At 52.1% G+C, this 56,957-nt stretch carries 57 protein-coding genes, 2 tRNA genes and 1 pseudogene (2 of these 60 running past the window's edge); 35 read left to right on the top strand and 25 right to left on the bottom strand.

Features of this window, described 5'->3' with window-relative positions:
* The 4 genes from AB1K62_RS06145 to AB1K62_RS06130 form a co-directional block, all read right to left on the bottom strand.
* Nucleotides 1-1,704 carry the 5' portion of a class I SAM-dependent DNA methyltransferase gene (locus AB1K62_RS06145; protein ID WP_367002173.1) on the bottom strand. It extends 309 nt beyond the left edge of the window, so 1,704 of the gene's 2,013 nt are visible here — the first part of the coding sequence; it begins with the start codon at nt 1,702-1,704; the stop codon falls past the left edge of the window.
* Nucleotides 1,701-1,889 carry a plasmid-related protein gene (locus AB1K62_RS06140; RefSeq protein ID WP_367002171.1) on the bottom strand — a complete coding sequence of 63 codons (189 nt, stop codon included), beginning with the start codon at nt 1,887-1,889 and terminating at the stop codon, nt 1,701-1,703. Before AB1K62_RS06140 ends, AB1K62_RS06145 begins: the two co-directional genes overlap by 4 nt.
* A gap of 613 nt (nt 1,890-2,502) precedes the next feature.
* On the bottom strand, nt 2,503-2,856 hold the full coding sequence (locus tag AB1K62_RS06135) for an ankyrin repeat domain-containing protein (RefSeq protein WP_367002170.1): 354 nt from the start codon (nt 2,854-2,856) through the stop codon (nt 2,503-2,505).
* Nucleotides 2,849-3,985: a hypothetical protein gene (locus tag AB1K62_RS06130; RefSeq protein ID WP_367002169.1), complete on the bottom strand. Its 1,137-nt coding sequence runs from the start codon at nt 3,983-3,985 to the stop codon at nt 2,849-2,851. Before AB1K62_RS06130 ends, AB1K62_RS06135 begins: the two co-directional genes overlap by 8 nt.
* Nucleotides 3,986-4,104: 119 nt before the next feature.
* Between AB1K62_RS06130 and AB1K62_RS06125 the strand changes: the two genes are divergently transcribed.
* The 9 genes and pseudogenes from AB1K62_RS06125 to AB1K62_RS06085 form a co-directional block, all read left to right on the top strand.
* Nucleotides 4,105-4,545, top strand: coding sequence for a hypothetical protein (locus tag AB1K62_RS06125; RefSeq protein WP_367002167.1), 441 nt, complete (start codon nt 4,105-4,107; stop codon nt 4,543-4,545).
* Between the two features lie 116 nt (nt 4,546-4,661).
* Nucleotides 4,662-4,958 (top strand): hypothetical protein, encoded by a 297-nt coding sequence (locus AB1K62_RS06120; protein WP_367002166.1) that lies wholly within the window; start codon nt 4,662-4,664, stop codon nt 4,956-4,958.
* A 20-nt stretch (nt 4,959-4,978) separates the two neighbouring features.
* Complete coding sequence (locus tag AB1K62_RS06115) at nt 4,979-5,101, top strand: hypothetical protein (RefSeq protein ID WP_367002165.1); 123 nt, start codon at nt 4,979-4,981, stop codon at nt 5,099-5,101.
* Nucleotides 5,102-5,182: 81 nt separating this feature from the next.
* Nucleotides 5,183-5,359, top strand: coding sequence for a hypothetical protein (locus tag AB1K62_RS06110; RefSeq protein WP_367002164.1), 177 nt, complete (start codon nt 5,183-5,185; stop codon nt 5,357-5,359).
* Nucleotides 5,356-5,640, top strand: a complete 285-nt coding sequence (locus tag AB1K62_RS06105; protein ID WP_367002163.1) for a hypothetical protein — start codon at nt 5,356-5,358, stop codon at nt 5,638-5,640. Before AB1K62_RS06110 ends, AB1K62_RS06105 begins: the two co-directional genes overlap by 4 nt.
* A gap of 2 nt (nt 5,641-5,642) precedes the next feature.
* Nucleotides 5,643-7,250, top strand: coding sequence for a type IV secretory system conjugative DNA transfer family protein (locus AB1K62_RS06100; RefSeq protein WP_367002161.1), 1,608 nt, complete (start codon nt 5,643-5,645; stop codon nt 7,248-7,250).
* A gap of 16 nt (nt 7,251-7,266) precedes the next feature.
* Nucleotides 7,267-7,596 (top strand): hypothetical protein, encoded by a 330-nt coding sequence (locus AB1K62_RS06095; protein ID WP_367002160.1) that lies wholly within the window; start codon nt 7,267-7,269, stop codon nt 7,594-7,596.
* A gap of 530 nt (nt 7,597-8,126) precedes the next feature.
* Nucleotides 8,127-8,387: a hypothetical protein gene (locus AB1K62_RS06090; RefSeq protein ID WP_367002158.1), complete on the top strand. Its 261-nt coding sequence runs from the start codon at nt 8,127-8,129 to the stop codon at nt 8,385-8,387.
* Nucleotides 8,384-9,418 (top strand): annotated as a pseudogene (locus AB1K62_RS06085) (recombinase family protein); the annotation flags it as partial. The gene AB1K62_RS06090 and the pseudogene AB1K62_RS06085, both read left to right, overlap by 4 nt.
* 493 nt (nt 9,419-9,911) lie before the next feature.
* Here AB1K62_RS06085 and AB1K62_RS06080 read toward each other — a convergent pair.
* The 4 genes from AB1K62_RS06080 to dapB form a co-directional block, all read right to left on the bottom strand.
* Nucleotides 9,912-9,988 (bottom strand) — tRNA-Arg (locus tag AB1K62_RS06080).
* Nucleotides 9,989-10,092: 104 nt separating this feature from the next.
* On the bottom strand, nt 10,093-10,512 hold the full coding sequence (locus AB1K62_RS06075; protein ID WP_367002156.1) for a hypothetical protein: 420 nt from the start codon (nt 10,510-10,512) through the stop codon (nt 10,093-10,095).
* A 90-nt stretch (nt 10,513-10,602) separates the two neighbouring features.
* On the bottom strand, nt 10,603-11,241 hold the full coding sequence (gene nth, locus AB1K62_RS06070; RefSeq protein ID WP_367002155.1) for an endonuclease III: 639 nt from the start codon (nt 11,239-11,241) through the stop codon (nt 10,603-10,605).
* A 6-nt stretch (nt 11,242-11,247) separates the two neighbouring features.
* Nucleotides 11,248-11,982, bottom strand: coding sequence for a 4-hydroxy-tetrahydrodipicolinate reductase (gene dapB / locus AB1K62_RS06065; protein WP_367002153.1), 735 nt, complete (start codon nt 11,980-11,982; stop codon nt 11,248-11,250).
* A 52-nt stretch (nt 11,983-12,034) separates the two neighbouring features.
* Between dapB and AB1K62_RS06060 the strand changes: the two genes are divergently transcribed.
* Nucleotides 12,035-12,736 carry an NAD-dependent deacylase gene (locus tag AB1K62_RS06060; RefSeq protein ID WP_367002152.1) on the top strand — a complete coding sequence of 234 codons (702 nt, stop codon included), beginning with the start codon at nt 12,035-12,037 and terminating at the stop codon, nt 12,734-12,736.
* A 3-nt stretch (nt 12,737-12,739) separates the two neighbouring features.
* Here AB1K62_RS06060 and moeB read toward each other — a convergent pair whose 3' ends face one another.
* Genes moeB through AB1K62_RS06030 form a run of 6 tightly spaced genes read right to left on the bottom strand, consistent with a single transcriptional unit; the run spans nt 12,740 to nt 18,027 of the window.
* Nucleotides 12,740-13,534 (bottom strand): molybdopterin-synthase adenylyltransferase MoeB, encoded by a 795-nt coding sequence (gene moeB / locus AB1K62_RS06055; protein WP_367002151.1) that lies wholly within the window; start codon nt 13,532-13,534, stop codon nt 12,740-12,742.
* Complete coding sequence (locus tag AB1K62_RS06050; protein WP_367002150.1) at nt 13,531-13,932, bottom strand: hypothetical protein; 402 nt, start codon at nt 13,930-13,932, stop codon at nt 13,531-13,533. The genes moeB and AB1K62_RS06050 overlap by 4 nt, the downstream gene beginning before the upstream one ends.
* A gap of 27 nt (nt 13,933-13,959) precedes the next feature.
* The gene (gene dut / locus AB1K62_RS06045; protein ID WP_367002149.1) at nt 13,960-14,406 is read right to left on the bottom strand and encodes a dUTP diphosphatase; all 447 of its coding nucleotides are present in this window, start codon (nt 14,404-14,406) and stop codon (nt 13,960-13,962) included.
* A 7-nt stretch (nt 14,407-14,413) separates the two neighbouring features.
* Nucleotides 14,414-15,703 (bottom strand): bifunctional phosphopantothenoylcysteine decarboxylase/phosphopantothenate synthase, encoded by a 1,290-nt coding sequence (locus AB1K62_RS06040; RefSeq protein ID WP_367002148.1) that lies wholly within the window; start codon nt 15,701-15,703, stop codon nt 14,414-14,416.
* A gap of 16 nt (nt 15,704-15,719) precedes the next feature.
* Nucleotides 15,720-17,276, bottom strand: a complete 1,557-nt coding sequence (ubiB, locus tag AB1K62_RS06035) for a 2-polyprenylphenol 6-hydroxylase (protein ID WP_367002146.1) — start codon at nt 17,274-17,276, stop codon at nt 15,720-15,722.
* A 13-nt stretch (nt 17,277-17,289) separates the two neighbouring features.
* A complete protein-coding gene (locus AB1K62_RS06030; protein ID WP_367002145.1) occupies nt 17,290-18,027 on the bottom strand; it encodes a class I SAM-dependent methyltransferase in 738 nt (245 codons plus the stop codon).
* Nucleotides 18,028-18,217: 190 nt separating this feature from the next.
* On the opposite strand from AB1K62_RS06030, the gene mutM reads away from it, so the two are divergent.
* Nucleotides 18,218-19,030: a bifunctional DNA-formamidopyrimidine glycosylase/DNA-(apurinic or apyrimidinic site) lyase gene (gene mutM, locus AB1K62_RS06025; protein WP_367002144.1), complete on the top strand. Its 813-nt coding sequence runs from the start codon at nt 18,218-18,220 to the stop codon at nt 19,028-19,030.
* Between the two features lie 142 nt (nt 19,031-19,172).
* A complete protein-coding gene (gene rpsT / locus AB1K62_RS06020) occupies nt 19,173-19,436 on the top strand; it encodes a 30S ribosomal protein S20 (protein WP_367002143.1) in 264 nt (87 codons plus the stop codon).
* A gap of 137 nt (nt 19,437-19,573) precedes the next feature.
* Here rpsT and AB1K62_RS06015 read toward each other — a convergent pair whose 3' ends face one another.
* Complete coding sequence (locus tag AB1K62_RS06015) at nt 19,574-20,731, bottom strand: hypothetical protein (RefSeq protein ID WP_367002142.1); 1,158 nt, start codon at nt 20,729-20,731, stop codon at nt 19,574-19,576.
* A gap of 387 nt (nt 20,732-21,118) precedes the next feature.
* Between AB1K62_RS06015 and AB1K62_RS06010 the strand changes: the two genes are divergently transcribed.
* On the top strand, nt 21,119-21,784 hold the full coding sequence (locus AB1K62_RS06010; RefSeq protein ID WP_367002141.1) for a DUF4136 domain-containing protein: 666 nt from the start codon (nt 21,119-21,121) through the stop codon (nt 21,782-21,784).
* 143 nt (nt 21,785-21,927) lie between these two features.
* On the opposite strand, the gene dnaA is transcribed toward AB1K62_RS06010, so the two are convergent.
* Nucleotides 21,928-23,385 carry a chromosomal replication initiator protein DnaA gene (dnaA, locus tag AB1K62_RS06005; protein WP_367002140.1) on the bottom strand — a complete coding sequence of 486 codons (1,458 nt, stop codon included), beginning with the start codon at nt 23,383-23,385 and terminating at the stop codon, nt 21,928-21,930.
* Nucleotides 23,386-23,913: 528 nt separating this feature from the next.
* On the opposite strand from dnaA, the gene AB1K62_RS06000 reads away from it, so the two are divergent.
* Nucleotides 23,914-23,989 (top strand) — tRNA-Val (locus AB1K62_RS06000).
* Between the two features lie 57 nt (nt 23,990-24,046).
* Here AB1K62_RS06000 and AB1K62_RS05995 read toward each other — a convergent pair.
* The 3 genes from AB1K62_RS05995 to AB1K62_RS05985 all read right to left on the bottom strand — a co-directional run bounded on the left by AB1K62_RS05995 (nt 24,047) and on the right by AB1K62_RS05985 (nt 26,248).
* On the bottom strand, nt 24,047-24,583 hold the full coding sequence (locus AB1K62_RS05995) for a DUF488 domain-containing protein (RefSeq protein ID WP_367002139.1): 537 nt from the start codon (nt 24,581-24,583) through the stop codon (nt 24,047-24,049).
* 11 nt (nt 24,584-24,594) lie between these two features.
* Nucleotides 24,595-24,804, bottom strand: coding sequence for a DUF2945 domain-containing protein (locus tag AB1K62_RS05990; protein WP_367002137.1), 210 nt, complete (start codon nt 24,802-24,804; stop codon nt 24,595-24,597).
* A 286-nt stretch (nt 24,805-25,090) separates the two neighbouring features.
* Complete coding sequence (locus tag AB1K62_RS05985; RefSeq protein WP_367002136.1) at nt 25,091-26,248, bottom strand: TIGR03032 family protein; 1,158 nt, start codon at nt 26,246-26,248, stop codon at nt 25,091-25,093.
* A gap of 370 nt (nt 26,249-26,618) precedes the next feature.
* Between AB1K62_RS05985 and AB1K62_RS05980 the strand changes: the two genes are divergently transcribed.
* The 10 genes from AB1K62_RS05980 (at nt 26,619) to AB1K62_RS05935 (ending at nt 41,212) form a co-directional block, all read left to right on the top strand.
* Nucleotides 26,619-32,687 carry a hypothetical protein gene (locus AB1K62_RS05980; RefSeq protein ID WP_367002134.1) on the top strand — a complete coding sequence of 2,023 codons (6,069 nt, stop codon included), beginning with the start codon at nt 26,619-26,621 and terminating at the stop codon, nt 32,685-32,687.
* Between the two features lie 493 nt (nt 32,688-33,180).
* The gene (ccoN, locus tag AB1K62_RS05975) at nt 33,181-34,863 is read left to right on the top strand and encodes a cytochrome-c oxidase, cbb3-type subunit I (protein ID WP_367002132.1); all 1,683 of its coding nucleotides are present in this window, start codon (nt 33,181-33,183) and stop codon (nt 34,861-34,863) included.
* A gap of 11 nt (nt 34,864-34,874) precedes the next feature.
* A complete protein-coding gene (gene ccoO, locus AB1K62_RS05970) occupies nt 34,875-35,609 on the top strand; it encodes a cytochrome-c oxidase, cbb3-type subunit II (RefSeq protein WP_367002131.1) in 735 nt (244 codons plus the stop codon).
* A complete protein-coding gene (locus AB1K62_RS05965) occupies nt 35,606-35,779 on the top strand; it encodes a cbb3-type cytochrome c oxidase subunit 3 (RefSeq protein WP_367002129.1) in 174 nt (57 codons plus the stop codon). Before ccoO ends, AB1K62_RS05965 begins: the two co-directional genes overlap by 4 nt.
* Nucleotides 35,772-36,725, top strand: coding sequence for a cytochrome-c oxidase, cbb3-type subunit III (gene ccoP / locus AB1K62_RS05960; protein WP_367002128.1), 954 nt, complete (start codon nt 35,772-35,774; stop codon nt 36,723-36,725). The genes AB1K62_RS05965 and ccoP overlap by 8 nt, the downstream gene beginning before the upstream one ends.
* Nucleotides 36,712-38,163 carry a cytochrome c oxidase accessory protein CcoG gene (ccoG, locus tag AB1K62_RS05955; RefSeq protein ID WP_367002127.1) on the top strand — a complete coding sequence of 484 codons (1,452 nt, stop codon included), beginning with the start codon at nt 36,712-36,714 and terminating at the stop codon, nt 38,161-38,163. The genes ccoP and ccoG overlap by 14 nt, the downstream gene beginning before the upstream one ends.
* Nucleotides 38,160-38,639, top strand: a complete 480-nt coding sequence (locus AB1K62_RS05950) for a FixH family protein (protein WP_367002126.1) — start codon at nt 38,160-38,162, stop codon at nt 38,637-38,639. Before ccoG ends, AB1K62_RS05950 begins: the two co-directional genes overlap by 4 nt.
* Entirely contained in the window at nt 38,636-40,762 is a 2,127-nt protein-coding gene (locus tag AB1K62_RS05945; protein WP_367002125.1) for a heavy metal translocating P-type ATPase, read from the top strand. Before AB1K62_RS05950 ends, AB1K62_RS05945 begins: the two co-directional genes overlap by 4 nt.
* Nucleotides 40,763-40,775: 13 nt before the next feature.
* Complete coding sequence (gene ccoS, locus AB1K62_RS05940; protein WP_367002124.1) at nt 40,776-40,976, top strand: cbb3-type cytochrome oxidase assembly protein CcoS; 201 nt, start codon at nt 40,776-40,778, stop codon at nt 40,974-40,976.
* Nucleotides 40,973-41,212: a hypothetical protein gene (locus tag AB1K62_RS05935; RefSeq protein ID WP_367002122.1), complete on the top strand. Its 240-nt coding sequence runs from the start codon at nt 40,973-40,975 to the stop codon at nt 41,210-41,212. Before ccoS ends, AB1K62_RS05935 begins: the two co-directional genes overlap by 4 nt.
* Before the next feature lie 31 nt (nt 41,213-41,243).
* On the opposite strand, the gene AB1K62_RS05930 is transcribed toward AB1K62_RS05935, so the two are convergent.
* Nucleotides 41,244-41,843, bottom strand: coding sequence for a TlpA disulfide reductase family protein (locus AB1K62_RS05930; RefSeq protein ID WP_367002121.1), 600 nt, complete (start codon nt 41,841-41,843; stop codon nt 41,244-41,246).
* Between the two features lie 28 nt (nt 41,844-41,871).
* Here AB1K62_RS05930 and argH point away from each other — a divergent pair, with 28 nt between their 5' ends.
* Genes argH through AB1K62_RS05910 form a run of 4 tightly spaced genes read left to right on the top strand, consistent with a single transcriptional unit; the run spans nt 41,872 to nt 45,574 of the window.
* Nucleotides 41,872-43,242, top strand: a complete 1,371-nt coding sequence (gene argH / locus AB1K62_RS05925; RefSeq protein ID WP_367002119.1) for an argininosuccinate lyase — start codon at nt 41,872-41,874, stop codon at nt 43,240-43,242.
* Nucleotides 43,239-43,487 (top strand): hypothetical protein, encoded by a 249-nt coding sequence (locus tag AB1K62_RS05920; RefSeq protein WP_367002118.1) that lies wholly within the window; start codon nt 43,239-43,241, stop codon nt 43,485-43,487. Before argH ends, AB1K62_RS05920 begins: the two co-directional genes overlap by 4 nt.
* Before the next feature lie 50 nt (nt 43,488-43,537).
* Nucleotides 43,538-44,797 carry a diaminopimelate decarboxylase gene (gene lysA, locus AB1K62_RS05915; protein ID WP_367002116.1) on the top strand — a complete coding sequence of 420 codons (1,260 nt, stop codon included), beginning with the start codon at nt 43,538-43,540 and terminating at the stop codon, nt 44,795-44,797.
* Between the two features lie 6 nt (nt 44,798-44,803).
* Nucleotides 44,804-45,574 (top strand): siroheme synthase, encoded by a 771-nt coding sequence (locus AB1K62_RS05910; RefSeq protein WP_367002115.1) that lies wholly within the window; start codon nt 44,804-44,806, stop codon nt 45,572-45,574.
* Nucleotides 45,575-45,982: 408 nt separating this feature from the next.
* On the opposite strand, the gene AB1K62_RS05905 is transcribed toward AB1K62_RS05910, so the two are convergent.
* Nucleotides 45,983-46,549: a hypothetical protein gene (locus AB1K62_RS05905; RefSeq protein WP_367002114.1), complete on the bottom strand. Its 567-nt coding sequence runs from the start codon at nt 46,547-46,549 to the stop codon at nt 45,983-45,985.
* Nucleotides 46,550-46,592: 43 nt separating this feature from the next.
* On the opposite strand from AB1K62_RS05905, the gene AB1K62_RS05900 reads away from it, so the two are divergent.
* The 6 genes from AB1K62_RS05900 (at nt 46,593) to AB1K62_RS05875 (ending at nt 53,418) form a co-directional block, all read left to right on the top strand.
* Nucleotides 46,593-47,360, top strand: coding sequence for a TlyA family RNA methyltransferase (locus tag AB1K62_RS05900; protein WP_367002112.1), 768 nt, complete (start codon nt 46,593-46,595; stop codon nt 47,358-47,360).
* A gap of 89 nt (nt 47,361-47,449) precedes the next feature.
* Nucleotides 47,450-48,598 (top strand): mechanosensitive ion channel family protein, encoded by a 1,149-nt coding sequence (locus AB1K62_RS05895; protein ID WP_367002111.1) that lies wholly within the window; start codon nt 47,450-47,452, stop codon nt 48,596-48,598.
* A 154-nt stretch (nt 48,599-48,752) separates the two neighbouring features.
* Complete coding sequence (locus tag AB1K62_RS05890) at nt 48,753-49,931, top strand: acetyl-CoA C-acyltransferase (protein WP_367002109.1); 1,179 nt, start codon at nt 48,753-48,755, stop codon at nt 49,929-49,931.
* A 41-nt stretch (nt 49,932-49,972) separates the two neighbouring features.
* Complete coding sequence (locus tag AB1K62_RS05885) at nt 49,973-50,266, top strand: putative quinol monooxygenase (RefSeq protein WP_367002107.1); 294 nt, start codon at nt 49,973-49,975, stop codon at nt 50,264-50,266.
* Nucleotides 50,267-50,415: 149 nt separating this feature from the next.
* On the top strand, nt 50,416-51,807 hold the full coding sequence (locus AB1K62_RS05880) for a DUF4139 domain-containing protein (RefSeq protein WP_367002105.1): 1,392 nt from the start codon (nt 50,416-50,418) through the stop codon (nt 51,805-51,807).
* A 3-nt stretch (nt 51,808-51,810) separates the two neighbouring features.
* Nucleotides 51,811-53,418, top strand: coding sequence for a hypothetical protein (locus AB1K62_RS05875; protein ID WP_367002103.1), 1,608 nt, complete (start codon nt 51,811-51,813; stop codon nt 53,416-53,418).
* A 31-nt stretch (nt 53,419-53,449) separates the two neighbouring features.
* Here the strand turns inward: AB1K62_RS05875 and AB1K62_RS05870 are convergent, their stop codons facing one another.
* Both AB1K62_RS05870 and AB1K62_RS05865 read right to left on the bottom strand, forming a co-directional pair.
* Nucleotides 53,450-53,866 carry an acyl-CoA thioesterase gene (locus AB1K62_RS05870; protein ID WP_367002101.1) on the bottom strand — a complete coding sequence of 139 codons (417 nt, stop codon included), beginning with the start codon at nt 53,864-53,866 and terminating at the stop codon, nt 53,450-53,452.
* The gene (locus tag AB1K62_RS05865) at nt 53,859-54,158 is read right to left on the bottom strand and encodes a hypothetical protein (protein ID WP_367002099.1); all 300 of its coding nucleotides are present in this window, start codon (nt 54,156-54,158) and stop codon (nt 53,859-53,861) included. The genes AB1K62_RS05870 and AB1K62_RS05865 overlap by 8 nt, the downstream gene beginning before the upstream one ends.
* A gap of 139 nt (nt 54,159-54,297) precedes the next feature.
* On the opposite strand from AB1K62_RS05865, the gene AB1K62_RS05860 reads away from it, so the two are divergent.
* Nucleotides 54,298-54,726, top strand: a complete 429-nt coding sequence (locus tag AB1K62_RS05860) for a CBS domain-containing protein (RefSeq protein ID WP_367002097.1) — start codon at nt 54,298-54,300, stop codon at nt 54,724-54,726.
* 15 nt (nt 54,727-54,741) lie between these two features.
* Here AB1K62_RS05860 and AB1K62_RS05855 read toward each other — a convergent pair whose 3' ends face one another.
* Both AB1K62_RS05855 and AB1K62_RS05850 read right to left on the bottom strand, forming a co-directional pair.
* Entirely contained in the window at nt 54,742-55,545 is an 804-nt protein-coding gene (locus AB1K62_RS05855) for a TIM barrel protein (protein ID WP_367002095.1), read from the bottom strand.
* A gap of 66 nt (nt 55,546-55,611) precedes the next feature.
* Nucleotides 55,612-56,957, bottom strand: the 3' portion of a protein-coding gene (locus AB1K62_RS05850; RefSeq protein ID WP_367002093.1) for a lipopolysaccharide biosynthesis protein. The gene runs 151 nt beyond the window's last position; only the last 1,346 of its 1,497 coding nucleotides appear in the window; the start codon falls outside the window, past its right edge — the gene reads right to left on this strand; it ends in the stop codon at nt 55,612-55,614.

Genomic DNA, 56,957 nt, shown 5'->3' with positions numbered 1-56,957 from the left:
GGCGTCTTCGTCTCGCTCCGATAGCACGGCCAAGATTGCCTTCTTGATTGGAGCGCTGATTTTCAATCCGGTTGTTTTCAAAGCTTTCGTCAGAACTTTGTCGAAGGCATCCCTATTAGTGAAGAGCTGATCGTCTATGGTCCGAAGTGCTTCCTCAATGGCGTTCTGGTCGGACTTATCCAACTTTGCATACGGCTTACAGTCACTCAGGCGTGCAAGCCGTTCATCCGACACCTGAAAATTCAACTTCAATGGACGCTCGACACGAATTTCTCGGTAGCCGAAGTCGGTGGTCTCAAAAATCCTGGAAACATCATCCTGACCGCTCTCACCATTTAGGAAGTCGGCGTAGAGACGGACGATCTCCGCTCGCGCCTCGTCAGGAATTTCGCGGCGCTTAGAGCCGAGTGACTTGCGCATGATCTTCCAAAAGCGTTCCCCGCTGGCGTCAATAAGCTGAACCTTGCCCTGACGGGTCTTGGGCTTCCGATTGGTCAGCAGCCAGACATAGGTCTGAATTCCAGTGTTGTAGAAAAGATCAGTTGGCAGAGCGACAATGGCCTCGACCCAATCGTTTTCCAGCATCCAGCGGCGGATTTCACTTTCTCCCGACTGAGCGCCGCCCGTGAAGAGGGGCGAGCCGTTCATGACGATACCGATACGCGAACCATCCTCATCGTCGCGCATCTTGGAAATCATATGCTGAAGAAAGAGAAGTTGCCCGTCCGATATTCGCGGCGTCCCTGCGCCGAAACGGCCTTCCATACCCATGTTCTCGGCTTCCGCCTTGATCGGGTCTTGATACTTCTTCCAGTCCACACCGTAGGGCGGATTGGAGAGCATGTAGTGAAACTTTTTGCCTGCATGGGCATCCTGCGTGAGCGTATTCCCGAAGGCAATCTGTTCAGGGTCATGCCCAGTCACCAGCATGTCGGATTTACAGATGCCGAAGGACTCATCGTTCAATTCTTGACCGAATAGCTCCACGCGGATCGACGGATTGAACTCTTTCAACGCCTCTTCGGTCAAGGCGAGCATACCGCCTGTTCCGCAAGCAGGATCATAGACCTGTCGAATGATGCCGCGCCCTGTGAGCTTCGCGTCGTCGTTGGCGATGAGCAGATCAACGATCAGGCGAATGACTTCGCGAGGTGTGAAGTGCTCCCCCGCTGTCTCGTTCGACATCTCGGAAAATCGACGGATCAACTCTTCGAAGAGATAGCCCATCTCAAGGTTTGAGATGGTATCTGGGTGCAGATCGACTTCGCAGAAGCGCTCGAAGACGTTCCAAAGGATGCCGCCATCTTTCAGGCGTTTGAGCTGATCGGTGAAGCGGAACTTGTCGAGAAAGATATCGCGGACGTTGGGCGAGAACTTCGTGATGTAGTCGATGAGGTTTTGATGGAGCTGGCCAGGGTCTTGTCCCTTCAAGCTGTCGAAGGTGAAACGTGAGAGGTTATAGACCTTCACGTTGCCGCCGACCGCGCCAAATAGGATCATGTCGCGCGTGGCATCGTCGGCGCTTTCGGGAAGCGATTTCTCGGCTTCGAGAACAGCTTGTTTGCTGTCCTGAAGCAGACAGTCGAGGCGGCGCAGAACGACGAAGGGCAGCATGACCTTGCCGTATTCGGACTGCTTGAAATCGCCGCGTAGGATTTCAGCAATCGACCAAACAAAGCCGCCTAGATTCTTAATGTCGCTCACGAATGCCCCTTTTGCTTTTTCGCCGCCTGCGTGTCGTTCGCGGCAGCGTTGTCCTCAATGTATTGCCGCATGAAGTCACGGATGACCTGAGCGGCGGGACGGTCTTTCGCCCGACACATTTCGATGAATTTGTCTCGAAGGTCGCGCTCCACTCGGATACGAAACCCGGCATCCTTACCCGTCATGGGGGAAGTGTATCCAATGTGGTCACAAAGGGGAAGTCCTAACCCGAGGTTGTCGTCTCAGAATTCGGCCACGTATCCAAGGCCGTGTCTTTGGTCGTAGTCCAGCGGCGAAATGCTGGCGCATATCCAACCTGCGCAAGGTTGGCCCATGTTTCCAAAGAGCACGGGGAGGCTCTTGGTCGTAGGTATCGGGTCGCGACAGACCTGATCGGCATCCAAACCGCGCAGGGTTGGTCTCCATGAAATGGTCATGGGGGTATCGGTGGGAGCAGGAACGCTCCCCTGATTGGCAGGTGTCGGGGGCCATAACCCTGACGAGTGGATTTCATAAGGGGCGCGATAGCCCCTTTGATCGATGGGTGCAGGGAGAGCGAAGTCTCCCGCGAGTGATGGAACGGCGAAACGTTCCGATGGCTCTGGATGGGTTCAATACCCAGGAAGAGCCAAGGCCGGAGGGATGCAACGGGAGCGCGCAGCGGGCTCCCTTGCCAAGATTGCGGTGTAGTACACCGCACATCTTGCGGGTCGGACTTATTGATAAAGTTGGGAAAAAAGGTGTTTCGATGTGGTCGATGCGGAAGGAGTTATTTTGTGGCGTGCTTGGGGCTGTCGCTCAGAGGGCGTTCTCTGGGGGCTGAAACATCGCCTCATTCAGATACCCTGCGATAACGTGATCATTGCGGGCATTCGCGTGTTCGATGGGTCGTCGGTCCATCTCATCTCGTATCCATGCGACTTGGGGATGTATCTCCATGGATACCCGAACGAAGTCAGCGTGGCCCAACGCCGCCGCCACGTGCACGGGCGTCATCTTATCTGGCTCTCGCTGATGGTCTAATCGTTGTCCGCTTTGCAGCGCAAACGCCAACTCCTCTAGATCATTGTTTTCAGCAGCACGAAATATATCTGGCGGCACATGTTCTGTGCCCGATTTATCGTTCGGCATTACATCTTTTATTTTACCCAAAACTGTATCCCCTTACAAACTTTGCGATCTCCGAGGGGTCGATATCTGTGCGTATTATCGAGTGCTCTTCGTTCTGGATTTGATGATGGTTGAACATACCAATTTCGCCATGGGACATCCTCGGCGTCTCGCCGTCCCGAAAATTCTGAGACCAAAGGATAAGATAGATGCCCTTCATGGGCTCATTGAAGACGAGCGGTAAGGACTCGCGGACGGTACGATGATCTCGCCGAGCAACGATGCTGAATGACCATTTCATCACATCCAGTTCGTCATCGACATCTTCGATGAAACAGGATGTTTGGAATGCATACCCAGTGACAAACGTGCTCAGCTTATCGTTTTGCCAATCATATCTCTTCAAAAATTCCGCAGGCATGGTTTCATCACTGGCACGCTCATGATTGATGAGTTGATCGGCGTAAGTCCTACTGCCAAATGCGAGCGTGACGGGTGCAACGCCCTGCCTGAATTCTTCGATCAGGAGAAGGAAATGGTAGCCTAGAGTTGGGTCATCCTGGCTGGTGTGAAATCCGTCTCGGATGCAAAGCCATACTGACTTTGAAATTTCGGCCCGCTGCCACGCGGTATCGGTAGTTTGGCTATGGCTGCCGAAGTCACGAAACGCCAGAAGCTGATATTGACGTTTCGAGTCCCTGATTGAAGCATCGAGCGCCTGACGCTGCTCAACAGGAATTTTGGTCTCAATGAACCGATCTACAAAGTAGAACTTATCATCGCCTATCTGGTGCGTTGCGTTTTCCCCAAGCCAATTCTTGAGGTCGGCACGAGAAAGCAAACGATCCTCGCGTGGGGGCGCGGCGTTCTTTCGTTGCGGCTTCCAGCCTGAAGCCTCAATCAACGCGGCATCTTCGCGCTCCATAATTTCATCGCGCAGAGCCTGTGGAGAAAGCTCCTTCTCTGACATCAAGCGTCGGAGCAGATTGCGGGAGTACTCCTTCTGGGCATCAGGATAATACCGAACAGTGCGCATCTCGAAACTACTATCAGGTTCGGATTTACTATTTGCGGCAAATTCCTTGCCGCTATTTTTGAACGCATCTCTTGGAAACAGCGGCAACACATTGCCCTGCAAGCTCTGATCATTCGCTTCACTATCGTCACACATACCGCGTCTGCCGGAGGGTTCGTCTGATTTCTGCCTTTCGACAGTCTCGGCGGAACCCGTCCCGTCGTCAATCGAACGCAGCGGTGGCCACGCGGGCCAAAGTGACAGGAGCGAAGATCATGAAGTATTCCCTTTGCGTGCATTGCCTTACCTTGGGCTACTGCAAGAACAGCACACGCCAGCTCGTTCGTGATGCGCAACTGGAAAACCCAGAATACCTACGCGACCTGCGCAACTTTTCTGCGAGTTTAGAAGTCAGCGCTGACCACTTCCTCGATTATTTGTTGAACCTGTACAGGGACTATCGAGGGCGGATCATTTCGAACGGCGACGAGGTCTTTCTGAACACCGAAGAGTTCGAGACAGAAAGCATTCGTGAATGGTTTCGCGACTGGGCATGTACACCCGTGCCTGACGGAGTTCGTCCCAGACTGCGAGAAGAAAGTCGCGAGCGCATCAGGCTCCTGGGAACGATCCTCTCAACACAGTTCGCATTCGAAGCAGAGTTGTGGGGAATGCGGGCGGCGAACGACAACAGACCTCCGTCAGCTCGACGCTGAGGCCGTACTGATGAACTTCGCAGAAAAGATCAGTCTATTCCCCCTGATCAGCATTCGGGCTTTGGCAGGATGCAATCGTCGGCAATCAAGTTCGACGGCAACATCAAGGTCTACGAATGTCATTTATGAAGAAGCATCAAGATGCAGGCCGGTCGATCTTCATGTCGTCCATCCAAGGCCTCGCAAACACACTGGCGCTGCTCGTCACCTTTTTGGGCGCGCCGCCTCTCTACAGCAAATCAATCGGCTGGGTGCAGGCCTTTGCGGTTCGTCACTATGGCTACGGCTTCGAAGACGTGACTGCCCTCGTCTGGGGCGGTGTTTGTGCCGCCCTGGTCTTCTTCATCTCCCGCGCATCGATATCGACGGCGCTGGTGATGGGCGGGCTCGCACTCGCGACCCGCTTTCTGTGAACCACGAAAGGAGTTCGACAATGTTCACGAAGCATCGCCGCGTCGGCGGCATCTACAAGAAAGAAACGGATTGGGGCGCGATCATCGGCACCGTGTTCTGGGTCTTTGTCGGCCTTGTGATTCTCGGCGCACTCGTCGGGTAACCGCACAACCCCAACAGCAACTTCCACAGCCTGGGTTTCGAAAGCTTCTGAAACCCAGGCACGTTTTGTCGGAGTAAAGCAGTGCAAGACGAAATCATCATCTTTCTTGTGAAACTATACAGGGCCTACGACCGCGCTGTCGATGAGCTGATGGCTGACCTTAAGAAACGACTTGAACCAGTGCTCGAAGTATTCGGCGCCATAATCATGGCTACGCCAGCCATCGGCATTCTGCTTTGGCTACTGGGCGTACGATGAGCACTTTTCAGATTGATTTTGTTGAGCCGGAAATGAAGCCAATCTTTGAGCGCTTCAAACTTCTCTTCGCACCAACATCCTCCAAGTCGGACATTCCCTCAGACGTCAAGGTCTGTGTCTGGATACGGATGATCAACGCGTTTCATCCGACCGTGAAGCCCCGTGAAATCCGCTCACACTTCATCAAGTGCTTCCATCCCGATGCGGGCACGCACGTCCTCACGATTCCCGAAAAGACAAAAGTCATGGCGACACATGACCGTATTTTCAAAGGAAAGTAATCATGATGAGCAATGAAGAGTATCGGTTCGGATCAGCATCTTGGTCTGACGAGAGCGAACTCAGGCGGGCCGGACTGCTAAGCGCTCGGGGTCTTCAGATCGGCTATAGCGCGAACAAATCGATCTGCCTCGAAACCGACGCGCCGATTATCACGGTCGCAGGCGCAGGCTCAGGCAAAATGCGCGATCTCCTCGCGCTTGCGGTGGGCCGCAATGCAGGCAACCGAAATTTTATCCTCGACCCGCGCGGCGAAATCGCCGCCGTTACAATGGTGAACTTCGCTCTCAATCGGAGCTACCTTTATTGCTGGAACCCGACGGGGATGCGTGGCCTCCCGCAGCATCGCATGAACCCGCTAGATATCCTTCGCCTGAACGATCCGCACTTCCATGCGGACTGCAAGTTCATCGCCGAAAGCCTGATCCCGACAAGCGGCGCATCGAACGGTCGTTACTTCGAGCTGCGCGCCCGCGAGTGGATCGAGAACATCATAAAGATGCTGGTCGAGCGAGACGGCAAGGTCAGCTTCCCCGCGCTCTACCGTGTCGTCAACTGGATCGAAGCAGACTCGAATGCCTGGGCAGACTGCCTCGAAGCCATGCTCGGCTCCTCGATGGGCAGTGTAAGACGAACTGCGGGCGAGATGCTGGCGAAGCAACAGGAAAGCGAGAAAGAGTTCGGAAGCATTCTCGGCGAAGTCTACGCGCACCTGAACTTCCTCGATGATCCGATGCTTGAGGCCGCGCTAGACGGGGACGATGCCTCGTTGGCCGATACCTGCAATTCGGGCCAGCCAACGAGCTGGGCGATCAACGTTCCCATAGAATACGTAGGTCTGTGGTCCCCGATCCTGCGCACAATGTTCACAGTGCAGATGCTCTACAAGTCGCGAGCGCCTTCCGCACCACGCGTCACGATGATCATCGATGAGGCGGGCCAGCTCGGAAATTTTGAAGCCCTGCTACGCGCCTTCACCTTTGGTCGCGGCGCTGGCGTTCAGGTCTGGGCGCTGTTTCAGGATGTCGGCCAGATCGTCCGAAACTTCGGCGCACCAGCCCTTCAGGGCTTCATGGGTTCATCGGCGTTACGCCAGTTCTTCGGTGTGCGCGACTATCAGACAGCGCAGATGGTGTCCTCAATGCTGGGCACCGAGACGCTCGAATATGACGACAGCCTGAGACAGGCGGACGCCAAACGGCAAAAGATGAATGCCGCCATGAGCATCATGAATGGCGGCGATCCGTTCTCGGCCTACGCCGACATGAAGTATCACGCCTTTGGCGAAGAGCATCGCACCAAACAGGCGCGCGCACTCATGATGCCTGAAGAAATCCTGTCGATGCCAGAGGACAAGCAACTGCTCTTCATTTCGGGCAAGAACCTCAAACCCATCTTCGCTGAAAAGCATCCCTACTACGAACGGTCAGACTTTGCTGGGCGCTTCCTGCCCAATCCGTTTCATCCGCCCCATGACTCCGTGCCTATCCCCTCAAGATGGGGTCACCGTCGTGCGAGGGTCATCGTTGAGCGCGTGCCGCAGCAATTCTCGGACTATCCGCAATATTCGAACGGCATGTGGTCCTACGTTGAAGGCTTTCGCCCTTCATAGAGAAAGGAGAATGATTGTGAGCGACAAACCTGAATTTACGATCCGCGATGGGTCGGTCAAAGCAACGACATGGCGGAACGCTGGCGAGAACGGTGACTACTTCACCACGTCTTTCAGCCGCACGTACCGCGACGAAAAGTCGGGCGATCTGCGTGATACGAACGCGTTTTCAGGGGCCGACCTTCTGAAAGTCGCCGCCCTGGCACAGGAGGCCTATCAGCAGTCGCGGGCGCTTCGACAAGAAGAGCGCCTTGCGCAAAGGCGTAACGAACAAAGCAACAGCGACAGGCTGGCGGAAGCGCGGACCGGAAACCGTAAAAGAAGCCGCGACAATCGGGAGCGATAGCACGGATGTCGTCGAGGGACGCTCATTCATCGATCTGCACCAAGCTTGAGCTGTTGCGGCGATTGCGCGAGAGCAGCAAGCCAGTGTGCGCCGCTACCCTTGATCTTGACGGCCACCTTGGAAACGAGGTGAGACGACAAGGCGATGAAGAAAGGCACTCTCGCATAGCAAGGCTGCGAAACGCACTCGCCAGCGCTCAGAGTAGGCTGGAAGCTCAGCACACGTTTGCGCGGCTTAGCGGATACGCGAAAGCGCGATTTAAGAACGAACGATAGCGGAATTAGGAAAGAAGATTCCTCTTTAAGATGGCCCGATCCCTAGTAACAGGATCGGGCCTTCCTTTGCCCGAAACCCTTGCTGAGTTTGCGTTTCAGGACACAGGCAAGGTATAATTAGAGTATATATTCAGCTCGCGCAGGAATATCTGCGCTAATCACCCCTGATGGGGTGAAGAGCTAATTTATTGTCCGAAAAGGAAATGAAACTGATCAGCATGCAGTGCATTGCTGAAGGGAGGGGAGTTTGCCCTCATGAAAGATATAATCCAAAAGCATCGCGATGCTGTGACAAAGCTTGGTTACTCTAAAGAGCAAGCCGAAGATGTTATCCACAGAGTTTCGGCGATAATGAATGCATTCATAGATGCCGCTTGGGGAGTCCATCCTGCTCAGTTGGGAACGAAACCAGAAAGTAAGAAAGTCCTTCTCCCAAAGGCTCAGTGTGATAAGCTGAGAACAAAGCAAAAACAACGTGGCGAAGAAGAAACCGCAGCGCCGCTGACGGAAGGATGAAGGATTCGATGAAAGGCAAGAATGGAAGCAGCAAAGCCGTAATTTATTGTCGTGTGTCAGACACCAAACAGACCACGCGCGGCACTGGCTTGCACTCTCAGGAAACACGGTGCCGTGAGTATGCCTCCTTCCGTGGCCATGACGTTGTTCAGGTGTTTACCGATGACGCATCCGGCGGCCTGATCAATCGCCCAGGCATGCAAGCTATGCTGTCGTTTCTTCGTCAGAACCGTCGCCAGCCGCATGTTGTGATCATCGACGATATCAGCCGCCTGGCCCGTGGCATTCAAGCCCATCTCGAACTTCGTGCAGCGATCAGCAAGGCGGGCGGTATCCTTGAATCCCCGACACTCGAATTCGGCGAAGACAGTGACAGCCAGCTCATTGAAAACCTGCTCGCTAGCGTTTCGCAGCACCAGCGCCAGAAGAACGGCGAACAAACTCTCAACCGCATGCGAGCGCGGGCGCTCAATGGCTACTGGGTCTTCCAAGCCCCCGTAGGATACAAGTACGAGCGTGTCAGTGGACAAGGAAAGGTTCTGCTTCCCGACGAGCCTTGCGCATCCATCCTGAGAGAGGCTTTGGAGGGATACGCCTGCGAGCGTTTCTCGACGCAGGCTGAAGTGAAACGCTTTCTCGAAGCGCAACCCGAATTTCCAAAGACGCCGCGCGGCGAGGTCACGAACCAACGGGTCAATGACTTTCTGACGCAGCCTCTCTACGCGGGACACTTGGAGCTTCCGAAATGGGATGTTTCCTTCCGTCCTGCAAAGCACGAGGGGCTTATCAGTCTTGAAACATTCAAGACCATTCAGAACCGTTTGAACGGCACCGCCCGTGTACCTGCGCGCAAAGACATAAGCCAAGATTTTCCGCTTCGCGGTTTCGTCCTATGCGGCTGCTGCGGGACGCCCCTTACTGCGAACTGGTCCAAGGGAAAGGCCGCTCACTACCCTTACTACCTCTGCCGCCAGAAGGACTGTGCAGCGAAGGGCAAGTCGATCCGCCGCGAGCTTGTTGAAGAAGAGTTTGAAGCGCTTCTAAAGGCGCTCAGACCATCAGCAGAGCTTTTCGAGTGGGCTTCGTCCTTGTTCCGTGACCTGTGGGATCAGCGTGCCAAGACGATGAAAGAACAAGGCAAGTCGGTGAAGGCCGAGCTTTCGCAGATCGAGCGCAAGATCGCTCAGCTTATGGATCGGCTTGTGGAAGCTGACAGCGAATCCGTTATCCGAGCCTATGAGAAGCGCATCGGTGATCTAGAAACGGATCGCATGATTATCCGCGAGCGGATCGAAAAATGCGGCACACCGCTGGCTACCTATGAGGAGACGTTCGAACACTCGATGACGTTTCTGGCAAACCCTTGGAAAATTTGGGAAAACGGCAGCATTGAGCACCGTCAAACGGTCCTCAAACTGGCCTTTGCAGACCAACTGGCGTATGACCGCGAAAGCGGTTTTCGAACACCAGAAATATCCTTACCATTCAAGATGTTAGGGGATATTTGCAGTGGAAATTTGGAAATGGCGCACCCGAGAGGATTCGAACCTCTGGCCTCTGCCTTCGGAGGGCAGCGCTCTATCCAGCTGAGCTACGGGTGCATCAGTGCCGTGACAGCGCTTAGCAGTGAGAATGTCTGCTTGCCAATCACTAATTTGCCAATCTCGCATTTTCCAAACATTGATTTTCTGGATGAGCGCTAATTTTATTTATCGGATTTTTCCTGTTTGGTCTTTTTAATCTTTTGAAATTTGCCCAGTCCGCATGACGCACCCTGATTGATCCGGCCTGCTGTGTTGTCCAGCACACGGATAATATCGACATTGCATAGTTGATTGGTAGATGTGCGATAGGAAAAAGCTTCTTCAAAGGCCAGTCCGCTGCATTTATTTGGCAATTTGTTGCGATAAATATCGCCATTGAGCATTTTGAAATCAATTGTCTGGTCATCAATAACATCGGTCGTGCGAATGCTGGAACGGCTGATGCAGCTCTGGGCCTCGCCGACTGTCTCAATGCTATGTTTGTCATCCTTAGACCGTTTCTCACCCGCATAGGCCCCAGCATATGTGATACCGGTTGCGGCCAAAAGGGAAGCGAAAAGGATAGGTGTGAATAGTTTCATGAGGTTTCTCCGCGACTTATGTGGTAACCCTGCAGCGTAAGAGTATAAAAATTCCAGATTTCTATACGCTGAACAGCCCGGACGCGGTGATCAGGGAGCGGGGGTTTTCTTTTTGAACCGGCACAAATCCGCAACCGGGCAGCGCCAGCATTCCGGCTTTCGTGCCTTGCAGATATATCGGCCATGCAGGATTAACCAATGGTGTGCATGCACGCGGAAAGGTGCCGGGGTTTGTTTCTCAAGTTTTTTCTCAACCGCCAGAACAGTCTTTCCCGGTGCCAGACCGGTGCGGTTCCCGACCCGAAAAATATGAGTGTCGACCGCAAAAGTTTCTGCACCAAAAGCACAGTTCATCACGACATTGGCTGTTTTTCGGCCAACACCGGGCAGCTTGGTAAGCTCATCTCGGTCAGCGGGAACCTGTCCGTCATAATCAGCGATTAACATTTCGGAGAGGGCGATGACATTTTTTGCTTTGGTATTGAACAGACCGATGGTTTTTATATGGTCTTTCAATCCGTCCAGACCCAATTCCACCATTTCCTGCGGTGTTTTTACTTGTTCAAACAGCGCCTTTGTGGCTTTGTTAACGCCAATGTCTGTGGACTGCGCCGATAAAGCAACGGCGACGACAAGCTGATAGACATTGCCATAGTTAAGTTCGGTTTCCGGTGAGGGATTGTCGGCTGCTAACCGAGAATAAAATTCGAAAATATCGTCTTTTTTCATCGGGTTTTATTTCAGGCCAAGCATATCGGCCATGTCATAGCGCCCCGGTTCTTGCTGCGTTAACCAAAGAGCGGCTTTCACAGCGCCGCGTGCAAAAATCATCCGGTTTTCAGCACGGTGGCCCAATTCTATACGCTCTTCATCTGTAGCCATTATTACCTGATGATCGCCGGCAACTGAACCCCCGCGCAGCGCGGCAAAACCGATAGCGCCCTTGGCACGCTTGCCGGTCTGTCCATCGCGGCCTCGCTCGCTATGTTCATTGAGGGCGATGCCGCGCCCCTGTGCAGCTGCTTCGCCCAATAGTAAAGCTGTTCCGGACGGGGCGTCGACCTTGTGCCGATGGTGCATTTCAACAATTTCGATATCCCAATCATCGCCCAGACGCGATGCGGCTTCCTTCACTAGCGCCGCCAGCATGTTGACGCCAAGCGAGGTATTGCCGGTTTGCAAGATCGCTATGTTTGCCGCGGCTTCGTCAATGGACCGATGGTCCGCAGGTTCAAGGCCGGTGGTGCCTATCAGCACTGGCTTTGCTGTGCTCGCACAAAGCTCCAGCCGTTGGCCCAATCCCTCTGGGGAAGAAAAATCAACCAGCACGTCACTTTTGTCGAGGAGTTTTTGCAGATCGTCATTCTGATCGACGCCACCAGCATGACTAAGGTCATCCCGCTCATCAATCGCGTTGACAAGGGCATGGCCCATACGGCCTTCGCTGCCGATAATTCCAATAGATGTCATAATTTCGTTTCCATAGGCTTGCATTATCTCGTGGAAGATGCTGGCATAGCGTATGCATGAAATAAACAATATAGTGATCTTGACCGGTGCGGGAATTAGTGCGGAAAGTGGTGTCGCCACCTTTCGCGGGCCCGATGGTCTATGGGAAGGACATAGGGTAGAGGATGTCGCGACGCCCGAAGCGTTTATGCGTAATCCTGCTCTGGTGCTGAAATTTTATGACGAACGCCGTGCAAGCCTGAAGGGAGTGCAGCCTAATGCTGCGCACAAGGCGTTGGCGCGGCTGGATGCTGAATGGGACGGTGATTTGTTACTGGTGACCCAAAATGTCGATGATCTGCATGATCGGGCGGGTTCGAAACGGCTGATCCATATGCACGGTGAGCTTTCAAGCGGCCTATGTCTTTCTTGCGGACAGCGATCGACTGTAACCGACGATTTTTCCAATGATCCAGCCTGTCCTCACTGTGACAAACGAACATTGCGGCCCGATATCGTCTGGTTTGGAGAAATGCCATATCAGATGGACAAGATTGAGCAGGCGTTGAAAAAATGTGATCTATTTGTGTCCATCGGCACATCGGGCGCAGTATATCCGGCGGCTGGTTTTGTGCAAACGGCACGACATTATGGCGCACAAACGCTGGAGATGAATCTCGATCCTTCGGACGGCAGTCTTTACTTTCACAAAAGCCGGATGGGCAAAGCAGGGGAGCTGGTCCCGGCGTGGGTCGATAATATTCTGGCGGATTGACGGCTATGCGCCCGTCTGGGCCCCACAGCTATTACATTCAGGGTCTTTAGGTAGATTGATACCGCGCATGGCAGGACGCAGACCGTCGAACAATTGTAGCTTGCCGGCTGGATCATCGCCAAATCCGGTGACAACGCGAATGGCTTCCATCGCCGCAAAGCTGCCCATCAGGCCGACCATTGCTCCCAATACGCCAACCTCGGAGCAATTATCGCAATCATCCGGGTCCAGAGCATCGCCGACGAAACAGCGATAACAGGGTTTGTCGGCTTCCCAACCGCGAAAGACACCAAGCTGTCCCTGAAATTGGCCAATCGCTGCGGATACAAGCGGGATGTGGTGGGCAAGCGAGAAATCGGACACCAATAGCCGGGTCTGATAATTGTCGGAGCCATCCAATATCGCGTCAAACTGCGTGAGAGAATGTTCGGAAAATATTGTGGCATCTCTAGAGAAGTTACTTGGAGTAAGCCTCTGATTAACGGTGTTTATTACTATATCCGGGTTAATCGCTAGCGCGGCTTTTTTGGCGACCTCTACTTTAGGCTGGCCTATATCATTGACGGTGAACAGAACCTGCCGCTGAAGATTGGATAAAGACACGACATCATCATCAACAATAGTCAGCGCGCCAATACCAGCGGCGGCAAGATATTGGATCGCCGGACAGCCGATACCACCGGCGCCAATGATCAGGATATGGGCGCCCAGTAATTTCTTTTGCCCAACCCCGCCAATATCTCTCAAGACAATGTGGCGGGCATAGCGTTCAAGCTGTTCGTCTGATAGTTCTGTCATTCAGGCCAGCGAAAATTCATCGTTGTTTTATACCATAGGGGTTCTGTGCCACTGGATTGCGGTCCCGCTTTCGGTCCATATTTGGCCAGATGGTTGGCCATGAATATTTCCAGTTCGCGGCAGCGGCTTTCTACCGGTACAATCCTTAGTATTTCTCCGTCCGGCGCGATTAACAGTGCGGCATGTATTTTTGCAAATACCCAGCGATCCACAACCGGAAGGTCACAAGCCGCTTTTTTGGCAGTCCGCTCCGCAGCGCGTTCATGTTGGGATGAGTAGCTGATAGGGCGAGAGAATTTGGCCGTTTCCAAAGCCTGATAATCTGTAGGGGCCTCTGGCGTTTCAGAAGCAGGTGCCAATGCCATCGCCATTGCTATAATAACATGGATCACCGTCATGCCTTTCGTATTATTCCAATCCGGTAATTATACACCGGTGGAGCCAAAACCGCCAGAACCGCGTATTGTTTGGTCCAGGTCCATGACTTCTACCAGATTTCCGCGCTGCACTGGCGCCACGACAATCTGGGCAATCCTGTCGCCGCGGGCAACCTCGAAATCTTCATCACCGTGATTGGCAAGTATTACCTTTATCTCTCCGCGATAATCACTGTCGATAGTGCCAGGCGTGTTCAGCACGGACACCCCTTTTTTTAGCGCCAGTCCAGAGCGGGGCCGGACCTGAACCTCAAAACCTTCGGGGATGGCAAAAGCAAAGCCCGTGCCGACAAGAGCGCGTTTCCCCGGCGCGATTGTTGTTGCTTCGCACGCGCGTATATCCATGCCGGCAGAACCGCTGGTTTCATAGCCGGGCAAAGGCAGGTCGCCAGCAGTTTCCAGCCGTTTTACGGCTATTTCAATAGGTTCAAACATTTGCTTCTCAAATCTCTTCAATAATTTTTGCTACCAGCCGCCGGGCCACTTCCGGCTTGGGCAAGCGTTCCCAGATTTCGGTGCCATCAGTGGTGACGATATGAACAGTGTTTTCCGTGCCGCCCATCACATCGCCGGATACATCATTCGCAATGATCCAGTCGCAACCTTTTTTGGCCAATTTGGCACGGGCATGTTCTTCAATCTTCTGGGTCTCTGCCGCAAATCCGATTAGCAGACCGGGGCGCTGTTCATGTGACGCGAGGCCAGCCAAAATATCGGGGTTCTCGGTCAGGTTGAGCGGCGCGGGCACGCCATCATCCTGCTTTTTGATCTTTTGATCCGCGCGTGTGTCAGCGCGCCAGTCTGCAACTGCTGCAACCATGATCGCAGCGTCAGCGGGCAGGGCGTCATGCACGGCGGTCCCCATTTCCAGCGCCGTTTCGACATCAATACGCATCACTCCGGCGGGAGTTGGCAGACTAACCGGTCCCGCGACCAACGTGACTTTTGCGCCCGCTTCGGCCGCTGCTCCGGCAATGGCAAATCCCTGACGCCCCGATGAGCGATTGGCAATGTAACGCACCGGATCAATCGGTTCATGCGTTGGCCCGGCAGTGACCAATATATGTTTGCCATGCAATGGCCGATGTTGGTCCGGAGCAAAAGCGGGCTGGCCATCCAAAGGGCTTGTGCCTGGCTTGCTCATGCTGGCCGAAATGGGCTTTTTGGTGTTGGCACCATCAAGATGATTTCTGATTTCCTCTAAGATTTCCGGTGGTTCCGGTAACCGGCCCGGACCATATTCTCCACATGCCATATCACCTTGGTCCGGCGACATTACACTGACTCCATCGCGGCGGAGTTGGTCAATATTGCGGCGGGTCGCCGGATGATCCCACATGCGAACATTCATCGCAGGCGCTGCGAGCACCTGTGTATCTGTTGCCAATAATAATGTGGTCGCCAGATCATCAGCGATACCGGCCACCATTTTGGCGAGAAGATTGGCAGTCGCCGGACAGACCACCACCAAATCGGCTTCACGCGACAATTGGATATGCCCCATTTCGGTTTCGTCTTTCAGCGACCAAAGCGTGGTATGTACTTCATTTTCCGACAATGCCGCCAGTGTCATCGGTGTGACAAATTGCGCTCCTGATTCGGTCAGTACGCAGCGCACCGTCATACCCGCCTTTTTAATCAAGCGGATAAGCTCGGACGCTTTATATGCCGCAATACCGCCGCCGATGATTAGCAGGATATGTTTGGGTTTATTTTTATCAGCTGGGCTCATCTCGGTCTGGCTCATATCAGCTAACTACCATCCAAACCGCGCCTGCACCAGCCGCAGCCGCAAGGATCGCGGTTCCGGCATATCGCCAAAATCCACCGTCTTTGCCGGATTCTCGTCGGGACCACATAAGATTTATCTCGGCCACCGGAGGCGGGGGAGGGGCGCCGCCCTTGCGTGGTAATTGCTGGTCGAGCCGCCGGACAATGTCGGGCAACATCAACAATGTGTCGAGATCATCGTTAATCCGGTCAGCAATAGCCGCCTCTGGCCCCAGTTCACCGCGAATCCAGTTTTTTATGTAGGGACCGCTAGCGTCCCACATATTGATGTCGGGATTTAAGTCGGTGGCTATGCCCTCGACCATCACCATAGTTTTTTGCAACAACAAAAGATGCGGCTGGGTTTCCATGTCAAAATCGCGGGTAATGGCGAACAGGCCGTCCAACATGTCACCGACAGACAATTCGCTTACCGGCTTGCCGCGCATGGGTTCACCCACAGCGCGCAGAGCAGTTGCGAATTCTTCCATATTGTGATGGTCGGGCACATATTGCGCTTCAAAATGGATCTCAGCGACCCGGCGATAATTGCCCGTGGTCAGTCCATAAAGAATTTCGGCCAGCCAAAAGCGCGCTTTTTTGTTGATCCGGCCCATAATGCCGAAATCAATTGCGACGATGGTGCCGTCCGGCTTTACGAACAAATTGCCCTGATGCATGTCGGCGTGGAAATAGCCCGCTTCGATTGCCTGCTTCAGGAAAGTGTTCACCAATCGGTTGGCAATATCTTTCAGGTCGTGCCCGGCGGCGATAAGGTCTTCGCGGCGCGAAATCTTTATCCCGTCAACCCAGTCGAGCGTCAGCACCCGGCCCGATGTGCGGTCCCAGTCTATCGCAGGCACTTCAAATCGCTCAACACTGGTCATATGTTCAGCTAGTTCAGACGCCGAGGCAGCTTCGCGGCGCAGATCAAGCTCACGCATTGTCCAGCGGCGGAAATTGGCGATGACCAATTGGGGACGCAATCGCTTGGCCTCTCCGCCAATCGCTTCCAGATGGGCCGCCGCCCATTCATAAGTTTCTATATCGGCGGTAAATTTTTTAATGATCCCGGGTCGCAGGACTTTGACGGCGACATCCCGGCCTTCCATAGTTGTGGCGCGGTGGACCTGTGCGATCGACGCAGCGCCTACAGGAACAGGATCAATAAAACTGTAAAGTTCTTCAACCGTCTTGCCAAGACTTGCTTCAATCTCTTGCCTGATCCCGTCGAATGGAACCGGGGGCAAATTGTCCTGGAGATGTAATAGATCGCGGGCGGCTTCTTCACCGATCAGATCAGGCCGCGTCGCCAAAGTCTGACCAAGTTTAATGGCTGCCGGGCCAATATCCTGTAAAGCCGCAGAATAGTTGGGCTTTTTGGGTTGTATGGTGCCCAGCCGCGCAATCCGCAACAAGCGACGGACTTGCGGCGGTGTTGCCTTATGATTTTCTATGTCCCGTAATGCGCCATGTTTGGCGAGGGTGCGGCCCCATTTGAGCAGCCGAAAGATATGGGTTCTGGATGATGTCATGTCGAATAGTTGCTCAGGTTTTCCAGCCGCTATGAATAGCGACCAGTCCGCCCATCATCGGTTCGACCTTGGTCTGGGAAAAACCGGCATTTTCAATCATCGCGCGAAATGTTTCCATCGGCGGGAAACGATCAATCGATTCGGCAAGATAACGATAGCTGTCTTCATCTCCAGCAACGGTTTTACCGATTTTAGGTAATATGCGATGCGAGTAAAAATCATAAACTTTGTCAAATCCGGGCCACAGGGTCTTGGAAAACTCCATGCAGTAGAACCGTCCGCCATATCGTAATACGCGATAGGCTTCCGCCAATGCTTTTTCTATATGGGTGACATTGCGGATACCGAACACAATCGTATAGGCATCGAAATGGGCGTCGGGAAAGTTCAGCTTTTCGGCGTTTTGCTCGCTCCAGACCAGCCGCCCTTCGCCTCTCTTGATGGCGCGGTCCAACCCTTCGGACAGCATGTCGGGGTTGATATCGGCAACCGTGATATTAGCCCCGCTATCAACCATACGAAACGCAATGTCACCAGTACCGCCCGCCATGTCGAGAATCTCTTCGCCTTCTCGTGGCTTGACCCTACGGACAAAGCGATCCTTCCACAAACGGTGTGTGCCCGCGCTCATCGCATCGTTCATCACATCATATTTGCTGGCGACGCTTGAAAAAACCTGACCGACCCGGCCAATTTTTTCGTTTTCGTCTATCTCTTCATAGCCGAAGGATACTGTTTTACTGTCGATCATATTTTGCCGATCATATACTGCCAAATCATATTCTGGTGGCTTACGCCCAAGGAATTGCCCGCTCGTAATTTATAGTAAGCGGGTTTTCGAGGATAAGCATTAGACGACGCTTGGCAGCACTGCAATCACCCTGTAGCTGTTGCACTATATAAGATTTATCAGACGATCCTGCATTTTTTTGAGGGGCATCATGCCAGAACTACCGGAAGTTGAAACGACTGTAGCGGGTTTGCGTCCGGTGCTGGAAGGAAAAAAACTGACAGTAGTCGAGCCGCGTCGTCCTGATTTGCGCCGTCCGATACCGACAGATCTGCGCCAGCGGATGACTGGTGCTCGCGTTACGCAGTTGACGCGGCGCGCCAAATACGGACTGATCGAGACAGACCGCAATGATGTGATGATTTTTCATCTTGGCATGTCTGGACGCTGGCGGATTGATCCGTCGGAGCTGGAAAAACATGATCATCTGCTGCTTGAAACAGAAGATAACCGGCGTCTTGTGCTGAACGATCCGCGCCGGTTTGGTTCACTTGATCTGGTCCGGGTGCAGGATCTTGACGATTTTCCCGCCTTTGCAAAAATGGGGCCCGAGCCGCTAAGTGATGATTTTAATGGGACTTATCTTAAGGCGGTGACAAAGGACCGGAAGGCACCGATTAAACAGGTTTTGCTGGACCAGCGCACGGTAGCGGGACTCGGCAATATTTATGTTTGTGAAGCGCTTTTTTTGGCTGGAATTGATCCGGCTGGGATGAGCGGAGGAATATCAAAGCTGCGCTATGACAAGTTGGCCACGGCGATCAAACAGGTTCTACTATCAGCGATAGCAGCCGGTGGCTCTTCGTTGCGTGACTATGCAAGGCCGGATGGCGAACTGGGTTATTTCTCGAAGCAATGGCTTGTTTATGGCCGTGAGGGGGAGGAATGTGTGTGCGGGGCGCCCGTCATACGCAAAGTGGATAGCGGCCGATCAACCTTTTACTGCAAAAAATGCCAGAGCTGATGGGCGCATCAGGATAAAGCGCGTATAAGGTCCAAATCCGAGGTTGACGAGAATCGCCAACAAAGCTAAAGACCGCCGACTTAAGCCGGAGTTGCAATTGTGACGCATGGCTATTCAGCATTTCAGTTTTTGAGGAAATTTCATGGCTAATACGCCGCAAGCAAAGAAACGTATCCGTCGTAACGCGCACCGCACGGTCATTAACAAAAACCGCGTGAGCCAGATTCGCACAAAGATTAAGTCCGTTGAGGCGGCTTTGGAAGCGGGCGATAAAGCTGCTGCAACGACTGCTCTTGCTGCTGTTCAGCCAGAATTGGCGCGCGGTGTAGCACGCGGTGTATTCCACAAAAATACCGCTTCACGGAAATTCAGCCGTTTGACGAAACGAGTCGCTGCCCTCGCGTAAGCGGCTTTGGATTTATGTTCCGGAAGTATCCGGAACATAGAATTACCCCAAAAGTATCACCCGCCCGGTTTTCTGGCGGGTTTTCTTTTGCTCGAATCGCGTTTAAAATCTCAGATCATCTGATCAAGCGGTCAGAATCAGATTATCATCAGCCCGCTGCGACGGACCATCTCGAAATATCCGACCATCCCTGCGGTTGCCTCATCGCTGAGTTCGATAAATATGCGGCGACCATCCCGGTCATCGGCCTTGCGTAGAAAAATATTTTCCTCTGTCATGGTTTTAATCCAGCGTAATGCAGTTGTCGGCGGCACGTTGGCTGCGATGCAAAGGCTGGATACAGCGACCTGAATGCCCTCTAGCTGTGCGGCTAATAGATCAAGCAGCATATCCCATGCAGGATCAGCGAAAAGTTCGGCATCAAAATACTGATCCCGCAGTCGCCGGGCTTTAATAAGGCCACGCACTTCTTCAGCCGATATAGGGCGCGACGGACTCTCGTTCACCAGGGCGATTGACGCTGTATCATCATGGTTCTGAACGGATTTCTCTGCATGATTAGCGTCCGATGATGGCATCGTGATATAGTCGGCCGAAGGAGCGTGCACATGGGGACCCGAAGCAGGCTGGCCCATGGGTTCCTGAAACGGATTATCAATCAATGGTCTTTCACCTTGAGGGTGCTCCGCCCCGGATAATTTTACCAAAGCTCTGGCAATACGCTCTACATCAATTGATATTTTTTTTAGGTCTGACAGATCAATTTTATCGCGGTCCGTGAACAGGCTATTGCCCGACTGGCTGGTGCGATGTTCCAATGTGACAAAGAGTTCGGCTACATTATCGCTCAATAGATGTTCGACATGTGAATATTGTACCGAAGCCAAGATATTATCGAGCAGGTTCAGATTAGTGCGAATCAATAAAGGCAGGCTTAATGCTTCACAGAATCGCTCAGCTCTGCCCAGCGCTTCTTGCTGGTGGCTGTCCCAGCGTGTGACCTGAATGATGACGGCAGCGATATTCATTCGCTGGTTGAGGTCACGATCCGTGCAATCCAAGGACAAAGCCGTCCATCGCCCGCCGACCAGCTCAATAGCGTGGGTAAAAAGAGCGCGAAGTTGCTGGTCATCACAGATTAATAATATCTGCCCGCCCCACATGTTGTCCTCGACCGGCCCATCTCTATTGGTCTGGCCCATATTCGTCTCGTTCATGTTGGTAAAATCCATGTCGGTGACATTCTCTTCCATATAATTTGACGATATTGTCTCGCACATTTCACCTAACATCATGACTGTCCTTTTATCAAATAATATCAACTACTTCCTGTCTAGCAATCAGGCAGGGATATGTCCGGCTAGTGGGGAAAGTAGAGGAAAGTCGAACCGATCCTGATCCTTTTCGGAGGCAATTTATCTGTGGTTAAGAGGCGTAATGAATAGCCTGGGTCGATAAGGCTTTGTTATTAGGGGAGTTACAGTTTAGTTTTGATCACAGACCGGACATGGTGACTGTCAAAAATTCAATATCCAGATTGGATGTATTGCCGACGAGCTGCCCTTAATTGTCGTTCAATGGTGGTTCAGTATGAATATATTACTATATCGCCAATATATAGGCCAAGCATACCGGATTACGCCCGGAAATAGTAAAGGCCGGAAGTTAGTAAAGGAATAAAGATGACATTGTCCCCGCTCAAAGGTCAAAAAAGCCTTAAATTGACGATTCTAGCACCGCTTGCTTTTCTGGCGCTTGGCGCATGTGCTTCGCCTTTCCGCGCGGATGTACAGCGTTTTGAAGCCCTGCCAGTGCCGCAGGGGCAAAGCTTTGTCGTGGTTGCTTCCGATCCGGAACTATCCGGCGGTCTGGAGTTTTCCCAATATGCGGCGCTCGTAGAACAGCGGTTGGCCGATTTAGGATATACGCGCAGCGATAACCCCGATACGGCGCAATTGATTGTCAGCATGGATTACGGAATTGATCAGGGCCATGAAAAAGTCGTGACAGACTATGATCCCTTTTATGCAAGAAGCTTCTACGGGCCTCGTGGCTTTTATGGTCGCCATCGTTATCGTTATGGTTTCCATGATCCGTTCCTGTTCGGAGGCTATGGGTTCTCCGGCTATGGTAATGTACGCAGCTTTACTGTGTTCACTACAGCCCTGGATTTGAAAATTGACCGGAAGGTCGATGGCGAACGTCTGTTCGAAGGCACGGCAGAAGCCAAGTCTCGGTCAAAAAATCTGACCTATCTGGTGCCCAATCTTGTCGAAGCAATGTTTACCAACTTCCCGGGAAACAGCGGCGAGCGGGTTCGTATTTCTGTTGCTCCTGAAAAGAAATAAAGGGCCGCTACAGGCCACAAATTTCGCTAGCTACAAATGTTAAACACACCAGCATCTTTGCATATGCGCTAATGATGCTTGTGGCAGGGTGCTTTTATTATATCCGCAGACCCAGTGGGCAGCCGGGATAGCACTCTGTTGCTTTAGCTTTCAAGCTGGCGCAGCAGCATCCGGACGTCGTTATCCATTTCCGTATCTTCGCCGCGTAATTGTTCGACGAGTTTGACGGCGTGGATAACCGTGCTGTGATCCCGGCCACCAAATTTCCGGCCAATTTCCGGATAGCTGCGCGGGGTCATGACTTTGGCGAGATACATCGCAACCTGACGTGGGCGGGCGACGGCGCGGGCACGGCGTTTTGACGACATCTCATTGCGGTCAAGCCGATAATATTCACACACCGTGCGCTGAATCTCGTCAATCGTAATCCGGCGGCGACATGCGCTTAATATATCGGACAGTTGTTCTTCGGCCAGTTCTTTCGTGATCGGGCGTCCGGTTAGCTGTGAATAGGCGAGCAGCTTGTTGAGGCCGCCTTCCAGCTCACGCAGGTTGCGACTGATCGTGCGGGCCAGAAACTCGACGACATCTGCCGGAACGTCCTGATGCGGCAGGCTGGCAATGCGGTGCTGTAGAATGTCGCGGCGCAGTTCAAGGCCGGCCGATTGTATATCCGCAACCAGTCCCATGGACAGCCGTGACAACAATCGCTGATCTACGCCGTCTAATGCTTGTGGCGGGCGATCTGCGGCTACGACGACACGTTTGCCGCGGCTGATGAGTGAATCGACGGTGTGAAGAAATTCTTCCTGAGTGGAATTTTTGCCAACGATGAATTGAATATCGTCAATCATCAAAAGATCCGCTTCACGCAGAGCCGCTTTGAACTCCATCGCCTCGTTACGTCGCATGGCGGAGACAAATTCTATCATGAACCGTTCGGCAGACATATAGATGATTTTTGCATCCGGAAACTCGGCGCGATAGGCATGGCCAATCGCATGCATCAAATGGGTCTTGCCCTGACCAGTAGAGGATTGGAGATATAGCGGACTGAACAACGGTTTTTCCGCAGAGGCCATGCGTTGTGACGCATTAAGCGCCAAAACATTGCTATGCCCGGCAATAAATTCGTCAAAAGTCATACGCGGATCAAGCTCTAGACGGAAACTCCCGGATGAACCTGGCAGACTTTTCGGCGCCATATTATCCTGAATCGCGGCGGCGTTGCTTTTTTTAACCTCTGCGATTCGGGCACTGCCTGCTTTGGCAGAAAAAATAATGGTTTTTACATCGCCTGAGTGGCTCTTCCAGGCCAGCGTCAGACGCTCTGAATAGCGTTCGCGCACCCAATTAGCGGCAAATTCCGACGGCAGTATGACCTGTAACTCACCGGTGGCCGAATCGAATCGGGATAGTTTGATCGGCTTGATCCACTGACCGAAGATCTGTGCGCCAAGGTCGCGGCGAAGTCCGGCACAGATGGTGCGCCACGTATCCGTCAGTTGCGGATCGAGATCATCTCCCGATTTCCGAACATCACCGTTCGTCGCTGCCCTTATAGTTGGACTGACGCCTATATTTTTCGATTCTTGAACCACAAACATCCCCCGAATATTTCAACCCATCAGATACTACGTCACCGCATATCATTCAGGAACTTTACAGCATTTTCCACTGAACCCCCCAGCCAGGGGAATCACAGGGCACAGAAATTCATGTTGAAATCACGACCCCAACGATGTCATTTTCAATGCAACATAGGCTCGAACATTTGCACTCACAGCCATCAATTGTTGCCACATTGATAGTCGCGCCTCAGTGAGTTGGGCAAGCCTGTCAGTGTAAAAAAAATGAAATAATTAGATTGACAGCAGCAACTCACGAGAAACCCGTTGAAACCAATTAACCTACTGTAATTTAATAATAATTATCTGTGGATAGTCCGGCACAAGCTGCGAATCGCGGAGGTTCCGTGGATTTTCAAAAAGCGGATAAAATTTGCTTATGGAGACACCCCGAAACGGGCTTGATTAGTAAAATATGCAAAAGCTTGTGGAAAGATGCTTGCCAAACCCTCTATGATTTGGCAATGGCCCCGAACGCTTCAGGGGATAGACCCCCGGGAAGGGCGATTAGCTCAGTTGGTAGAGCGCTTCGTTTACACCGAAGATGTCGGCAGTTCGAGCCTGTCATCGCCCACCATTTTTCAAGAATATATCTGCATCACGCGTAATAGCGGATATGCCTTCCGGTCAGACATTATTCGCCCTTGGGATATACCACTTTGTTCTGTGCCGTTTTTTGCGCGCCAGGTGTTGGCTTGGCAGCATCAGTACGGCCTGGCGCCATCAGATGGTCAACCGGATAGTCGTTCAATAACAGATAGTCGGTAATGATACGGCGATGACAGCGCCACCAGACCGCTTCGGCACACATGATCGCCAGACGTCGTTCTTTGCCCAGTTGAACCAGTGCATCAAATGCCGCGCCGAATTTTCCGCCGAGCGCATAATCGGCATAATTATGGAAGCTTTGTACCCGCCACATGGCGTTAACCTCGCTCTCCACGTCCGGTTGTTTGGGCCGTCGCCCACCCAGGGCCGGACAATGGTGATAGGCTATTTGTATAGGCTTAAGATCGTCGGGCAAACTGTCGGTATTAAATTGCGGATTGGTGCGTGATTTGGGAAACGAGCGGACATCGACAAGCATTCCCACGCGTGCCGAACGCAGCATTTCCAGAAATTCGTCAAGTGGACGGTTTGAATGACCGATAGTTGTAAATTGTGCAGTCATTAAAAAAACTATCAATCAATTTTGGTCAGCGCATCTTCTTTGTGAGCGGCGATGTGATCGGTCTTGTCGCTCTCTATCTCATATTGCGGTTCGTCTTTGGATGCGCGCCGCTGGTGCCCTTTATATTTGAAATCGCTTTCGTGTATTTTCGTGATAGTGCCACTGACCCTACCAGCTTCCGAGTTCCAGCTGACATGATCACCTTTCGAAAATTTTGCCATGGTAGCTCCTTGTCCGTGCAATTTCGCGATGACCTTAAAAAGTGCGTTAGGGAAGAGTTCTCGAGCTTCGAGTAGCCGAAGACTCGCCCGGTTAGTGCACCTTTTTTTTCCAACATCCTTTCCTCGCTTGAGGGCATTGATGATGGCGTGTTTCTATTAAACACCTGATCGGCAATTTCGTTCCCGCGCAACAATGCACGCCCGAGAGAGCTATGGAGTTGCTAGATATTCAGCCACAGGCCCAGTGGATAATCAAACCTCTTGGAGCATAGCCCGATTTAGCCAATCACCGGTCACTTTCCCAAGCGGGTTGTTCGATGGTGATAAAGTCGCGGATTTCGTTTGATTGTGGACCAAGGGTAAGCGGGTTTTTGACACCGGGCATAACGCATACATCGAATAATTCCGTGATTGCGCCATCCAGACGTAGCCATTGCACAACATCGCCGGTAGCCAGTGAGATCACTTGAACGCCGCACCATGCGTCGGCATCTTTGGTTTTTAGGGCCTCGTCGAGCGCGAGCCCTTCAAACCGGCCATGGCGCGGTTTCGACAAAGCAACAATTGCGTAACCGTTATGGAAAGCAAGCCCGCGCAGAAAGCCGGGGCAAAACGTGAAAGGCACGAATTTGCGTTTCTTTTGATCAATCCAGCCGAGTTCACCGGAGCCCGAATTAAGCACCCACAGTTTGCCATCATGCCAGCGCGGAGAATGCGGCATGGATAAACCTTCTGCGACAATTTCGTCATTTTCAATATCAATAATCAGGCCGCCATCATGCCTGCGATCGCGCCAGCCATCAACTACGTCGGATTTGCATACCGCAGTGACATAACGGGGCTCTCCATCCACCATCGCCAGACCATTTAGATGGCAACGATCTTCGGGCGCGAGTTTTGAAATGAATGGAGGTTTCCAGATCGGTTTAAAACTATGTGTCAGGCTGGGTTCGCACAAACAGGAATAACGTGTGTTAATAAATACTATTTTGCCGTTTTTACGTACGCCGACTTCGTGAAAGTCAATATTGCCAAGCGTTTGGAAATTGCGCGGAACATAAACCTTGTCATGCACCTCGTTAGCGATCTGCCCGGGAGCAAGCACATTTTCCAACCGGACCAACTGGGTGAGAGTGCCGAGATAAATCCGGTTCGCGTCAGCCGTGATACCCATTGCCTGGGGGTAAGCGGCTTCGTGCAGAGCAAGTTTATTATCAGACCCATGCCCGATCAAATATAAATAGCCTGATTGATAGGACGTCAGCGCGAGAGAAATATTCTGTGATTTCAGAAATCCCGCTAGACCGGCAGAGAAAGTAAGGTCGTTACGCGGAGTCTGGACTGGCGGCGCAGTATTTTGTTGCTTAGCGGTTTCTGTAGTGGATTGCTTGGCGGAGCCCTTCTGGTTGGGCGCCTTTGTCTTACTTTTTGTGATGTCAGTCATCGGGCTGGGTTAACTCCGTTCTAATAAGTCCGCAAGCCCTCTTCAGGGTTATTCGTAGATCGTTCGTGCAACTATTAAACTATATTCATTCAATAGCTTGCGCCTTTGGGCTAAGCAACGCGTGAATTATATAGAGTAAGAATATGAGAACACCTACAATATATTTATATTGGATGGTTTATCACTTGAATTTGGTTTGCCACTAATGCTTACATGGAAAGGTAAAGCGATCTGTGATAATTATCACACTGGCTGCTTGTGGTAATTATCACTATTTTTCAATACCCTTGAGATGGCTTGACATGTGTGTGGCGGCTATGTCACAGGTTACTCTATTCTTAAGCCATAACTATCCTCTGGAGAGTATATAGTGATTAAACTTTTTCAAAATTCCGATTTGTATGACAGTGTAAAAGACGTGCTTTCGGCCCGCCACAATTCTCGCGGCGGTCTTTCTCGTCAAAATCGAAATTTGCTGATCGCTGCGTCCGCAGGTGCAATGGCCTTGGTGATCCCTGGTGTCGCTCAGGCGCAGGCTCTGCCGGCGGGATGTTTCCCGGGCACGGCTACCGCAGGTGCAACGGTTACCTGTATCGGAACGCCTCCGGTAGATATGGCTCCAATCCAGACCAATGTGGATGATTTAACCATTACTGTCGGGGATGCTGCTACGGCTACGACTGTCCGTAACAATGCTGGTGATGCAATTAGTATGACCGGCGCTAATGGTCCGCTTTCGCTGAATATCGTGAATCCGAATTCACAGGCTATTGGTTCCGGCAATGGTGTGTACTTAGTCGTAAATGGCGGTACTGGAGATATTACGATAAGTTCTGAAGGCAATATTGTCGGTGGCGATAACGGTATTACTGCCGCTAATTATGGTGCAGGGCAAATTTCGGTGGTCAGCGCGGACGTTAGTGCAGTGGGATATGCTGGAATCAGCGCGCTGTCCAGTGGTGGCGGCATCAGTATCGACAGTAGCGCTGGCACGGTAGCGGGCGGCGATTACGGCATAATTGCAGAAGACGCTGGCGCGGGTACGGTTTCCATTACAAGTGCTGGTGTTTCAGGTACTGATATCGGAATCAAGGCTACATCAGACGGTGATGTGATTGTTGACAGCAGTGCCGGCGCGGTAACGGGTAATGACTTTGGTATTCAGGTCAGATCCAATGGCAATGGCAATGTTTCGGTTGTTAGTGCCAATGTTACAGGGGTCAGTGGGGATGGTATTTCTGCTATTTCTACGGGTGGCAATGTCAGTATTAATAGCACGGCAGGTACAGTAACGGGTAGAGATCTGGGTATATATGCTGTGGCCAATGGTCCCGGCGGCCTTTCGATTACCAGTGCAGATGTACAGGGTCTTGGCACTGGCGGTATTATTGCTATTTCTACAGCTGGTGGCCTCGATATAGATAGCAGTGCTGGTTCGGTGTCGGGTGGCAATGTAGGGGTTTATGCCAGAGGCGTAGGTGCGGGATCACCAATCTCGATTACTACAGCAGATGTAACGGGCACAAGTTCTGATGGCATTGTTGCAATATCCGGCGGAGGCGGTCTAACCATTGATAGTAGCGCCGGCGATGTGTCGGGTGGTAATGTCGGTATCTATGCCGGTGATTACGGTAATGGTGTAATTTCAGTTACTAGTGCTAATGTATCGGGTGGTGATGTTGGTATTCGCGCTTCCTCTGGTGGCGGCGATATAAACATTGATAGCAGTGCTGGTACCGTAGCGGGCGGTGATGTCGGGGTTGTTGCTTATGCTGCGGGTGCTGGAGCAATCTCGGTCACTAGCGCTGATGTTACAGGTGTGAACAATGCTGGGATTATTGCGGTTACGCAAGATGGCACGGCAACGATTGCGCTGGAACCGGGAGCTACAGTCTCTGGTGGGGGGACTTCTGCCGGCATTGAAGTGTCATCAACCGGGGCAGCAGCCGATCTGACTGTAGCGGGCGATGGTACGGCTACAGTAACGGGCGGCGGCGATGGGATAGTGCTAAGCACCAACGGCGCAGATATTAATGTTGGTCCATTGGGCAGTGTCACGGGCAATGCCGGTGATGGCATCAATGCAGATTCCGATGGCGGCGCGATTTCTATCACTGGCGTTGGCGCAGCGACAGGAACCGGCGGTACAGGTATCAAGGCGATTAGCACCGGAACCGGTGTTAGCGGCGATATTTCTATTCAGGGCAGCGGCCTTTCCGGTGGCATTTCCGGTACAGGAACTCCCGGCATCACGCCTGGAACCTTTGGTGATGGTAGCGGGATTTACGCGAGCGCCGAAGGCGGCACCGGCCAGATCAATATTGGCGGAACGAGTGCAATCGGTGATGTCAGCAGCACGAATAATTCTGGTATATTTGCCCGTACAGCAGGTGGTGGTATCACCATTGACAGCAGTGGCGGAACGACCTCTGGCTATACTTCCGGCATTGACGCTGAAGATACCGGCGCAGGTTCCATATCGGTCACAACTGCGGACGTTTCGGGTGTGGATGTTGGTATAGTTGCCCGTACAGCAGGTGGTGATATCACCATTGACAGCAGTGCAGGTGCAGTCAGTGGTTACTATTATGGTATTGTTGCTTCTACCCCTGGTGCTGGCGCGATTTCGGTTACCAGCGGTGATGTTTCGGGCGATTATTATGCTGGTATCGCCGCGTTCTCATCCGGCGGCGGTGTAAGTGTTGACAGCAGCGCCGGCTCTGTTTCGAGTATCTATGGTGATGGTATTTATGCCTCTGATTTCGCTGGTGGTGCGATTTCGGTTACCAGCGCAGATGTCTCTGGTGATCGCCATGGAATTTACACCTATTCTAACGGCGGCGGTATAAGTATTGACAGTAGTGCAGGCACGGTATCGGGCGCATCTCAAGATGGTATTTCTGCAGTTGATTTCGGCGGCGGTGCAATCTCTGTCACAAGCGCAGATGTATCCGGTGATGACGCAGGTATTTATACATATGCCAATGGTGGCGACGTGTCTGTCGACAGTAGTGCGGGCGCGGTGAGTGGCACCGATCATGGCATTTACGCGAAGACTTCGGGTACCGGAGTAATTTCCGTCACCAGCGCTGATGTTTCGTCTGCTAGCGGGCCGGGAGTGTTCACCCGTACGGCTGACGGCACGACCACAATTGCTCTGGAACCGGGGGCTACAGTCTCGGGCGGAGGTGCCTCTGCCGGAATTGATGCGTCATCAACCGGAGCAGCAGCCGATCTGACTGTAGCGGGCGATGGTACGGCTAGTGTAACGGGCGGCGGCGATGGGATAGTGCTAAGCACCAACGGCGCAGATATTAATGTTGGTCCATTGGGCAGTGTCACGGGCAATGCCGGTGACGGCATCAATGCAGATTCTGATGGCGGCGCGATTTCTATCACTGGCGTTGGCGCAGCGACAGGAACCGGCGGTACAGGTATCAAGGCGATTAGCACCGGAACCGGTGTTAGCGGCGATATTTCTATTCAGGGCAGCGGCCTTGCCGGTGGCATTTCCGGTACAGGAACACCCGGCATCACGCCTGGAACCTTTGGTGATGGTAGCGGGATTTACGCGAGCGCCGAAGGCGGCACCGGCCAGATCAATATTGGCGGAACGAGTGCAATGGGTGATGTCAGCAGCACGAATAATTCTGGTATATTTGCCCGTACAGCAGGTGGTGGTATCACCATTGACAGCAGTGGCGGAACGACCTCTGGCTATACTTCCGGCATTGACGCTGTGGATTCTGGCGTAGGTGCTGTCTCGGTCACAACTGCAGATGTTTCGGCAAATGATACTGGCATTTTAGCACGCAGTTCAGGCGGCGATGTCAGCGTTGACAGTAGCGCAGGCACAGTCAATGGCGGCGATATAGGTATCGTTGCCAGGACCACTGGCACTGGTGCGGTTTCGGTCATCAGCGGCGATGTTTCAGGTAATAGTTATGCTGGCATCGGGGCTACCGCAGCTGGCGGCGGCGTGAGTGTCGACAGCAGCGGAGGAAGTGTTACTTCAAATGGTGGTGTCGGTATTTTTGTACTGGATACCGGCGGTGGTGCAGTTTCCATAACAAGTGCAGATGTGTCCGGCGATGACTTTGGTATTTATGCCGGAGCCAACGGCGGCGGCGTAAGTATTGATAGCAGTGCAGGTTCTGTATCAAGTGCCACAAGCGATGGCATTGTTGCTGTGGACAATGGCACCGGTGCGATTTCTATCATTAGCGCAGATGTGTCCGCTGACGACTATGGTATTTATGCCTATGCCAATGGCGGCGGGGTGAGTGTTGATAGCAGTGCAGGCTCTGTATCAAGTGCCACAAGCGACGGCATTTTTGCATCGGATACCGGCGGCGGCGCAGTTTCCGTCACAAGTGCAGATGTGTCCGCTAACGACTATGGTATTTATGCTTATGCCAATGGCGGCGGCGTGAGTGTTGATAGCAGTGCAGGCTCTGTATCAAGTGCCACAAGCGACGGTATTGTTGCATTGGATATCAACGGCGGTGCAGTTTCCGTTGCAAGTGCAGATGTGTCTGGTGATAACTATGGTATATATGCCTATGCCAATGGTGGCGGTATTAGTATCGATAGTAGCGCCGGTTCTGTTTCGGGTGCTTCTCGCGAAGGTATCTTTGCCAGAGATAACGGCGGGGGTGCAGTTTCCGTCACAAGTGGTAATGTTACAAGTGTAGTGCCTGCCATTTCAGTGACGACCACGGGCGCCGGTCAAATTAATATCGATACCCTTGGTGATGTTACTTCAACCGGAGACGCTGCCATTTTTGCCCTCGCGGATAGCGGTGATACATTTATCACCACCGCGCAAGGCACGACGATTAACGGTGCTACCGATGGTATCGCGGTTCGAAATAACGGAGCGGCGACGATTGACAATGGCGGCACAATTCTCGCCGGTAACTTTGCAGTTCGTGCGCAAAATGCTGCCACGGGGCCCATTACCCTCAACAATAGCGGCGTTATCAATGGCCGTGTCTCGCTCAGCAGTATGGACGATACGTTCAACAATAGCGGTATCTTCAATGCTGTAGGCAATAGTGACTTTGGCACGGGCGCGGATATGTTCTCCAACAGCGGGCAGGTAATTGTCTCTGGCCAGGTAACGCTTGCCGGGCTGGAACAGTTCGACAATAACGGCCTTGTCACGATGACTGACGGCGTGGCTACTGGCGCACTGATATTGCCGGGAGATTATTCCGGTAACGGGCAACTGGGAGTCGATGTCAATTTTGACGGCCTTGGTTCAAGTGACCAGTTAATTGTTGGTGGCGCCGTATCCGGTAACACATCCATCATCGTGAACGACAGCAGCACGACATTGGCCCTTGGGCAAGAAGTGGTGATCGTTGATGCTGGCACTGGATCGGTATCAAATGCCTTTACGCTGGGCGATGTCCAGCCTATGCCATCCTTCTTTACATATGGCCTGGCCTATGACGGAGTGAATGAGAACTTCGTGCTTAGAAGAGATGTCGGTGCAGCTGTATTCCAGACGGGCAAATTTGTCGAAGGCGCACAGTCGTTATGGTATCGCTCAGCTGATGCCTGGGCAGCGCATCTAACAGAGCGTCGGGACAATAAGGGCATGGAGACAGGTCGTTTCTGGATGCAGCTTATTGGCGGTAAAGCCCAGCGTGATGAACTCTATAATTATACGGCAGGAAGCTATTCCCAGAATGTTGGCCTGGATTACCAGCAAGACTATTTCGGGATGCAGATTGGCTATGATTTTGGAAACGGAGTTCACGGTGATGGTATGACCTTCGGTTTGACCGCAGGTTACATCAACTCGAATCTTGGCTTTGACGGAACATCAGATGGCGCAAATTACGATGTATTCAACATCGGTGCCTCGGCTGGTTGGGAGTCGGGTGGAGCCTTCATCAATGCTCTAGCCAAAGTTGACTTTGTGGATGCCAAGCTGAAAGGGCGCACCGCTGGCTATAGTGAGTCAGTCAATGGAACGACTTTCGGTGTTCGCGGTGAGGCTGGATATAAAGCGAACCTTGGTTCGTTCTTTATCGAGCCTTCGGTGAGCCTCGAGTATCAACAGGCAGATCTGGATGATTTCACGACTGCAACCGCGCAGATCGACTATGATAAATTCGATGGTCTTCGCGGTATTGGAGGCGTTCGTCTGGGCGGAGCCAGTGACCTGTCAAAAGGTAGCCGTATCACATATTATGTCGGTGGCTATGCAGTGCATGACTTCATTGATGCTGATAATAATACCAACTTCACATATGGCGGGTCTACGATCACCTTCGGTAATAAGCGCATGAAGACTTATGGCCGCCTGAAAGCCGGTATTGATATTGCTACGGTTAGCGGAGTGTCAGGCTTCATCGAAGGCAATGCCGATATAAGTGATGAATATGACAGCTATGGTGGCCGTGTCGGTCTGAAGTTCGGCTTCTAAAACAACTATGAAGGACGGGGGTGTTCAGCGCCATTGGCGCGGAGCACTCCCGCCCCGTCTTTCTGTATCGAATCCCTATTTCCGGATAAGCCATTTTCTCCGGCTAAAATGCTTGTCCTTTGATAAACCTAGGACTGTTTCTGACGTTCAAAGAGGATCGCTTCGGTAATCCATGGTTACTCATGTCGCCAAAGATTGATTATCGGATCACCCAGAACCGTTTATCCAAAGATAGTTCCGTTGAATATCACCATCTTGTGACATTGGCGTCGACCAAAATGCCCTACCTCTTGACCAAATCGGCCTGCAAGCTATAGCCAGCAGCAGAGTTTCCTGAATGTCGTCTTAAAAGACGCTCGGCGGCTTTAACTGCCAACAAGCTCTATGAAGTTGTTACGACATTGATATAGATCAATGCGATTGATAGTAATTTTTTGCACCTCATGCGATGCTGAGGATAGCTTTATAACCTGTCCGAACAGGGAAGGACATTATGGATAAGCTTTTGTTGAAGGTCGGCGCTTGGCTGGCTGTAATTTTGCTCGCATTCATTGCGATGGTTTTGGCGGTTGATTCCGGTTTTGCTGTGCATATGGGTATTATTGCTCTGGCCGCTGCTATGGTTCTTTGGGTAACCATCAGTAAAGCTGATTATGCGGCAATAGGACGCGGAATATTAAAAGCACCTGCCGATCCGGGTGTTTATGATGATGATCCGATCCGCTGGGGTGTGATTGCTACGATTTTCTGGGGCATTGTCGGCTTTTCGGCTGGTCTGTTTATTGCGCTGCAACTTATTTTCCCGGCGCTCAATTTCGGGCTGGAATATACAACATTCGGGCGATTGCGCCCGCTGCATACCTCTGCGGTTATTTTTGCTTTCGGAGGCAATGCGTTGATCGCAACGTCTTATTACGTTGTGCAGCGCACTTGCAGGGCGAGGTTGGCCTTCCCTGGCCTCGCCCGTTTTGTTTTCTGGGGCTATCAGCTATTCATCGTGCTGGCAGCAACCGGCTATGTGCTCGGGATTACCCAGTCCAAAGAATATGCAGAACCGGAATGGTATGTCGATCTGTGGCTTACGATTGTCTGGATCGTTTACGCTATTGTATTCATCGGCACGCTGGTTAAGCGGACAGAGCCGCATATCTATGTCGCCAACTGGTTCTATCTCAGCTTTATCCTGACCATTGCCATGCTGCATGTCGTCAATGGCCTGTCGATGCCGGTCAGCCTGCTGGGCGCAAAAAGCTATAGTGCCTTTGCCGGTGTACAGGATGCACTGACCCAGTGGTGGTACGGGCATAATGCGGTGGCATTTTTCCTGACTGTGCCGTTTTTGGCGATGATGTATTATTTCGTACCGAAACAGGCGGAAAGGCCGGTTTACAGCTATCGCCTGTCAATCATCCACTTCTGGTCCCTGATCTTTCTGTATATCTGGGCAGGGCCACATCACCTTCATTATACGGCGCTGCCAGACTGGGCACAGACACTCGGGATGGTTTTCTCTGTTGTGTTGTGGATGCCGAGCTGGGGTGGAATGATCAACGGTTTGATGACACTTAACGGTGCGTGGGACAAGATCCGCACGGACCCGATCATCCGCATGATGGTTCTTGCCCTTGCTTTCTATGGCATGGCGACATTTGAAGGGCCGATGCTTTCGATCAAGGCAGTCAATTCCCTGTCTCACTATACCGAATGGACTGTTGGACATGTTCATGCCGGTGCGTTGGGCTGGAATGGCATGATTACCTTTGCCGCTGTCTATTATCTCGTCCCGCGTCTGTGGGCCAAGGAGCGGCTCTATTCACTGCGTATGGTGAACTGGCATTTCTGGCTCGCCACTGTCGGCATCGTGCTCTACGCGTCTGCTCTATGGGTAGCCGGAATTATGCAGGGCCTGATGTGGCGCGAATATGGTGATGATGGCTATCTGGTCTATGCATTCATCGAAACGGTTACCGCGATGGAACCGCTTTACCTGATCAGGGCAGCCGGTGGTTTGCTCTATCTCGGCGGTGGTGCTGTGATGGTTTATAACGTCTGGATGACAATTGCCGGACATCAGCGGGAGGAAAGGTCTATGACCGAGACACCCCATAATCCTGAAGCAGACCGGCCCATTGTTGCCAAAACCGACCGGCCAGTCGCTGCCGAACCAGCAGAATAGGGAGCGGGAACATGTCTATACTTGCAGATAAGCACAAGAAGCTTGAGCGTAATGTTACTTTACTGGCTGTATTCTCGTTTATCGCCGTTGCGATTGGTGGAATAGTCGAAATTGCTCCCCTTTTCTGGATCGATAATACGGTCGAGGAAGTGGACGGTGTGCGACCATATACGCCGCTGGAGCTGGCTGGACGGAATATTTATGTCCGCGAGGGCTGTTATAGCTGCCACAGCCAGATGATCCGCCCGTTCCGCGACGAGGTGGAGCGTTATGGCCACTATTCGCTTGCGGCAGAATCAATGTATGACAGGCCGTTCCAGTGGGGTTCCAAGCGCACAGGGCCGGACCTTGCCCGCGTTGGTGGGCGCTATTCGGATGAATGGCATGTGCAGCATTTGATCGACCCGCGCGCCATGGTGCCGGAATCAATCATGCCGCCCTATGCGTTCCTGGCCGAGCGTGATCTTGACCATGGTGATATGTCAGCGCATCTCCGTGCCATGCGTAGGCTGGGCGTGCCATATAGTGAGGAAGCGATCGAAAAGGCCAATGAGGATCTTGCCATACAGGCAGACCCGATGGCTAATGCTACCGAATTGCAGAAACGCTATCCCAAGGCGCAGGTCCGTGACTTTGACGGAAACCCTGACAGGCTGACGGAGATGGATGCATTGGTCGCCTATCTTCAGATGCTGGGGACCTTGGTTGATTTTGAAATGGGTGAACCACAGGAAGAGCCAAGATGAGCTATGATGAAATGCGCCATTTTGCCGACAGCTGGGGCCTGGTTTTCATGGGCCTCGTTTTCCTGACGTTCATTGCATGGACTTTTCGTCCTGGCGCGAACCGTCATCATGAGGACGCAGCCAATATGATTTTTGATGACAGCCATGAAGAAGGTGGCAAAGATGACTGACAATAGACGCATCGATACGCCTACGGGTACAGAAACCGTTGGCCATGAGTGGGATGGTATTGAAGAGCTCGATACCCCGATGCCACGCTGGTGGCTGTGGTCTCTTTATGCCTCGATTGTCTGGGCTATCGGATATGTCATTCTTTACCCCGCGTGGCCGATGGTCAATTCGGCGACCGAGGGGCTTTTGGGCTGGACGAGCCGGGGCGAGTTTGAACAATCAATCGCTGCCCGTGAAGCTGAACTGGAACCGATCCGTCAAGCGCTGGTCTCCACCGATATCCGCAAGCTGAACGGTAGTCCCGAACTGATGCAGCAAGCCATTGAGGGCGGTCGCTCGGCATTTAAGGTTCATTGTGTGCAGTGCCACGGTACGGGCGCCGCGGGTTCAAAGGGCTATCCGAACCTGAATGACGATAACTGGCTGTGGGGCGGTGATCTGGAAGCGATTGAATATACGCTGACCCACGGAATACGTAACCCCGATCATGACAAAACACGCTTCTCGCAAATGCCTGCCTTTGGCCGTGACGGTATTTTGCAGCCAGATGAAATTAGCGATCTGGTGAGCTATGTCCGTGTCCTTTCCGGTAAGGAAGAAAACAGTGAGTCGGCCACGCGCGGCGCGGCTTTGTTCGAGGTCAATTGCACGGTCTGTCATGGACCGGAGGGCAAGGGCGATCGCACACAGGGCGCGCCAGACCTTACCGATTCGATCAGCCTATATGGTCTTGACCGGGAATCGCTCAAATATACGATTACAAACAGCCGATACGGCGTGATGCCGCGCTGGGGCCACCGGCTTGATGCGGCAACTATCCGTATGCTTGCGGTCTATGTCCATTCGTTGGGTGGCGGTGAAACCTTGCCTGCGGTTGAGGAAGTGAACGAGGACACGCTTGAAAAAATAGGGCATGAACAGGTGGCAGGTGATGAACGCTCCTGAGGTCATCAAAGACAAACGCAGCCTATTCGAGAAACGTAAGCCCGTTTTTCCCAAAGCAGTTGATGGTTATTACCGGCGTTTGAAATGGGTCGTCATGGCAGTCACCCTGACCATTTATTATGTCACGCCATGGATAAGATGGGACCGCGGCCCTTATGCACCGGATCAGGCTGTTCTGGTCGATCTGGCTGGTCGCCGTTTCTATATGTTCGGAATCGAAATCTGGCCGCATGAATTTTACTATGTTGCCGGTCTGCTGGTTATGGCGGGTATCGGGCTTTTCCTTGTTACTTCCGCCGTGGGCCGCGCGTGGTGCGGCTATGCCTGTCCCCAGACCGTCTGGACCGACGTTTATCAGCATATTGAGCGCTGGATTGATGGCGATCATAACGCGCAGGTACGGCTGCAAAATTCACCGTGGACGGCCAATAAAATTATACGCCGGTTTTCCAAATGGGGAATATGGCTGGTTATCGCCTTTGCGACCGGCGGCGCTTGGATTTTCTATTTTGCCGACGCACCGACTTTGGCGCGCCAGTTCATATCCGGTGAGGCCCCGTTTGTGGCCTATGCCACGGTTGGCATATTGACCGCGACTACGTTTATCCTGGGCGGTTTCATGCGGGAACAATTTTGCATCTATGCGTGCCCATGGCCGCGTATCCAGTCCACGATGATGGATGAAAATTCGCTGATCGTGACCTATAAAGACTGGCGCGGGGAACCGCGGGGAAGCCTGAAACAGGTCAAGAACGATCCGGAAAATTTTGGTGACTGTATAGACTGCCTTCAATGTGTTCAGGTTTGCCCGACCGGGATCGATATTCGGGAAGGGCCGCAAATCGGCTGTATCACCTGTGCACTGTGCATTGATGCCTGTGATCAGGTCATGGAGAAAATTGATCGTCCGCGCGGCCTGATAGATTATATTACCTATGAAGATGCAGACCGTGAACGCGCTGGTGAGCCGACCCAGCCCGCATGGAAGAACCTGCTGCGGGTCCGCACGATTCTCTATTTTGCGGTTTGGGCCGGTATCGGTCTGGGGATGCTGTTTGTGCTTGGCAATCGCATGCGTCTGGACATTGCGGTGCAATCTGATCGCAACCCGATCTATGTGCAATTGGCTGATGGGAATATACGCAACAGCTATGATGCAAAAATCCGCAATATGGAAAGCCGCCCCCGGACAGTAGAAATATCCATGTCCGGTCTTGGTCAGGCTGTGCTATGGTCAACGGGTGGAACGCGTGAAAATGCCGGAAGATCCGTTACGGTTCAGGTGCCGGCGGACAGCGTCGGCAAGGTAAGGCTGTTTGTGGCCGGTCCGGGAGAAGGTGTAGCAAAAGAGACGTTTGCCTTCACTGTAGAGGCTGAGGACGATCCGACTGCAAAAGATACCCAAGAAGTCTATTTTGAACGTCCGGGAACAGAATGATGAAACAAGAACCTGTCGCGCCCAAAAAATTTACCGGCTATCATGCCACGGCAATCATTGTCACTTTCTTCGGCGTGGTCATCGCGGTCAATCTGTTGATGGCAAGTTTTGCAGTTTCAACCTTTGGCGGCACAGTCGTCGATAATAGCTATGTTGCCAGTCAAAAATATAACGAATGGCTTGAGGAAGGCCGCAAACAAGCATCCTATGGGTGGAGCGTTTCAAAGGTCGCGCGCGTTCAGGGTAAAGCGTCGATTACGGTGCTGGATGCTGATAAAACCATATTTGACGGTGCAACGGTTAGCGCGACCGCCATTCACCCGGTGGGACGGGCCGATCCGGTTACGCTCGATTTCGTGCAAGACGATACGGGCAATTATATAAGCCGGGATATATTGCCCGAAGGGCGATGGAAATTGCGGATTAAAATCAAGCGGGGCGACAAAGAAATGGCGCTCATACAGGATATTCTTTGAACGTAGTCACACATCTTGATGCTATAAATAGCCCCGACACTGTTGTTTCGCGTTATGTTGTCCCTTCAATCCGCTGTGCCGGTTGTATCTCCAAAATAGAGAACGGATTATCACCCGTGCCTGATATATTGTCAGCCCGGGTCAACTTCTCGACCAAACAGGTTGTAGTCTCCCATCTTCCCGATTTGCGCGAAGACAGGATCAAAGAGCTGATCGAGAAGCTGGGGTTCGATGCACAAATATTGGCAGATATTCCCCCGACCGAAGAAAAGGGAGAAACAGACAGGCTGATTCGCGCGCTCGCGGTTGCCGGTTTTGGCATGATGAACGTGATGCTGTTGTCGGTCAGTGTCTGGTCCGGCGCTGTAGGGCCGACTCGCGATCTATTCCACTGGCTCTCGGCCTTGATTGCGATACCGGTGTTTTTTTATTCGGGCCGTCCGTTTTTTAGTTCTGCATATACGGCGCTGCGCCATGGCCGGACCAATATGGATGTGCCCATTGCTATCGGCATATCGCTTGCCATGGGGCTTAGCATTTATGAAACCATGACCAGTGGCGCACATGCTTATTTTGAAAGCGTGGTGATGCTATTGTTCTTTTTACTCGCTGGGCGGGTTCTTGACGGCATGATGCGTGACCGCGCGCGTGAGGGTATTTCGGCTCTGCTCAAACAGACCGCGCCAGGGGCGATGGTGTTGACGGAAAAAGGCGTAACCGAATGGACCGCCACCAAAGATTTGCGCCCGGGCATGCGGATGGTGGTCGCTGCGGGTGACAATCTTGCTGCGGACGGCGTGATTGAAAATGGCACCAGCAATTTCGATTTTTCCCTGATGACCGGTGAAAGCGAGCCTCAGCCCAAGGCTTCTGGCGATCTTGTACTTGCCGGCACGCTTAACTTAACCGCGCCGGTCACCGTCCAGATTACAGCAACAGGAGAAGACACCAGCCTGTCCGATATTGCGCGATTGATGGATGAGGCGGGACAACAACGTTCTTTCTATGTGCGGATTGCCGACAAGGCGGCCCGTATCTATGCGCCTGCCGTCCACAGCCTTGCTCTGTTGGCATTTGCTTTCTGGATGTTTGCCGGTGCGGGTGTGTATCAGTCGTTAATCATTGCCATTGCAGTGCTTATCATTACCTGCCCCTGTGCATTGGGGCTGGCCGTTCCGGCTGCGCAGGTCGTCGCTTCGGGCGCACTTTTGCGAAAGGGCGTGATGATAAAAGACGGCAACGCATTGGAACGGCTTGCCGAAGCGGATTATGCCTTGTTCGACAAGACCGGAACATTGACGCTCGGTCGTCCCGTGCCGGTTGATCTGGACCATCTGACGTTGGCCCAGAAACAAGTTGCACTGGCACTGGCGCAGGCCAGCAAACATCCGGTGAGCAGGGGAATACGCACAGCCTTGCTTTCGCAAAATATTTCGCCGGTAGAATTGGATAATTTGCAAGAGGTAGCAGGAGAGGGGATGTCGGGAAGCTGGGATGGTCTATCTGTCACTCTTGGCAAGCCGGTCAAATCGGAAGATTATCTGTCCTGTCAGCTGGGAATCGGTAACGAATATGCTGACATCCGGTTAGAGGATGAAATCCGTCCTGACGCGCTGGAGGCTATCGGGCGGTTAGAAGCGCTTGGTCTGCCGGGAATGATTATATCGGGTGACAATGCTGCATCGGTTGCCAAAACTGCAAAAATAGTTGACCTGACCGCCCGTTCAGGAGTCAGCCCGCAAGAAAAACTAGAAGCCATTGAGGGCTTCCGTTCCGAGGGCCATAAAATATTGATGGTCGGGGACGGGTTGAATGACGGTCCCGCGCTGGCCGCAGCGCATGTGTCTATCGCTCCCGGCTCTGCCAGCGATGTCGGTCAACAGGCAGCAGATGTGGTTTTCACTAGCGATTCGTTTTTGCCCGTAGCGCTTGCGGTGCAAACCGCCCAGCGGACAATGCAGATCGTCCGGCAGAATTTCGGGCTGGCAATCTGCTATAATATTATCGCGGTACCGCTGGCTCTGACCGGCATGGTGACACCTTTGATTGCCGCGATTGCCATGTCGCTATCGTCGCTGATTGTGGTTGGTAATGCTTTGCGGCTGAATGGTGCTGCAAAATGAGCGGCCAAAATCTATGAGCGGCTTGGCAATTCTGATTCCTGTGGCGCTAGGTATGGGGCTGGCCGGTCTCGGGTTTTTCTTTTGGGCTATGCGTAATGGCCAGTTTGATGATCTGGACGGTGCGGCGCATCGGGTGCTGATTGACGATGAAGCCGAAGAAAAAGCCGAGAAAACGACAGAAGCCGGGCCGGATGAGGGAAACGAACAGCCATGATGAAAAAGCAGTTCGAAGCACTCTGTCTCTACGTTCCCGCTGTCGCGATGCTGGCCATTACGCCGCTTGTTCCGGCAAGTGGAACGATCAGCTTGTCCCTATGCGGCGCTAATGGCGTGAACAGAACCATATCTGTGCCACTGGACCCGCAGGAACAATTTCCTGATGACTGTGCAAAAGCCTGTCACTCTTTTTGCTCGCGCAAGCAATCTTCCAGGACATCTTCGCCCCATTGATCGGGGAAGGACGCGGCAGTCTGCATCATATTTATTGCTGTGCCAGCGTTTCTTCCATCAACGTCGCAGCGCGCGCGCCATCCCAATCCATGGCACCAATGACCCGCCAGACTTCTTTGCCATCTGCATCATAGAGCACGGTGGTCGGCATCAGGCCCGACCCGAATCCAAAACTTAGTCCATTTTCCTGATCGGTATAGGCTTCCAGTTCGCTAAAGCCGGCTTTGGCGAAAAACGGGTCCACTTTCTTGGCGCCATCAATATCCTGTGAGACAACAAGCACCTGCAGACGATTTTTTTCCCGCGCGGCCAATTTATCAAGCATCGGCATCTCCACGACGCATGGCGCACACCATGTCGCCCAGATGTTCACCAGCAGAGGCTTGCCAGTAAAGTCTGAAAGCCGCACAATTGCGCCATCCGGAGCCTTAAACGGTGTGTCCACCATCGGGGAGCCGCGCTGCGAGATGTCAAGCCGGCCAGCCATTCCGCTATTCCCCTTGATAGTCTCCATCTTATCCATATCATCATTGACTTGCCCCGCTCCGTCAGATTGCTTATCGCCAGATTCACAAGCGACAAGGATCGCAGGCAAGCATAGAAACAGGAATAATCGTATCACTAATCGCACATCAGATTCCAATCAGAGTTCCAACAAAATGTGGGGCGGCAGATTCGCCGATGGCCCTTCATCAGTCATGCGCGAGATAAACGCCTCTATCCCGTTCGACAAGAAGTTATGGCGACAGGATATCCGTGCCTCACTCGCGCATGTCTCAATGCTATCCAAACAAGGAATTGTCGAGGAAGAAGACGCGGCGCAAATCATCGATGGCCTCAATCAGATCGCACAGGAATATGAAACAGAAGGTGTTCCTGAAAATTTGGATCTAGAAGATATTCACATGACCATAGAAGCGCGGCTGACCGAAATTATCGGCCCGGTTGCCGGACGTCTGCACACCGCGCGGTCGCGCAATGATCAGGTGGCAACCTCTTTTCGTTTATGGGTTCGCGATGCGATGGACGATGTTTATGATGGCCTGAGTGAATTACGTGACGCATTGGTCGACCGGGCAAAAGAACAGGCTGACACCATCATGCCCGGCTTTACTCATTTGCAGGTCGCACAGCCCGTCACCATGGGGCATCATTTGCTTGCCTATCATGAAATGTTTGCACGCGATAGCAGCCGGTTCTCGGCAGCCAGAGAGCGTTTGAATGAATGTCCACTGGGCGCTGCCGCTCTCGCTGGAACAGGCTTTCCCAACGACCGTAAATTAACGGCAGAGGCGTTGGACTTCGATGGCGTGACAGCTAATTCGATGGACAGCGTATCAGACCGCGATTTCGCGCTGGATTATTTGATGGCCGCATCGCAAACGGCGCTGCATTTGTCGCGTCTAGCCGAAGAGGTCATCATCTGGGCATCGCAGCCATTTGGTTTTGTGAAGCTATCAGACGAATGGTCAACCGGCAGCTCGATCATGCCGCAAAAACGCAACCCCGATGCTGCAGAGCTGGTGCGTGGCCATGCGGGTCGGATTGTCGGATGTCTGAACGCTTTGATGATGACGATGAAAGGCCTGCCGCTTGCTTATTCAAAAGATATGCAGGACGACAAACCGCCGGTATTTGAAGCACATGATCTGCTTGGTCTTTCACTTGCGGCGATGACTGGTATTATAAAAAGTGTCAGCTTTGTGCCTGAGCGAATGCGTGCAGCCGCTGATAGCGGTTTTTCCACAGCAACCGATCTCGCTGACTGGTTAGTAAGAGATATAAACATTCCGTTCCGTGAAGCTCATCATATTACCGGTGCGGCAGTGAAGCTTTGTGAGGAGCGCGGTTGTGACCTTGCTGATCTCAATGTTGCAGATCTTGTCGCGATAGATGCTAGAGTCAAAGGTCACAGCATGCCGGATTTGAGCGTTGAAGGGTCTGTTGTCAGTCGCAAAAGCTATGGAGGAACTGCTCCAGAACAGGTAAGGAAGCAAATCATGCTGCTGCAACAGGCAAAGCAACTATGAAGAATTACCAGAAACTTACGGCTCTAGTTATTTGGACAGTCCTTTCTGCTTGTGGTAATCGCGGTGATCTTGTGCCAGCCAAGGGGCAATCGCTTCCGCAGCCTGCATATGGTGAAATAAAGAAACCAACTGGTGAAGAATTAATTACACCATCCAGTCAGGCTCGGCCTGAACGAAGCGATGAATTGCTTCGCCGGTCCGAAAAACGGCAGGATGACAAATTTGATCTTCCCCCTCCCGGTTAAGTTCGCTTTCACTTAAATTACAAACCTACTAAATCTGAAAGCCCTGTTAAATGGACCATTTTCAACTGAGAGATGGCGTGCTGCACGCCGAAGATATTGCGCTCACCGATATTGCTGAACAGATTGGCACACCAGTCTATGTTTATTCCCGCGCAACATTGGAGCGGCATGCCCGCGTATTTCGCGAAGGATTGAAAGATGCTGGCAATGTTCATCTTGCCTTTGCAGTTAAAGCCAATCCCAATCTGGCAGTGCTGAAGATATTGGCGAATCAAGGATATGGAGCAGATGTAGTCTCCGGCGGGGAGTTAGAGCGTGCATTGGCAGCGGGGATGAAAGCGGAAGATATTGTTTTTTCCGGTGTTGGAAAAAGCCGTGTAGAGCTGGAGCTTGGTCTTGATAAAGGCATCGGACAATTTAACCTCGAGTCTGAAGAAGAAGGGCAAATGCTGGCGGAAATTGCTGCGGCAAAAGGGCAGAGGGCTCCGACGACATTGCGTGTTAATCCAGATGTTGATGCGGGAACGCATGCCAAAATCTCGACTGGTAAGGCGGAGAATAAATTTGGCGTTGCGATTGATGTCGCACCGGATATTTTTGCGCGCTTGTCACGGCTGGAGGGTTTGGACCTGCGCGGTGTGGCGGTTCATATTGGTAGCCAGTTACAAAGTCTTGATCCGCTTGAAAAATGCTATGCCCGTATGGGGGAAATGGTCAGCCAGTTACGTGCGGCAGGTCATATCATCACTCATGTTGACCTTGGTGGCGGTCTTGGAGTTCCATATAGGCCAGAAGAAAACCCACCTAGTCCTGCTGAATATGGCGCAATGGTCGCGCGTGTGACCAAAGGTTGGGACGTTACGTTGATGTTCGAGCCGGGCCGCGTTATTGCTGGAAATAGCGGAATAATGATGACACAGGTGATCAGGATTAAACCTGGAGTGAATAGTGATTTTGTCATAGTCGACGCGGCGATGAATGATTTGATGCGGCCCGCCATTTATGATGCGTGGCACCATTTTGAAGCGGTTCAGCCAACTGGTGAGACCATGAAAGCATCCATTGTAGGTCCGATTTGTGAAAGTAGTGATATTTTTGCAAAAGAACGTGTGGTGGACAAAGTGGAGACAGGTGACCTTGGTATATTCCGGACCGCCGGTGCTTATGGCGCGACCATGGCTAACACCTATAATAGCCGTCCATTGGTGCCAGAGGTGCTGGTCGATGGTGACCGATATGCGGTGGTGGCTGAACGGATTGAGCCAGCCGCGATCATGGCCGCTGAACATGTGCCAGACTGGCTGGAATAAGCGGCGATGAACCAGTTTCCGATCTTTGTGAATTTGCGCGGACGCAAGGTCATAATGATCGGCACCGGGGAAATGGCCGACGCGAAAAGGCGCCTATATGAGCGTGCTGGAGCGATCATCATCGATGATGAGCATTCGCAAGCTGCACTGGCGGTGGTCGCACTGGAGGATGAGGGTGAAGCCGTCGCTGTGGCCACGCGTCTCAAAGCACGTGGCTTGCTCGTTAATGTCGTCGACCGGCCCGCACTATGTGATTTTACTACGCCTGCAATCGTTGATCGTGACCCGGTCCTGATCGCCGTTGGCACGGGAGGGGCATCGGCAGGACTGGCAAAAGCTTTGCGCCAGCGGCTGGAGCGTCTGTTGCCAGAAAATCTGGGAAGGCTGGCGAACAGTCTTTTTGCGGCACGTGACAAAATTAAAGAACAGTGGCCCGACGCCGCGAATCGCCGCCGGGCTATTGATGCCGCGCTTGACCCGGGCGCGCCGCTCGACCCCTTCACCGATGGAACCGATGAAGCGGTGAGTATCTGGTTGGATAGCGCAGAGCAAGGCGCGGTGGATCAGGTGATTGAAATTGATCTGGCCAGTGCTGACCCTGATGATCTCACTATCCGGCAGGCCCGGTTATTGGGACAGGCCGATCTGATATTTGCCCAAAGCGATGTGTCCAACGCAATTTTGAATCGTGCGCGTGCCGATGCACAGCGGTTTGATCTTGCTGCTTATCAACGAGACAAAGCGCAAGGTCTTACCCTTTTGATAAGAATGAAATGAAAAGAGGCTGTCGATCGTGTGGATCAACAGCCTCTAAACATGGGTCAGCGGTAGGAAGTGCCGCTGCCGGGAAACATGATCTCTAGATCAAACAGGCTCCCCGAACGGATTTTTCCGACCCCTGTGCTGAACCATGAGACATCGGACCACCTCCTTTCGCTTGTTGATAAGATACGAACTGTTGCATTGAATATCTCCGCTTGTTCGACGATTGGAATGTGAATCATTCTGGCTATGCGAACAAGACTTGTATTATTTTAATTTGCTGTCAGAATCGTTCCTTCCGTTCGAGCCACTATATTGTAGCTATAGCCTCTCGAATGTCCGCTATTTTGCTAATATAAATGTCATCACTATCCCTTGTTAGGGTAGCAAACCTATTGCCTGCCGCATGATGGTTGCGTCATTTTAACGGCAATCCTCGACAACGCGGGTGAATTCGGGCCAGATCGGGATGGCAAGGGGTGGCAATCCTGTTGTCCTCACCGCAAACCGGCCGCGGCTAAAAGCAATCCGGTCCATCATATATTCTGTAGCCGACAGGGATATAGCCGCATAGCTGGGCTGACTTCCGGTATTTCGGGCAGGATAGGTTTGCTGTCCGGAACTCGCCATCAGCGTCATTTGTGCCCCGCTATTTGCTACGGCTCCTGCGCGTGAAAGGATCAGTTGCTGGCGGCTCTTATCACAACGAATGGTGAAACTTGCCTGCCCATCGGGTGGCCCGAATGAAGCGGTGGAACCGCGATTACCCGCTTGATAGGTCCAGTCTCCATTAGCCAAGGGCCATTCTGTCCAGTCCCCGCGTAAGGGTTGCGGTGCTGATGGCGGTGTTGATGCAGGTGGCGGTGTGGGGGCCGGTTTTGGCGTCGATACCGGAGTCTGGGGGGACGGTTGCGTTGGTGCGGGCACTACTGCCGAGCAACCGGATGCCAAAAATATAGCGGACAGGGCAAATGTGATTCTCATAGGCATGAATATGGTCAAAACCATTGCGCTACGCTAGTGGCAATTTACTATGTCCCATGAAGCGATCAAATCTGCGAAGCCTGCCAAGATACGGATTGACCAGATCCTGGTTGATCGCGGGCTGGCCGAAACGCGCGCAAAGGCACAGGCTTATATTATGGCTGGACTAGTCATGGTTGCGGATCAGAAAATTGACAAGCCGGGACACAAGATCCCCACCGATGCGTCGATTGAGCTGAAAGGCAAAGACCATCCATGGGTTTCACGCGGTGGGATCAAGCTGGACCATGCGCTTAATCATTTTACGATTGATGTGTCCGGTGTCACTGCAATTGACGTTGGCAGTAGCACCGGCGGCTTTACCGATGTCCTGTTAACCCGCGGCGCTTCGCGAGTTTATGCAGTCGACAGCGGAACAAATCAGCTTGCGTGGAAATTGCGTCAAGACGACCGGGTGATTGTGCATGAACAGACCAGCGCGCGAATCCTGACCGATGAACATATCCCCGAACCGGTCAACCTGATCGTCTGCGATGCCAGTTTTATTTCGCTGACCAAGGTTTTGGAGAAACCAATGACTTTTGCGTCTGATGGAGCGTTGATGGTTGCGCTTATCAAGCCACAATTTGAAGCCGAGCGTAGCGAAGTCGGTAAAGGCGGCGTTGTGCGAGATCCGTCTGTTCATGAAAGAACATGCAAAAAGATTGATATTTGGCTCAGCGGGCAGGGCTGGTCAGTACAGGGAATTACAGAAAGTCCGATTACAGGGCCAAAGGGTAATGTGGAGTTTCTTATCGCTGCCCGAAAACAGGCGTGATCGGTCCCTTGCTATTCGCACGGGTTGTTTTTCTTTCCGGTCCTCATTAGATTTTTGTGCTTATACCCCCAACAGAGGAACTCGACTCTATGACTGAATCGAACAAAATTTCTAATGTGGGAGCAACCGTTAACCGATTGGTTGCAGAGGCCAGTGACTGGATTTCACAGCATTTTATTGAACTGATCATTGCGGGCGGGATCGGCGTCCTGATATTTATCATATTGGGCGGGGTCAAACGGCTGGCCGTCCGACATATCAGGAAAAGCGACAATTTAACTGGTTATCGCACCATTATTTCGGGTGCTATTGCGCGAACAAGCAAGTTTTTCATGATCATGGTGTCTGCCCAATTGGTGGCGGTCTATTCCAATGCGCCTACAGAGATAGTCAGAACTATTGGCTTCCTGTTCACAATTGCAGTGGTGTTACAGATCGCTATTTGGGTCCGGGAACTGGTGCTCGGTTTCTTTCAGCATAAATTATCTTCTGACCCGGACCAGCATGAAACGCTACAAAATGCGATGACGCTAATCCGTTTGTTGGTTAGTGCGGTGATTTTCGCGATTGCTGCTATTGTCATACTTGGCAATCTAGGCGTGGATGTTACGGGCTTGATTGCGGGTTTGGGCGTTGGCGGTATCGCCATCGGTTTGGCGGCACAGGGTATATTTTCAGACCTGTTCGCTGCGCTATCGATAATTTTTGACAAACCGTTCAAACGTGGTGAAACAATTTCCTACGATAATAGCTCTGGCACGATTGAGAAGATCGGTCTGAAAAGCACTCGTCTGCGCGCGATCACAGGGGAGGAGATTATCATTTCCAACACGAACCTTCTGGACAAAGAAATTACCAATTTAACCCGGCTTGCGCGCCGCCGGACGCGCTTTGGTATCGGCGTTATCTATCAGACAAAGCCCGATGATGCGCGGCGTATTCCGGACATACTTAAAACGATTGTAGAAGCGAATGATGCGGTGTTCATTCGCTGCGGATTTGTTGGCTTCGGTGACAGTTCGATCAACTTTGAGCTGGATTTTGACATTATGAGTAGTGACTATGACACGGTTTTTAATGGCCGCCATTCGATCGGTCTGGCGATCCTGCAAAAGTTTAATGAAGAAGGGCTGGAATTTGCCTATCCGACGCAAACCATCTTTACCGCCGCGCCCGATGGCGAGATGATATTGCCTTATCCCGAAGGGGGCTTTCCGGTTCGGATACAAGAAAATTGAGGCATAGGGTAAACACTTTGAATCAGGTTCGGATGTCTGCCCGCAATGCCGTAGCGTCATAACCAATTGCAAAGAAAAACCTTGTTAAACGGGCTTTCAGCGCAGAATATAGCTGCAAATTTGACTCAACAATCAACCGCAAAGGACCATCATCATGCGTGACGCAGTAATCGTTTCTACCGCCCGGACTCCTATTGGCCGTGCCTATAAAGGCGCTTTCAATACCACGCTTGGCCCCACACTTGGTAGCTATGCAGCAAAAGCAGCCGTTGAGCGAGCCGGCATTGACCCAGCAAGAATTGATGATGTGGTCTGGGGTAGCGCGCTGCAACAGGCATCACAGGGGACCAACCTTGCCCGTCAGGTCGCTTTGCGCTCTGGTTTTCCGATTGAAGTGCCCGGCATGACGATTGACCGGCAATGTTCTTCTGGCTTGATGGCGATTGCTACGGCGCACAAACAGGTGGTGGTTGATCGCATGGATGTGGTTGTTGGCGGTGGTCAGGAGTCCATCTCTACGGTGCAGACACCGGAAATGCGGGTGCAACCCGACCGCGAGTTAATGGCAATGCATGACGATATTTATATGCCGATGCTGCAAACCGCTGAAGTAGTGGGTGAACGCTATGGCATAAGCCGCGAAGCATGTGATGAATATGCGCTACAATCACAACAGCGTACCGCCGCAGCTCAGGACGCCGGAAAATTTGATGATGAGCTAATTTCTGTCACGACCACCATGGGTGTACAGGACAAGGAAACCAAAGAGATTTCCAATCAGGAAGTCACGATAGCCAAGGATGAGGGCAATCGTCCGGGAACCACGCTGGAAGGTTTGCAGAGCCTGAAACCTGTGCTTGGTCCTGACAAAATTGTGACGGCCGGTAATGCCTCTCAGCTATCCGACGGTTCTGCCGCCAGTGTGCTTATGGAAGCGAGCGTGGCAGAGAAAGCCGGACTAAACCCGCTTGGCCGCTATATCGGTATGGCTGTGGCTGGTACGAAACCAGATGAAATGGGCATTGGCCCGGTTTTCGCAATTCCCAAATTGCTGGAACGTTTTAACCTGAAAATGGATGATATCGGCCTGTGGGAACTCAATGAAGCCTTTGCGGTTCAGGTGCTTTATTGTCAGCAGAAGCTGGGCATTCCGGGTGAAATACTGAACGTGAATGGCGGATCAATTTCAATCGGCCATCCCTATGGCATGACCGGCGCACGCTGCACCGGCCACGCATTGATCGAAGGCAAGCGGCGCGGCGCGAAATATGCTGTTGTCACTATGTGCATCGGCGGTGGACAAGGCGCAGCAGGGCTGTTTGAAATTTTTTAACAGCGCCAAGAACAGATAGAAAATAAACAGGAGAACGGAATATGGCCTCAGTCGGCGTGGTGGCGACCTTAACAGTGGCGGACGGTAAGAATGCAGAATTCGAAGCGGTATTTTCTGAGCTGATGACCGCAGTGCGAGAAAATGAACCGGGAAATGAGTTTTATTCTGTATTTAAGTGCAAGGATAATCCCCAACAATATAAAGTGCTGGAACGCTATGTCGATCAGGCGGCACTGGAAGCGCACGGCAAATCCGAACATTTTCGTGCCAGCGGGCCCAAGCTGGCCCCCTGCATGGCTGCAGCGCCGGTGATTGAATATCTGGATGGAATTTGATCCAGCGTGGCGGAACAGCAAGCAATGGCTGTTCCGCCACGAAATGTTTGAAATCTAGGCCGTATTTATAGAAAATTAGACCAACATTGTTCGAACTATGTTCATTTTTGCGGCGTTAAATGATGTGATATGAACGATGGAGAGACACTATGCGGCTTCTTGCTTTAACCGGTCTGGCTTTAATCCTTGCTACCCCGGCGATCGGTCAATCCTCTGGTCAGGGTGATATAGCAGTCACAATTTATAATGATGACCTCGCGCTGGTACAGGATAGGCGCCAGCTAAATATTCCGTCGGGCCGTTCGGTACAGACATTTCCCGGTGTGTCGGGTCAGATCAGAGCAGAAACAGTCGGGTTTAACGCGGCTGATACCGGGATTGTAGAGCAGAATTTTGATTATGATCTGTTGTCACCGGCCAAGCTGATGGAAAAAGCAGTGGGCGAGACTGTTACTATCGTTCGGATTAATCCCGCGACGGGCAATGAAACACGAGAGCGCGCCAAGGTGCTGGCGGCAAATGGCGGTGTAGTGCTGCAAATTGGTGGCCGGATTGAAGTATTGCGCGATGACCGCCTGCCTACTCGGGTGATTTTTGACAAGGTGCCAAATAATTTGCGCGCGCGGCCCACACTCTCGGTCACGTTGAACAGTACGCGCAGCGGTAGACGACCTGCACAGCTCAGCTATTTGACGAGCGGCATGAGCTGGGAAGCGGATTATGTCGCTTTATTCGATGAAAATGCGGGCAAGATGGATGTGCAGGGCTGGGTCACATTAACCAATAGTACCGGTACGACTTTTGATAATGCAAAAACCCTGTTGGTTGCAGGTACTCCTAGTGTGAACGGGTCCAGTATGAACAGACGGGGTAGGCGTATTCCCCGAAATAATATCCGACAAGCCGGAACAGAATCGCCGGGAAGGGAGGCTTTGGGCGATTTTTATCTTTATCCGTTGGCCGAGCGCACAACGATTGCCAATGCACAAACCAAGCAGGTCAGCTTTCTGGATGTAACAGGAGCGCCCGCCCAAAAAACATATGAATATACAAATCGCTGGCTCGGCACCCAGAATGAACCGCAAAGTGCTGCGACTGTGTTGCAATTTAGTTCGTCGGCAAATGGCGGGCTGGTCGATGCACTCCCCGCCGGGACGGTGCGCGTCTATATGAAGGATGCTTCCGGCCAGCCGCAATTTATTGGTGAAAACACTATTGGTCATACGCCCATGGGGTCCGAATTGGGATTGAAAACCGGAGTAGCGTTTGACGTAAAGGTGAAACCTACTGTGACCGAGCGGCGGCGGTTGTCGCCCAATAAGTGGCGCAGCTCCATGGCTTATGAAATAACTAACGCACGCTCAGCGCCGGTGACTGTCTCGTTGATTCAGGACGGACTGGATTTCTATTGGAGCGATACCCGGATTGTAGATGAGAGCCTGAAAAGTGAACGGCGCTCATCGCGGAGCATTGTCTGGAAAGTGCCGGTTCCTGCCAAAGGTAAGGCAACGGTTACTGCCACTTTTGAGACGCGGTTCTAGACCATGAAAGTGAGAGCGCTTTTTGCGTTCATCCTCTTTGTGACCGCTATGCCCGCCCCTGCGCAAACCGAATCGGCGCAAACCGGATCGGCGCAAACCGAATCAACACGGCAAACCGTGACATCGAAGGCGCCCTCCTCGGTCTCGGTAACAGTTTACCGCAATCCGCAGCGTAGCAGTGATGTTGGTATGAGCCTTAATTATCTCGGCGGTTACGCCCTGATTACCGAGCAACGCACGGTTACTCTTCCGGCCGGTGAAGTTGATTTGCGTTTTGAAGGTGTGGCAGGCGGGATTATTCCGCAATCTGCAATTGTCACCGGTTTGCCCGACGGGCTGATAGAGAAAAACCGTGATGCTGCGCTATTGTCACCGTCGGCTTTGCTTAATGCTTATCTTGGCCGCGGTGTTACGATCCGCCGGACCAGCGCGGCGACTGGTGAAACCCGTGAATTTGATGCCCAAATCCGCACCGATGCCAGTGGCGGTATGGTGTTACAGACAGCAGACGGTTTTGAAGCCCTGCAATGCACCGGCCTTAACGAAAATATTGTCTATCCCGCGATTCCCGAAGGTCTTTCAGCAAAGCCGACATTATCGGTTAAAAGTCGTGTGGCGACGCCGACCCGCGCGACCGTAACCCTTTCCTATCTTGCCACCGGCTTTGACTGGCAAGCCAATTATGTCGCGGATGTCAGCGCAGATGGTAAAACTATGGACCTGTTTTCATGGCTCACACTGGCTAGTGGTGACGAGACATCCTTTGTAGATGCCCAGACCCAGACGGTAGCCGGGCAGCCCAACAAGGGACGCGATAATGTTCAGCGCACCAGCGGTGGTGCGATTACTCTACGCTGTTGGCCGCAAGGGACGACCAGCGATATTAGTGTGAAAAACTATGAACGCCAACGCGCTCAACTTCGTTTGTCCGGTGCGCCGATGCCACCTCCCATAGCTGCAATGGAAGCAAGAGCCGATTTGCTAACTGTTACTGGTGCTAGAAAGGTAGAAGCGAAGCAGGAGGATCTGGGCGATTTGAAGCTATACCAGATTCCGGTTCGCGTGACCGTGGCTTCGCAGTCCCAGAAACAGGTGGCGATGTTTGAAAGAACGGCGATTCCGGTCGAGCAAATCCATGAAGCGCAAATATGGGCAAGCAACCAGCAAGCCTCAGTTCCACTTAATTTAATGTATCGGTTTCAAAACAAGAAACGCGACGGTTTGGGGGTTGCTTTACCCGCCGGACAATTGGTCGCGTTCAAAACTGCCAGTCGTGAACGGCTTTTGTTAGGTGAGGGCGGATTGGATGACAAAGCTGTCGGCGAAGAAGTCGAAGTTACGATCGGCCAGAGTCCGCTAGTGCGTTATGAAGTAAAAGAAATTCAACATGGTGTTAGCCGGGGCAAACAATCTAGAGATATGCAACTGGTAATTTCCAATGCTTCGGGCAATGCTGCGAAGGTTGAAATTAAGTTAAACCATTCGGATAAACAAAAGTTGAGCAAAACCAGCGAGAAGCTGAGTCGCAAGGATGGCAAGAGTTTATGGAAAGTGACCGTGCCAGCTAATGATAAACATGTGCTGACTTACCGTATTATGAATGAAGATTAACGAGCAGAGTTAAATGCAGTTAGGCTTAAGACTAGCCGAGATATTTGGTTTTTGAACTTTCCGGGATAGTCCGGGGACGATGCGCTTCATCAAGAGCAACAAAAGTGAATAATCCGCTGGTTACCGGCACATGTTCTTCGCCTCGGTTGCGTTCTGCAACAACATCAATCCGCAAGCTGACAGACGTATTGCCGATTCGCTCAACCTGAGCATAGACCGAGACTATATCGCGGGTGAGAATAGGGGCGAGAAATGACATGGCCTCAATCGCGACCGTAGCAGTAGCACCTTGTGCGACCCGTGCGGCCATGATTCCGCCGGCAATATCCATCTGCGAAAGAACCCAGCCGCCAAATATATGGCCGTTATTATTCAGATCGCGTGGCTGTGGAGCAACGCGCAAAACCGGCTGTAGCGCGATTAAATTGCTCAATTTATCATCATTCATCGGGGGGGAGATCTTCGTCTAAATGATTCTCGACACTGTCATCATGTCCCGACGTGCTCGACATGAATACCAGACCCATGAGAGCGGATGTCAGTAATAAAGCAAATCCTACCCCGGCGGCAGTAGCGATATACATATGTATCGAAACCATGCCGTGCAGAAAATATAAAAGTCCAAGCGCAATGGCGACGCATAAAATAGTAAGCGCACACATCCAGCGCATTAATCGCCAGTATCGCGACCACGCTACACCGGCATATAAGGGGTCATCTAATTGCGATGGGCCAGACAAATTGGTTCACTCCTTTATATCAGCCCCTCTTTGAACCTGATTCTGGCTGTCATCAAGTCCAACTTCCTCGTGAAATATGCTATGTTGATCTTTCCTAAAGCAAGAATCGGTTATTTTTAGCCAGAGAGAGAGGATGTTAATGACGATACGGGCAATAATACAGGGACGGGATGGACCGATATTTAGCTGCGCCGCAGATCATATAGTCGCTGAAGCTGTTGCCATTCTGGCCGAAAAAAGAATCGGAGCATTGCCCGTTCTTGATGGAGAGCATGTTGTCGGCATGTTTTCCGAGCGGGATGTATTATATGGCATCCATAAGCTGGGCGCGGCAGTTATGGACAAGCGAGTTGCTGATGTCATGACAAAAGATGTTGTATCTATAGATCTTGAAATCAGCGCGATTGACGCTCTGTCGTTGATGACGAAACGGCGTATCCGCCACTTGCCGGTGGTTGATGGCGATAATCTGATCGGATTCGTGTCTATTGGTGATCTGGTCAAATATCGCATCGACAAGATTGAAAGTGAAGCAGCAGAGATGCGTAACTATATACAAAGCGCCTGAACCAGTTGAAAGTCATCAGCGAATCGTAACGCCGATATCGTTAAAATAAGCGAGGCTCTGTTGCCGGATTGCCTTGGCTCGCTCGACTGCGTCAGGATGTTTGTCTCTCCAGCTTTTCGACCTGACTTCCAAGCTTAGCGGGATAGCGGCGGGTAAAGCTGCCAATATTTCGGCAAGTGGTAATTGCCCTTCGCCCGGAGCGCTACGCAAATCAACGGCATCTTCCAGATAAGCATTAAAATTATCACCGCATTGTAAATTGCCATCACATATCTGGCTATAAGGAAGCAGGTTGCTGTCTATTGATTTCAAATCAACGGGCGTATGACCGGCTCTTTGGAAATGCAGGCTGTCAATCAGCAGCGTCGCTGACGGATGATTGCACCGTTTGACAATGTCCAATGCCGAATCAAGTGACCGTACCGCAGTAATCATCAGGAATTCCAACGCTACACGCATATCGGCTGGTGCTGCCCATTCGCATAATTGGTGTAAAGCCGCTGCCGTCCGGTCTGGATCGGGTTCCGCGCTGACGACCAATATGTTGGATGCGCCCAATTGTGCGCCTGCGTCTATTATAAGACGGTGATCATCAGTCAGGTCGCCGCCTTCGGGAATCCAGACAACCTCTACATCAAGTACGGATAGATCATATTGACGCAGAGCGGACAGTGTCGCTTTGGACTGTTCGGCCGTCCACTGTTCCGGCTCTATAGTAACTCCGACATGACTAAATCCGGACCGCCCGGCAGCATGAGCGATCTGATCGGGAGGAAATTCGGGGTGCGTACCAGCCGCCAATGACAATATATGTGACATTAGCATATTCTAGCGGAGGGCTGTCTCGAAGCAATGCGCGCTATTAAGAGGGTAATATTCACAAAATTACCCGCTCAAAGAAGTATCAGTTTCAGGTTGTTGCCTTCGTAGGACAAGTTGTAACACTTCGATTAGCGTCGGTTTTGCAAGCAACCATAATAAGGCGACATAAGAAATCGCGCCAATGGCAACCAATATTGCCAAGCGGGCATAGACGATCATATCCGGCAAGATACTATCAATCAGATAAACTACCGTCACCATTGCAACAGATGCAGATAGTCCGGGCCATATAGCTGCTGCCAATTGTGTGCCACTTATTCCTATGTGACGATAAGACTGCAAAAACGTGAATAATGTCAGCAACGGAAAGGCAATGACCCAGCCCCAGGCGAGGCCAATTGCACCCCATTGCAAAGCAATCATAAAAGTTGTCGGCATTAATAGTGCCCCGACGAAGGATGCCTTTGCCGTAATCTGGGGCTTACCAACTGCATTATTGGCGGGAGCGAATAATATCTGAAGTGTCATAACCGGCATCGCCAGAGCCAGAATGCTGACAAAAGGTGCCATTTCAAGCCACTTGGGCCCGAATAGCGTGGCAACCAGCGGACCTGCGGTGACCGCCATGCCTAGATATAGGGGGCAAGATATCAGCATGATCAGCCGCACGGCTTTCAAAAAGGACCAACTCATGGCTGCGCGATCATCTTGCAGCCTGGCATAAGCAGGGAAGGCGACTTCGTTCAGTGGCGGCACAAACTTGGATGCAAAAATCGTGGTCAGGAATAATGCCTCCGCATAAAGGCCAAGCTGGTGCGGATCGAGATAACGGCCAGCGATAAAAATATCCGACTGGCTCTGGATGGTCCAGAATAGATGGCTACCTAGGAGCGTAGCTCCGAATCCGAACATCTTGCCCGCGCCCTTAAAGTTGAAGCTTGGCCAGATATAAAACTTGTAAGCGATTACTAGACAGATCGCGCGACTCCAGAAAATCGACAGCGGTGCATATACAAGTGTCCAGACACCATAATTGTTGAGCGCACAGTATAAGGCCACCGCTGCGCCGACGATTGCAGAGATCAGATTGATAATCGCGGGTTTCTTGAATTCCAGATTACGAGTCATCAATGCTTCAGGGAGAATCAGAAAAGGCGTCGATATAAAGATAAGAGCCTGAACGCGGAGCATGTCTGCGATAATAGGTTGGCGATAATAGTCGGAAATCACAGGAGCGAGTGCAATCTGGAGAATCGCTATGCCGCCATTAAGGAGCAAAAGCATACCAAATGCCTGCCGAATCCGGATAGGTTCAACTTTATCAGCCTGAATTATCGAACTGACGATGCCGTAACCGTTCAGAAAGCCTAAAAAAACAAACACGACCTGGGTCATTGCAAAAATACCGT

Source organism: Parasphingorhabdus sp. JC815, assembly GCF_040717415.1.
In the GTDB taxonomy this organism is placed as follows: domain Bacteria; phylum Pseudomonadota; class Alphaproteobacteria; order Sphingomonadales; family Sphingomonadaceae; genus Parasphingorhabdus.
The sequence above is the reverse complement of the archived record's forward strand: the minus strand, read 5'-3'. Positions and strand labels throughout refer to the sequence as shown.

Coding starts and splice junctions, on each gene's coding strand:
- AB1K62_RS06030 (WP_367002145.1), bottom strand. CDS start 18,027: ATGATCGACAGTAAAACAGTATCCTTCGGCTATGAAGAGATAGACGAA.
- AB1K62_RS05910 (WP_367002115.1), top strand. CDS start 44,804: ATGAACCAGTTTCCGATCTTTGTGAATTTGCGCGGACGCAAGGTCATA.
- nth (WP_367002155.1), bottom strand. CDS start 11,241: ATGAAAAAAGACGATATTTTCGAATTTTATTCTCGGTTAGCAGCCGAC.
- AB1K62_RS05885 (WP_367002107.1), top strand. CDS start 49,973: ATGGCCTCAGTCGGCGTGGTGGCGACCTTAACAGTGGCGGACGGTAAG.
- dapB (WP_367002153.1), bottom strand. CDS start 11,982: ATGACATCTATTGGAATTATCGGCAGCGAAGGCCGTATGGGCCATGCC.
- AB1K62_RS05860 (WP_367002097.1), top strand. CDS start 54,298: ATGACGATACGGGCAATAATACAGGGACGGGATGGACCGATATTTAGC.
- ccoS (WP_367002124.1), top strand. CDS start 40,776: ATGAGCGGCTTGGCAATTCTGATTCCTGTGGCGCTAGGTATGGGGCTG.
- AB1K62_RS06015 (WP_367002142.1), bottom strand. CDS start 20,731: ATGATGTTAGGTGAAATGTGCGAGACAATATCGTCAAATTATATGGAA.
- AB1K62_RS05855 (WP_367002095.1), bottom strand. CDS start 55,545: ATGTCACATATATTGTCATTGGCGGCTGGTACGCACCCCGAATTTCCT.
- mutM (WP_367002144.1), top strand. CDS start 18,218: ATGCCAGAACTACCGGAAGTTGAAACGACTGTAGCGGGTTTGCGTCCG.
- ccoG (WP_367002127.1), top strand. CDS start 36,712: ATGAACGCTCCTGAGGTCATCAAAGACAAACGCAGCCTATTCGAGAAA.
- AB1K62_RS06050 (WP_367002150.1), bottom strand. CDS start 13,932: ATGACGGTGATCCATGTTATTATAGCAATGGCGATGGCATTGGCACCT.
- AB1K62_RS05880 (WP_367002105.1), top strand. CDS start 50,416: ATGCGGCTTCTTGCTTTAACCGGTCTGGCTTTAATCCTTGCTACCCCG.
- ubiB (WP_367002146.1), bottom strand. CDS start 17,276: ATGACATCATCCAGAACCCATATCTTTCGGCTGCTCAAATGGGGCCGC.
- AB1K62_RS05920 (WP_367002118.1), top strand. CDS start 43,239: ATGAAGAATTACCAGAAACTTACGGCTCTAGTTATTTGGACAGTCCTT.
- dut (WP_367002149.1), bottom strand. CDS start 14,406: ATGTTTGAACCTATTGAAATAGCCGTAAAACGGCTGGAAACTGCTGGC.
- AB1K62_RS06140 (WP_367002171.1), bottom strand. CDS start 1,889: ATGACGGGTAAGGATGCCGGGTTTCGTATCCGAGTGGAGCGCGACCTT.
- moeB (WP_367002151.1), bottom strand. CDS start 13,534: ATGACAGAACTATCAGACGAACAGCTTGAACGCTATGCCCGCCACATT.
- AB1K62_RS06100 (WP_367002161.1), top strand. CDS start 5,643: ATGATGAGCAATGAAGAGTATCGGTTCGGATCAGCATCTTGGTCTGAC.
- AB1K62_RS06115 (WP_367002165.1), top strand. CDS start 4,979: ATGTTCACGAAGCATCGCCGCGTCGGCGGCATCTACAAGAAAGAAACG.
- AB1K62_RS05995 (WP_367002139.1), bottom strand. CDS start 24,583: ATGACTGCACAATTTACAACTATCGGTCATTCAAACCGTCCACTTGAC.
- AB1K62_RS05965 (WP_367002129.1), top strand. CDS start 35,606: ATGAGCTATGATGAAATGCGCCATTTTGCCGACAGCTGGGGCCTGGTT.
- ccoN (WP_367002132.1), top strand. CDS start 33,181: ATGGATAAGCTTTTGTTGAAGGTCGGCGCTTGGCTGGCTGTAATTTTG.
- ccoP (WP_367002128.1), top strand. CDS start 35,772: ATGACTGACAATAGACGCATCGATACGCCTACGGGTACAGAAACCGTT.
- AB1K62_RS06010 (WP_367002141.1), top strand. CDS start 21,119: ATGACATTGTCCCCGCTCAAAGGTCAAAAAAGCCTTAAATTGACGATT.
- AB1K62_RS06120 (WP_367002166.1), top strand. CDS start 4,662: ATGTCATTTATGAAGAAGCATCAAGATGCAGGCCGGTCGATCTTCATG.
- AB1K62_RS05950 (WP_367002126.1), top strand. CDS start 38,160: ATGATGAAACAAGAACCTGTCGCGCCCAAAAAATTTACCGGCTATCAT.
- AB1K62_RS05985 (WP_367002136.1), bottom strand. CDS start 26,248: ATGACTGACATCACAAAAAGTAAGACAAAGGCGCCCAACCAGAAGGGC.
- AB1K62_RS06090 (WP_367002158.1), top strand. CDS start 8,127: ATGAAAGATATAATCCAAAAGCATCGCGATGCTGTGACAAAGCTTGGT.
- AB1K62_RS05900 (WP_367002112.1), top strand. CDS start 46,593: ATGTCCCATGAAGCGATCAAATCTGCGAAGCCTGCCAAGATACGGATT.
- ccoO (WP_367002131.1), top strand. CDS start 34,875: ATGTCTATACTTGCAGATAAGCACAAGAAGCTTGAGCGTAATGTTACT.
- AB1K62_RS05875 (WP_367002103.1), top strand. CDS start 51,811: ATGAAAGTGAGAGCGCTTTTTGCGTTCATCCTCTTTGTGACCGCTATG.
- AB1K62_RS06130 (WP_367002169.1), bottom strand. CDS start 3,985: ATGTGTGACGATAGTGAAGCGAATGATCAGAGCTTGCAGGGCAATGTG.
- AB1K62_RS06060 (WP_367002152.1), top strand. CDS start 12,035: ATGCATGAAATAAACAATATAGTGATCTTGACCGGTGCGGGAATTAGT.
- rpsT (WP_367002143.1), top strand. CDS start 19,173: ATGGCTAATACGCCGCAAGCAAAGAAACGTATCCGTCGTAACGCGCAC.
- AB1K62_RS06040 (WP_367002148.1), bottom strand. CDS start 15,703: ATGAGCCCAGCTGATAAAAATAAACCCAAACATATCCTGCTAATCATC.
- AB1K62_RS05870 (WP_367002101.1), bottom strand. CDS start 53,866: ATGAATGATGATAAATTGAGCAATTTAATCGCGCTACAGCCGGTTTTG.
- AB1K62_RS05990 (WP_367002137.1), bottom strand. CDS start 24,804: ATGGCAAAATTTTCGAAAGGTGATCATGTCAGCTGGAACTCGGAAGCT.
- lysA (WP_367002116.1), top strand. CDS start 43,538: ATGGACCATTTTCAACTGAGAGATGGCGTGCTGCACGCCGAAGATATT.
- AB1K62_RS05895 (WP_367002111.1), top strand. CDS start 47,450: ATGACTGAATCGAACAAAATTTCTAATGTGGGAGCAACCGTTAACCGA.
- argH (WP_367002119.1), top strand. CDS start 41,872: ATGTGGGGCGGCAGATTCGCCGATGGCCCTTCATCAGTCATGCGCGAG.
- AB1K62_RS05890 (WP_367002109.1), top strand. CDS start 48,753: ATGCGTGACGCAGTAATCGTTTCTACCGCCCGGACTCCTATTGGCCGT.
- AB1K62_RS06105 (WP_367002163.1), top strand. CDS start 5,356: ATGAGCACTTTTCAGATTGATTTTGTTGAGCCGGAAATGAAGCCAATC.
- AB1K62_RS05905 (WP_367002114.1), bottom strand. CDS start 46,549: ATGCCTATGAGAATCACATTTGCCCTGTCCGCTATATTTTTGGCATCC.
- AB1K62_RS05935 (WP_367002122.1), top strand. CDS start 40,973: ATGATGAAAAAGCAGTTCGAAGCACTCTGTCTCTACGTTCCCGCTGTC.
- AB1K62_RS06125 (WP_367002167.1), top strand. CDS start 4,105: ATGAAGTATTCCCTTTGCGTGCATTGCCTTACCTTGGGCTACTGCAAG.
- AB1K62_RS06075 (WP_367002156.1), bottom strand. CDS start 10,512: ATGAAACTATTCACACCTATCCTTTTCGCTTCCCTTTTGGCCGCAACC.